At 72.4% G+C, this 54,359-nt stretch carries 57 protein-coding genes (2 of these 57 cut by a window edge); 29 read left to right on the forward strand and 28 right to left on the reverse strand.

Annotation, left to right across the window (positions count from 1 at the left end; translation table 11 throughout):
* Nucleotides 1-13, forward strand: partial view of an amidohydrolase family protein gene (locus ACIGFK_RS06205; protein WP_386469507.1) — the 3' portion only. 1,580 nt of this gene lie to the left of the window's left edge; the window shows 13 of its 1,593 coding nt (coding positions 1,581-1,593); the start codon falls outside the window, past its left edge; the stop codon is at nucleotides 11-13.
* A 96-nt stretch (nucleotides 14-109) separates the two neighbouring features.
* Nucleotides 110-1,117, forward strand: coding sequence for a YdcF family protein (locus ACIGFK_RS06210; protein WP_386469510.1), 1,008 nt, complete (start codon nucleotides 110-112; stop codon nucleotides 1,115-1,117).
* A 167-nt stretch (nucleotides 1,118-1,284) separates the two neighbouring features.
* On the opposite strand, the gene ACIGFK_RS06215 is transcribed toward ACIGFK_RS06210, so the two are convergent.
* Complete coding sequence (locus tag ACIGFK_RS06215) at nucleotides 1,285-1,470, reverse strand: hypothetical protein (RefSeq protein WP_376657496.1); 186 nt, start codon at nucleotides 1,468-1,470, stop codon at nucleotides 1,285-1,287.
* Nucleotides 1,471-1,636: 166 nt separating this feature from the next.
* Between ACIGFK_RS06215 and ACIGFK_RS06220 the strand changes: the two genes are divergently transcribed.
* On the forward strand, nucleotides 1,637-2,080 hold the full coding sequence (locus tag ACIGFK_RS06220; protein WP_376657495.1) for a nitroreductase/quinone reductase family protein: 444 nt from the start codon (nucleotides 1,637-1,639) through the stop codon (nucleotides 2,078-2,080).
* A 160-nt stretch (nucleotides 2,081-2,240) separates the two neighbouring features.
* Nucleotides 2,241-2,672, forward strand: a complete 432-nt coding sequence (locus tag ACIGFK_RS06225; protein ID WP_386469515.1) for a DUF6083 domain-containing protein — start codon at nucleotides 2,241-2,243, stop codon at nucleotides 2,670-2,672.
* Here ACIGFK_RS06225 and ACIGFK_RS06230 read toward each other — a convergent pair.
* Nucleotides 2,656-3,564 (reverse strand): GlxA family transcriptional regulator, encoded by a 909-nt coding sequence (locus tag ACIGFK_RS06230; protein ID WP_400050840.1) that lies wholly within the window; start codon nucleotides 3,562-3,564, stop codon nucleotides 2,656-2,658. The two genes, ACIGFK_RS06225 and ACIGFK_RS06230, sit on opposite strands and share 17 nt — an antisense overlap.
* Nucleotides 3,565-3,744: 180 nt before the next feature.
* On the opposite strand from ACIGFK_RS06230, the gene ACIGFK_RS06235 reads away from it, so the two are divergent.
* Complete coding sequence (locus ACIGFK_RS06235; RefSeq protein ID WP_376657493.1) at nucleotides 3,745-4,374, forward strand: MBL fold metallo-hydrolase; 630 nt, start codon at nucleotides 3,745-3,747, stop codon at nucleotides 4,372-4,374.
* On the opposite strand, the gene ACIGFK_RS06240 is transcribed toward ACIGFK_RS06235, so the two are convergent.
* Nucleotides 4,371-4,847, reverse strand: coding sequence for a macro domain-containing protein (locus ACIGFK_RS06240; RefSeq protein ID WP_400050747.1), 477 nt, complete (start codon nucleotides 4,845-4,847; stop codon nucleotides 4,371-4,373). The genes ACIGFK_RS06235 and ACIGFK_RS06240 overlap by 4 nt on opposite strands.
* A gap of 861 nt (nucleotides 4,848-5,708) precedes the next feature.
* Entirely contained in the window at nucleotides 5,709-5,972 is a 264-nt protein-coding gene (locus ACIGFK_RS06245) for a hypothetical protein (protein ID WP_376662534.1), read from the reverse strand.
* A gap of 625 nt (nucleotides 5,973-6,597) precedes the next feature.
* On the opposite strand from ACIGFK_RS06245, the gene ACIGFK_RS06250 reads away from it, so the two are divergent.
* Nucleotides 6,598-6,735, forward strand: a complete 138-nt coding sequence (locus ACIGFK_RS06250) for a hypothetical protein (RefSeq protein ID WP_400050749.1) — start codon at nucleotides 6,598-6,600, stop codon at nucleotides 6,733-6,735.
* A 17-nt stretch (nucleotides 6,736-6,752) separates the two neighbouring features.
* Here ACIGFK_RS06250 and ACIGFK_RS06255 read toward each other — a convergent pair whose 3' ends face one another.
* Both ACIGFK_RS06255 and ACIGFK_RS06260 read right to left on the reverse strand, forming a co-directional pair.
* Entirely contained in the window at nucleotides 6,753-6,986 is a 234-nt protein-coding gene (locus tag ACIGFK_RS06255) for a hypothetical protein (protein ID WP_376658210.1), read from the reverse strand.
* A 13-nt stretch (nucleotides 6,987-6,999) separates the two neighbouring features.
* Nucleotides 7,000-7,149 (reverse strand): hypothetical protein, encoded by a 150-nt coding sequence (locus tag ACIGFK_RS06260; protein WP_386472708.1) that lies wholly within the window; start codon nucleotides 7,147-7,149, stop codon nucleotides 7,000-7,002.
* Between the two features lie 312 nt (nucleotides 7,150-7,461).
* On the opposite strand from ACIGFK_RS06260, the gene ACIGFK_RS06265 reads away from it, so the two are divergent.
* Nucleotides 7,462-8,673 (forward strand): pyridoxal phosphate-dependent aminotransferase, encoded by a 1,212-nt coding sequence (locus ACIGFK_RS06265; protein ID WP_376658212.1) that lies wholly within the window; start codon nucleotides 7,462-7,464, stop codon nucleotides 8,671-8,673.
* Between the two features lie 89 nt (nucleotides 8,674-8,762).
* On the forward strand, nucleotides 8,763-9,167 hold the full coding sequence (locus ACIGFK_RS06270) for a hypothetical protein (RefSeq protein ID WP_376658213.1): 405 nt from the start codon (nucleotides 8,763-8,765) through the stop codon (nucleotides 9,165-9,167).
* Nucleotides 9,168-9,332: 165 nt separating this feature from the next.
* On the opposite strand, the gene ACIGFK_RS06275 is transcribed toward ACIGFK_RS06270, so the two are convergent.
* Nucleotides 9,333-9,773, reverse strand: a complete 441-nt coding sequence (locus ACIGFK_RS06275) for a hypothetical protein (RefSeq protein WP_386472701.1) — start codon at nucleotides 9,771-9,773, stop codon at nucleotides 9,333-9,335.
* A gap of 137 nt (nucleotides 9,774-9,910) precedes the next feature.
* Here ACIGFK_RS06275 and ACIGFK_RS06280 point away from each other — a divergent pair, with 137 nt between their 5' ends.
* The 4 genes from ACIGFK_RS06280 to ACIGFK_RS06295 all read left to right on the forward strand — a co-directional run bounded on the left by ACIGFK_RS06280 (nucleotide 9,911) and on the right by ACIGFK_RS06295 (nucleotide 14,465).
* Nucleotides 9,911-10,987 (forward strand): substrate-binding domain-containing protein, encoded by a 1,077-nt coding sequence (locus tag ACIGFK_RS06280; RefSeq protein ID WP_376658215.1) that lies wholly within the window; start codon nucleotides 9,911-9,913, stop codon nucleotides 10,985-10,987.
* A gap of 13 nt (nucleotides 10,988-11,000) precedes the next feature.
* Nucleotides 11,001-12,188: a toxic anion resistance protein gene (locus tag ACIGFK_RS06285; RefSeq protein ID WP_400050753.1), complete on the forward strand. Its 1,188-nt coding sequence runs from the start codon at nucleotides 11,001-11,003 to the stop codon at nucleotides 12,186-12,188.
* A gap of 107 nt (nucleotides 12,189-12,295) precedes the next feature.
* Entirely contained in the window at nucleotides 12,296-13,849 is a 1,554-nt protein-coding gene (locus ACIGFK_RS06290) for a substrate-binding domain-containing protein (protein WP_400050841.1), read from the forward strand.
* Entirely contained in the window at nucleotides 13,836-14,465 is a 630-nt protein-coding gene (locus ACIGFK_RS06295; RefSeq protein ID WP_376658217.1) for a hypothetical protein, read from the forward strand. The genes ACIGFK_RS06290 and ACIGFK_RS06295 overlap by 14 nt, the downstream gene beginning before the upstream one ends.
* 113 nt (nucleotides 14,466-14,578) lie before the next feature.
* Here ACIGFK_RS06295 and ACIGFK_RS06300 read toward each other — a convergent pair whose 3' ends face one another.
* Nucleotides 14,579-16,411, reverse strand: a complete 1,833-nt coding sequence (locus ACIGFK_RS06300) for a phosphoenolpyruvate carboxykinase (GTP) (protein ID WP_376658218.1) — start codon at nucleotides 16,409-16,411, stop codon at nucleotides 14,579-14,581.
* Between the two features lie 211 nt (nucleotides 16,412-16,622).
* Here ACIGFK_RS06300 and ACIGFK_RS06305 point away from each other — a divergent pair, with 211 nt between their 5' ends.
* On the forward strand, nucleotides 16,623-17,300 hold the full coding sequence (locus ACIGFK_RS06305) for a hemolysin III family protein (RefSeq protein WP_376658219.1): 678 nt from the start codon (nucleotides 16,623-16,625) through the stop codon (nucleotides 17,298-17,300).
* A gap of 36 nt (nucleotides 17,301-17,336) precedes the next feature.
* On the opposite strand, the gene ACIGFK_RS06310 is transcribed toward ACIGFK_RS06305, so the two are convergent.
* The 8 genes from ACIGFK_RS06310 to ACIGFK_RS06345 all read right to left on the reverse strand — a co-directional run bounded on the left by ACIGFK_RS06310 (nucleotide 17,337) and on the right by ACIGFK_RS06345 (nucleotide 28,963).
* The gene (locus ACIGFK_RS06310) at nucleotides 17,337-18,101 is read right to left on the reverse strand and encodes a hypothetical protein (RefSeq protein ID WP_376658220.1); all 765 of its coding nucleotides are present in this window, start codon (nucleotides 18,099-18,101) and stop codon (nucleotides 17,337-17,339) included.
* Nucleotides 18,102-18,686: 585 nt separating this feature from the next.
* Nucleotides 18,687-21,110: a galactose oxidase-like domain-containing protein gene (locus ACIGFK_RS06315; RefSeq protein ID WP_400050755.1), complete on the reverse strand. Its 2,424-nt coding sequence runs from the start codon at nucleotides 21,108-21,110 to the stop codon at nucleotides 18,687-18,689.
* A 22-nt stretch (nucleotides 21,111-21,132) separates the two neighbouring features.
* Complete coding sequence (locus tag ACIGFK_RS06320; RefSeq protein WP_400050757.1) at nucleotides 21,133-22,317, reverse strand: glycosyltransferase; 1,185 nt, start codon at nucleotides 22,315-22,317, stop codon at nucleotides 21,133-21,135.
* Between the two features lie 6 nt (nucleotides 22,318-22,323).
* Complete coding sequence (locus tag ACIGFK_RS06325) at nucleotides 22,324-24,042, reverse strand: ArnT family glycosyltransferase (RefSeq protein ID WP_376658223.1); 1,719 nt, start codon at nucleotides 24,040-24,042, stop codon at nucleotides 22,324-22,326.
* Nucleotides 24,039-25,472 (reverse strand): glycosyltransferase, encoded by a 1,434-nt coding sequence (locus tag ACIGFK_RS06330; RefSeq protein WP_400050759.1) that lies wholly within the window; start codon nucleotides 25,470-25,472, stop codon nucleotides 24,039-24,041. Before ACIGFK_RS06330 ends, ACIGFK_RS06325 begins: the two co-directional genes overlap by 4 nt.
* Before the next feature lie 257 nt (nucleotides 25,473-25,729).
* Nucleotides 25,730-27,808, reverse strand: coding sequence for a thioredoxin domain-containing protein (locus ACIGFK_RS06335; RefSeq protein ID WP_400050761.1), 2,079 nt, complete (start codon nucleotides 27,806-27,808; stop codon nucleotides 25,730-25,732).
* Nucleotides 27,809-27,855: 47 nt separating this feature from the next.
* Nucleotides 27,856-28,107, reverse strand: a complete 252-nt coding sequence (locus ACIGFK_RS06340; protein WP_376658226.1) for a hypothetical protein — start codon at nucleotides 28,105-28,107, stop codon at nucleotides 27,856-27,858.
* Between the two features lie 145 nt (nucleotides 28,108-28,252).
* Nucleotides 28,253-28,963, reverse strand: a complete 711-nt coding sequence (locus ACIGFK_RS06345; RefSeq protein ID WP_376658227.1) for a DUF4344 domain-containing metallopeptidase — start codon at nucleotides 28,961-28,963, stop codon at nucleotides 28,253-28,255.
* A gap of 227 nt (nucleotides 28,964-29,190) precedes the next feature.
* Here ACIGFK_RS06345 and ACIGFK_RS06350 point away from each other — a divergent pair, with 227 nt between their 5' ends.
* Nucleotides 29,191-32,526, forward strand: a complete 3,336-nt coding sequence (locus tag ACIGFK_RS06350) for a tetratricopeptide repeat protein (RefSeq protein ID WP_400050763.1) — start codon at nucleotides 29,191-29,193, stop codon at nucleotides 32,524-32,526.
* A gap of 545 nt (nucleotides 32,527-33,071) precedes the next feature.
* Here ACIGFK_RS06350 and ACIGFK_RS06355 read toward each other — a convergent pair.
* Nucleotides 33,072-33,296, reverse strand: a complete 225-nt coding sequence (locus ACIGFK_RS06355; RefSeq protein ID WP_376658229.1) for a hypothetical protein — start codon at nucleotides 33,294-33,296, stop codon at nucleotides 33,072-33,074.
* Nucleotides 33,297-33,298: 2 nt separating this feature from the next.
* Nucleotides 33,299-34,180 carry a mycothiol conjugate amidase Mca gene (mca, locus tag ACIGFK_RS06360; protein ID WP_376658230.1) on the reverse strand — a complete coding sequence of 294 codons (882 nt, stop codon included), beginning with the start codon at nucleotides 34,178-34,180 and terminating at the stop codon, nucleotides 33,299-33,301.
* Between the two features lie 108 nt (nucleotides 34,181-34,288).
* On the opposite strand from mca, the gene ACIGFK_RS06365 reads away from it, so the two are divergent.
* Nucleotides 34,289-34,699, forward strand: a complete 411-nt coding sequence (locus ACIGFK_RS06365; RefSeq protein WP_376658231.1) for a DUF4307 domain-containing protein — start codon at nucleotides 34,289-34,291, stop codon at nucleotides 34,697-34,699.
* A 225-nt stretch (nucleotides 34,700-34,924) separates the two neighbouring features.
* Nucleotides 34,925-35,422: a transcription elongation factor GreA gene (gene greA / locus ACIGFK_RS06370; RefSeq protein ID WP_376658232.1), complete on the forward strand. Its 498-nt coding sequence runs from the start codon at nucleotides 34,925-34,927 to the stop codon at nucleotides 35,420-35,422.
* An 82-nt stretch (nucleotides 35,423-35,504) separates the two neighbouring features.
* On the opposite strand, the gene ACIGFK_RS06375 is transcribed toward greA, so the two are convergent.
* From ACIGFK_RS06375 to ilvA, 3 genes are all read right to left on the reverse strand, one after another.
* On the reverse strand, nucleotides 35,505-36,362 hold the full coding sequence (locus ACIGFK_RS06375) for an ABC transporter permease (protein ID WP_376658233.1): 858 nt from the start codon (nucleotides 36,360-36,362) through the stop codon (nucleotides 35,505-35,507).
* Nucleotides 36,359-37,393 (reverse strand): ATP-binding cassette domain-containing protein, encoded by a 1,035-nt coding sequence (locus ACIGFK_RS06380; RefSeq protein WP_376658234.1) that lies wholly within the window; start codon nucleotides 37,391-37,393, stop codon nucleotides 36,359-36,361. Before ACIGFK_RS06380 ends, ACIGFK_RS06375 begins: the two co-directional genes overlap by 4 nt.
* Before the next feature lie 149 nt (nucleotides 37,394-37,542).
* Nucleotides 37,543-38,775: a threonine ammonia-lyase gene (ilvA, locus tag ACIGFK_RS06385; protein WP_376658235.1), complete on the reverse strand. Its 1,233-nt coding sequence runs from the start codon at nucleotides 38,773-38,775 to the stop codon at nucleotides 37,543-37,545.
* A 205-nt stretch (nucleotides 38,776-38,980) separates the two neighbouring features.
* Between ilvA and ACIGFK_RS06390 the strand changes: the two genes are divergently transcribed.
* From ACIGFK_RS06390 to ACIGFK_RS06400, 3 genes are all read left to right on the forward strand, one after another.
* Nucleotides 38,981-39,502 (forward strand): MarR family winged helix-turn-helix transcriptional regulator, encoded by a 522-nt coding sequence (locus ACIGFK_RS06390; protein ID WP_376658236.1) that lies wholly within the window; start codon nucleotides 38,981-38,983, stop codon nucleotides 39,500-39,502.
* 93 nt (nucleotides 39,503-39,595) lie between these two features.
* Nucleotides 39,596-40,003, forward strand: coding sequence for a sigma factor-like helix-turn-helix DNA-binding protein (locus tag ACIGFK_RS06395; RefSeq protein ID WP_376658237.1), 408 nt, complete (start codon nucleotides 39,596-39,598; stop codon nucleotides 40,001-40,003).
* Nucleotides 40,000-40,254 carry a hypothetical protein gene (locus tag ACIGFK_RS06400; RefSeq protein WP_376658238.1) on the forward strand — a complete coding sequence of 85 codons (255 nt, stop codon included), beginning with the start codon at nucleotides 40,000-40,002 and terminating at the stop codon, nucleotides 40,252-40,254. Before ACIGFK_RS06395 ends, ACIGFK_RS06400 begins: the two co-directional genes overlap by 4 nt.
* Nucleotides 40,255-40,412: 158 nt before the next feature.
* Here ACIGFK_RS06400 and ACIGFK_RS06405 read toward each other — a convergent pair whose 3' ends face one another.
* A complete protein-coding gene (locus tag ACIGFK_RS06405) occupies nucleotides 40,413-41,570 on the reverse strand; it encodes a cystathionine gamma-synthase (RefSeq protein WP_376658239.1) in 1,158 nt (385 codons plus the stop codon).
* Nucleotides 41,571-41,658: 88 nt separating this feature from the next.
* On the opposite strand from ACIGFK_RS06405, the gene ACIGFK_RS06410 reads away from it, so the two are divergent.
* On the forward strand, nucleotides 41,659-42,768 hold the full coding sequence (locus ACIGFK_RS06410; RefSeq protein WP_376658240.1) for a hypothetical protein: 1,110 nt from the start codon (nucleotides 41,659-41,661) through the stop codon (nucleotides 42,766-42,768).
* 721 nt (nucleotides 42,769-43,489) lie between these two features.
* On the opposite strand, the gene ACIGFK_RS06415 is transcribed toward ACIGFK_RS06410, so the two are convergent.
* Nucleotides 43,490-44,803: a tetratricopeptide repeat protein gene (locus ACIGFK_RS06415; protein WP_376660926.1), complete on the reverse strand. Its 1,314-nt coding sequence runs from the start codon at nucleotides 44,801-44,803 to the stop codon at nucleotides 43,490-43,492.
* Between the two features lie 205 nt (nucleotides 44,804-45,008).
* Between ACIGFK_RS06415 and ACIGFK_RS06420 the strand changes: the two genes are divergently transcribed.
* From ACIGFK_RS06420 to ACIGFK_RS06430, 3 genes are all read left to right on the forward strand, one after another.
* Nucleotides 45,009-45,473: a hypothetical protein gene (locus ACIGFK_RS06420; protein WP_376660925.1), complete on the forward strand. Its 465-nt coding sequence runs from the start codon at nucleotides 45,009-45,011 to the stop codon at nucleotides 45,471-45,473.
* Nucleotides 45,474-45,490: 17 nt separating this feature from the next.
* On the forward strand, nucleotides 45,491-46,372 hold the full coding sequence (locus ACIGFK_RS06425; RefSeq protein WP_376660924.1) for a spermidine synthase: 882 nt from the start codon (nucleotides 45,491-45,493) through the stop codon (nucleotides 46,370-46,372).
* A gap of 139 nt (nucleotides 46,373-46,511) precedes the next feature.
* A complete protein-coding gene (locus ACIGFK_RS06430; RefSeq protein WP_376660923.1) occupies nucleotides 46,512-47,138 on the forward strand; it encodes a methyltransferase domain-containing protein in 627 nt (208 codons plus the stop codon).
* Nucleotides 47,139-47,155: 17 nt separating this feature from the next.
* On the opposite strand, the gene ACIGFK_RS06435 is transcribed toward ACIGFK_RS06430, so the two are convergent.
* The gene (locus tag ACIGFK_RS06435) at nucleotides 47,156-47,695 is read right to left on the reverse strand and encodes a hypothetical protein (protein WP_386472308.1); all 540 of its coding nucleotides are present in this window, start codon (nucleotides 47,693-47,695) and stop codon (nucleotides 47,156-47,158) included.
* Nucleotides 47,696-47,774: 79 nt separating this feature from the next.
* On the opposite strand from ACIGFK_RS06435, the gene ACIGFK_RS06440 reads away from it, so the two are divergent.
* From ACIGFK_RS06440 to ACIGFK_RS06465, 6 genes are all read left to right on the forward strand, one after another.
* Entirely contained in the window at nucleotides 47,775-48,464 is a 690-nt protein-coding gene (locus tag ACIGFK_RS06440) for a response regulator transcription factor (RefSeq protein WP_376660921.1), read from the forward strand.
* A gap of 25 nt (nucleotides 48,465-48,489) precedes the next feature.
* Nucleotides 48,490-49,890, forward strand: coding sequence for a sensor histidine kinase (locus ACIGFK_RS06445; protein ID WP_400050770.1), 1,401 nt, complete (start codon nucleotides 48,490-48,492; stop codon nucleotides 49,888-49,890).
* 52 nt (nucleotides 49,891-49,942) lie between these two features.
* Nucleotides 49,943-50,107 (forward strand): DUF5993 family protein, encoded by a 165-nt coding sequence (locus ACIGFK_RS06450; RefSeq protein WP_376660919.1) that lies wholly within the window; start codon nucleotides 49,943-49,945, stop codon nucleotides 50,105-50,107.
* A gap of 11 nt (nucleotides 50,108-50,118) precedes the next feature.
* Nucleotides 50,119-50,760, forward strand: a complete 642-nt coding sequence (locus ACIGFK_RS06455; protein WP_376660918.1) for a disulfide bond formation protein B — start codon at nucleotides 50,119-50,121, stop codon at nucleotides 50,758-50,760.
* A 100-nt stretch (nucleotides 50,761-50,860) separates the two neighbouring features.
* Nucleotides 50,861-51,535, forward strand: a complete 675-nt coding sequence (locus ACIGFK_RS06460; RefSeq protein WP_376660917.1) for an NADPH-dependent F420 reductase — start codon at nucleotides 50,861-50,863, stop codon at nucleotides 51,533-51,535.
* Nucleotides 51,536-51,638: 103 nt separating this feature from the next.
* Nucleotides 51,639-51,941 (forward strand): hypothetical protein, encoded by a 303-nt coding sequence (locus ACIGFK_RS06465; protein ID WP_376660916.1) that lies wholly within the window; start codon nucleotides 51,639-51,641, stop codon nucleotides 51,939-51,941.
* Nucleotides 51,942-52,005: 64 nt separating this feature from the next.
* On the opposite strand, the gene ACIGFK_RS06470 is transcribed toward ACIGFK_RS06465, so the two are convergent.
* The 4 genes in view from ACIGFK_RS06470 to ACIGFK_RS06485 are tightly spaced (each overlapping or abutting the next) and all read right to left on the reverse strand, a layout consistent with a single transcriptional unit that may run on beyond the window.
* Nucleotides 52,006-52,140, reverse strand: coding sequence for a hypothetical protein (locus tag ACIGFK_RS06470; RefSeq protein ID WP_376660915.1), 135 nt, complete (start codon nucleotides 52,138-52,140; stop codon nucleotides 52,006-52,008).
* Nucleotides 52,137-53,483 (reverse strand): GH1 family beta-glucosidase, encoded by a 1,347-nt coding sequence (locus ACIGFK_RS06475; RefSeq protein ID WP_400050773.1) that lies wholly within the window; start codon nucleotides 53,481-53,483, stop codon nucleotides 52,137-52,139. The genes ACIGFK_RS06470 and ACIGFK_RS06475 overlap by 4 nt, the downstream gene beginning before the upstream one ends.
* The gene (locus tag ACIGFK_RS06480; protein WP_376660913.1) at nucleotides 53,480-54,304 is read right to left on the reverse strand and encodes a carbohydrate ABC transporter permease; all 825 of its coding nucleotides are present in this window, start codon (nucleotides 54,302-54,304) and stop codon (nucleotides 53,480-53,482) included. Before ACIGFK_RS06480 ends, ACIGFK_RS06475 begins: the two co-directional genes overlap by 4 nt.
* Nucleotides 54,301-54,359, reverse strand: partial view of a carbohydrate ABC transporter permease gene (locus ACIGFK_RS06485; RefSeq protein ID WP_376660927.1) — the 3' end only. Its footprint extends 901 nt past the window's final position; only the last 59 of its 960 coding nucleotides appear in the window; its start codon lies beyond the right edge, outside the window; its stop codon occupies nucleotides 54,301-54,303. The genes ACIGFK_RS06480 and ACIGFK_RS06485 overlap by 4 nt, the downstream gene beginning before the upstream one ends.

Below are 54,359 nucleotides of genomic sequence, written 5' to 3' on the forward strand. Positions count from 1 at the left end.
GGCCCGGCCGTAACGACTCGGGGCCTCGGGGCCGCCGCCTGCCGCCCGGCGCCCGGCGCCCGGCGCCCGGCCGAGACTCGTACGCATATCTGACATTTACGATGGCGGCATGGTCGCCTTCGCCCTCGCCGCCGTGTTCTTCCTGGCCTTCGCCGTCAGCGCACGGGAGGACCGCCGCCGCTTCCGCAACGCCGTGCTCTTCGGGCTGACCTTCATATCCTTCTCGCTCGCCCTCCTCCTCCAGCTGGACCGGCTGCCGGGCTGGATGGCGTACCCCATCGCGCTGACCGTCCTCGCCGTGCCCACGCTGGGCATCCTGGCGCTGGGCGTCTTCCTGACGACCAACGGCGTGACCATGATCCGCAGGGAGGGCAGCCGCCCGGCCAACCTGCTCTCGCTGCTCGCCGGGCTCGGGATCTTCGGGATGATCGTCCTGCTGCTCGTCGTCCGCAGGACCGACTCGCACGTCCTCGAGGGCATCGTGGGGACGCTCACCGTGATCGTCGCCTACGTCTCCTTCCTGTTCCTCTGCTTCCTCGGGTACGCCTTCCTCTACGGGCGGATCGAGGTGCGCGGCGACGTCGACCACGTGGTCATGCTCGGCGCCGGCCTGGTCTGCGGGGACCGGGTGCCGCCGCTGCTCGCCTCCCGGCTGCGCAAGGGCCAGGAGATCTACGAGGCCCAGCTGGCCCGCGGCGGCCGGCCGCCGGTGCTGCTGCCCTCGGGCGGCAAGGGCTCGGACGAGAAGGTCGCCGAGGCGCGGGCGATGGCGGACTGGCTGATCGCGCGGGGTGTCCCGGCGGAGCACATCACGCTGGAGGACCGGTCCACGACGACCGAGGAGAACATGCGGTTCAGCCGGGAGATCATGACGGCGCACGACCCGGACTACCGGTGCGTGGTGGTCACCAACAACTTCCACGCCTTCCGGTCCGCGATGCTGGCCCGCAAGGCCGGGGTGAACGGGCAGGTCCTGGGGTCGCCGACGGCGAAGTACTACTGGCCCAGCGCGACCATCCGCGAGTTCGTCGCGGTGTTCTGGGAGCACAGGACCGTGAACCTGGGGATCTGCGGGCTGCTGGTCGCACTGGGCGCGGCGGCGACGCTGACGAGCTGATCCGGCCGGCCGGCTGATCCGGCCGGGCCGGCCCTGCCGCGTACTGCGGCCGCCGGACGCCCGGCGGCCCCGTGCCCGGGTGCCGGGGGCACCGGGACGGGGCCGGGCCGAGCCTTCTGCTGCGGCCGGGGCTGCGGCTTCGGCTGCGACTTCGGCTACGGCTACGGCTACGGCAGGTACCGCTCGATGACCTGCGGGCCCTCCTTCTCGATGAGCCGGCGCGCCTTCTCGACCCGCTCCGGAGTCGGGTCGTGGCCTGTCGCCATCACGAGGTCTTCGGGGTCGTACGGCCGTTCCCCGCCCGTGAAGAGCCGGTCCGACCGTGTGGGCTGCTCGTCGGGTTCACTGACCATCGCGTACCTCCTACGGTTTCCCCTGGCCCCATACTCCGGCCAGGTCCCCATGAACGCACTTCGGACGGGTCCGGCGGCGGCGCCTGGCGTGCGGTAAGGACCGACCGCACCCAGAATCGTTTCTGCTCGTTAGCTGCCCGGGGGCCGAAATCCTAAGGACAGGTACATGCAAACGATCGACGTCGACTGGGACCACCCCGCCGACCCGCTGCCCGGCCCGCGCCTCGACCACGTCCGTGCGTACGTGACCACGGCGGGCACCGACGGACACCTCTGGCACGGAGTCCCCACCCTGCTGCTCACGACCCTCGACCGCACCACCGGCCGCACCGCCCGGACCCCGCTGATCTACGGCGACGACGAGGGCGTGCTGATCGTCGTGGCGGCCGGGTACGGATCCCCGGACCATCCCGCCTGGTACCGGAACCTCACCGCCCACCCCGAGGTCCGCCTCCAGGTCGGCGCCGCGCACTTCACCGCCACGGCGCGCACGGCCACGCCGGAGGAGCGCGAGACGTACTGGGAGATGATGACCGGCCTGTGGCCCGCGTACGACGACGACCAGGCGCGCACGGCCCGCGAGATCCCGCTGGTGATGCTGGAACGCTAGGGAGCGGCCGCGTTCCGCGCCGTTGCCTGCCGTGGCCTGCCGTTGCCTGCCGTTGCCTGCCGTTCCGTGCTGCGCCGCCACTCGTTCGAGTCGTCCTTCGGCCCGTGGCTGGCGCGACCGGCCCCCCATCCGCTAACAACAGGGCGGGAAGGGGGGACGGTTGGACACGAACACCCGCAGGCAGGAACACCGCGAGCGCGGCGAGAACGGCCCGTTCCTCCTCGCCAAGGTCCTGGCCGACGCGCTGGTGACCGTCGTCCGGCAGCCGCAGCCGCAGCCGTCGCCGTCGCCGTCAGAACAGTCGGCGCCGCAGCAGGTGCCGCCTTCCGCCGCGCAGGAGGGCCGCTCCGCCGTCTGCCGGCTCTGCGGCGAAGCCGCCTACTGGCACCGGACGGTCCGGGGCAAGTGGCTCCTCGTACAGCCCGGCGAGCGGCCCTGCCACCTCGTACCGGCCGGGCAGCGCTGGCGCATCGCGGGCGACGGCACCGCCGTGAATCTGGGCGCCGCCCTCCCCTCGGACACCTGCCGGGTCAGCCACTTCGACGTGTGCCCGGGACGCCGGACGGATGACGCGGCTACGGGATGCGGGTGAAGGAGCGGCGGTAGGCCCGCGGCGGCACGCCCCTGCGGCGCACGAACTGCTCCCGCAGCACGGCCGCACTCCCGAAGCCGACCCGGCGGGCGATCTCCTCCACCGGCAGGTCCGTGGTCTCCAAGAGCTCCTCGGCGCCGCCGAGGCGGAGGTTCAGCAGCCAGGCGTGCGGGGTGGTACCGGTGGCGGCTGCGAACCGGCGGGCGAAGGACCGCTTGCTCATCATGGCGCGCCGGGCCAGCTCCGCGACGGGCAGCGGCTCGTCGAGGTGCTCCCGGACCCAGGCCAGCACCTCGGACAGCCGCTCGTCCTGGCAGTCCGCCGGGAGGGGCGCGGCCAGGTACTGGGCCTGCCCGCCGTCACGGTGCGAAGGGAGTACGAGGTCCCGCGCGATGGCGTTGGCCGTCGCGGCCCCGTGCTCGCGCCGCAGCAGGTGCAGGCAGAGGTCGAATCCCGCCGCGGCGCCCGCGCCCGTGGCGATCCGCCTCTCGTCGACGTAGAGGGCCTCGGCCTCGACGGCGACGTCCGGGTGCCGGTCGGCCAGCAGCCCGGCGAACCGCCAGTGGGTGGTGGCCCGCCGCCCGTCCAGCAGCCCGGCGGCGGCCAGCGCGAACGTCCCGACGCAGTGGGCCGCGACCAGCGCACCGCGTGCGTGCGCGGCCGACAGCGCGTCGAGCACCGCGGGAGGCGGCGGTGTACGGAAGTCGGCCCACGGCAGCGCGATCACCAGATCGGCACCGGCCAGCCGCTCCAGCCCGTACTCGACGGCGACGGGCACCCCCACATCGGTGGCCACCGACCCGGGCCGCTCGGTGCACAACCCGAAGTCGAACCGCGGCAGCCCCGCCCCCCGCACACCGAACACCTCGGCGACGATCCCGACGGCGAGCATGCCGACCCCGGGCGGGGCGTAGGCGGCGACGGTGGTGAAGGGGGTGGCGGGGGTGACGGGGGCCATCCGGGAAGTGTGTCAGCCCGGTCGTGCGGCGCTCCGGCAGCCTGGCACGATTCCCGCGATCACTGGCAGCAGTGCCACTCGTGAACGGCCCTACCCGAAGCCAGGATTGAGGACATGACGAACACGCAGACGACCTCGCAGACGGGCGCCAACACTGACGCACCGCTCGGCCGCACCGCGACGTACACGATCCTGACCACCGGCTACACCCTCTCCACCGGCCCCGGAGTCGCTGCCACCGTCTCCTACGTCTCCGACGGCGACCGGCACGTGATCGTCGACCCGGGCATGGTGGCGAGCCGCGACCGCATCCTCGGCCCGCTCGCGGAACTCGGCCTCGGCCCCGACGACATCACGGACGTCGTCCTCAGCCACCACCACCCGGACAACACCATGAACGTGGGCCTCTTCGGCCGGGCACGGGTCCACGACCACAAGGCCGTCTACGAGGCCGACCAGTGGACCGACCGCGACGCGGAGGGGTACGAACTCAGCCCGTCCCTCCGCCTGATCCGCACCCCGGGCCACAGCCCCGAGGACATCACCCTCCTCGCCGGGACGGAGGCGGGCACCATCGCCTTCGTGGGCGACCTGTGGTGGCGGCCCAACGGCCCGGTCGACGACCCGGTCGCCCCGGACCACGACGTACTGCTCGCCTCCCGCCTCCGCGTCCTGGCCGCCACGGACGTGATCGTCCCCGGCCACGGCCCCGCCTTCCCGGCCGACGACACCGCGCCGCGCTAGGCGTGGTCGTAGACGGTGACCTCCACGTCCCGCGCACACAACTGATCACTGATCAGCGGCTCGATCCGCGCCCAGGTGCCGCCGGCGAGCCCACACCCGATGCGCGGCATGTGCACACTGGCCCCGAGCTCGGCGGCATGCCCCGCCAGTGCGGCAAGGCACCGCTCCACGGCGTCGTAACGTATCGGCGGCCCGCCGCTGCCGGTCCGTATTCCGCGCTGGCCGACCATGTTGGCGACCCACACGTCGGGCTTGACCCGCACCAACTGCACGGCCCCCAGGCCGAAGTCGTTCCCACTGCGCCCCCGGTGCCACGCCCGGAACGCCTTCTCGGGCTCGGGCCACCGCTTCGAAACGGCGAGCACGAACCCCTTCCCCCATCCCCCGAGGTCGTTGCACACATGCGCAACGACCTTGGGCCCCTTGGCCTGCGGACTGGTCGCATCCCCGGCGATGATCCTGAGCGGCTTCATCCCCCCACGGTAGAGGCAGCCACTGACAACGAGGGGCGCATCAAACGGCCTTGCGGCCGGGCGGCCGGCCGCCGAAGGCAGGGGGATGCCGGGCCAGTGGAAGAGAAAGCGCCGGCAGCGCCGAGAAGCCGACCGAAGAGCGGTGCCCCGCCCGCGCGCGGCGTTTGCCCACCCACCACAAACGGCGACCACAGGCGCGCGGAACCGTGCGTACGGCGTCCCGCCGGCAATCGGCGGGACCTACTACTTGGCGGAATCAGAGAGGTCTTGGGGCTTTCCCGTCAGTCCCATAGTCCTTCCGTGTCGGGACGGCCTGTCAAGGGCGCTCCTCCTTCGTCGTCGCGTCGCTTCGCGACGGCCTTCGGCCGCCCTTGACAGACCGTCCCGCCACGGAAAGACAAGGACTGCCGAGAAACCCCCAAAAGAACGGGCCGGGGAGACGACGACAAACGACCACATCAGTGAGGTCCGACCCTGCTGCGGCCCCCCTCCTCCCCGGGCCCTCCCAGGCCGCCATCCGGACCGGGCAGGCGGCCGCCCACCCCGAAACCTCGACCACAAGGCCCTCGGCCCCCGCCAGGCGCATCAAATCGCTACGCGCTCCTCGACGACGGCGTCTGCGAGCCGTCCGGGGCTGATATCGCCCCAGATCGCTATGCGCTCCTCGATGACGGCGTCCGACGGCCGTCTGAGGCAGGCCATGGACCGCCAACGATCTCTACGCGCTTCTCGACGGCGGCGACTGACCACCACTTGAAGCCCGGAAGGGGTGAATTGGGTCATATCGCCGGGAATTTCGGCTGCCTACCTGCCCTCACATGAGTACGGCTCGGAATGGGCGCTGTCCGGCTCGTTGAGGCTCTAGCGGGAGGCGCGACAGGCCGAGTTCGCGTCGTTCGCGGAGACGCCCGCTCCCTGGAGGCTCGAGACGCAGCTGGTCTGGTTGCCGATGGAGCCTTCGTAGCAGGCTTGGGCCACGTCGGCCGTCGCCGGCTTGCCGTGCGACATGACGCTCTGCTCGCACTGCTGGACGTTGGCGGAGGCGGACGGGGCGACGACGACGGCGCCACCGACGGCAAGGACGAGGCCTGCAAGGACACTGGGGATACGAGCCGACGGACGCATGCGGATGCACCTGCTCTCTCGGTCGGTCACGCGATCCGCGGGTGCGCCGGACCACGGGCGGGGGCGGCGCGGAGCAGGCACTCCGGGGGGCGACCGGCTCGACGCATCGGTCACCTCCGCCCTTCCGACGCTAGAGCACCACACCAGCACGCGCACTCCGGTCGAGCGGTCAGTCGCCGTCGTCGGGAAGGGCGTAGCGGTCGTTGGCGGCCTATGTGCGACCCAAGACCGGCTGCAGACGCCGAGAAGGAGGAGCGCGTAGCGATCTGGGGCGATACCAGCCCCGGACGGCTCGCAGACGCCGTCGTCGAGGAGCGCGTAGCGATTTGATGCGCCTGGCGGGGGCCGAGGTTCTTGTGGCCGAGGTTTCGGGGTGGGTGGCCGTCTGCCCGGTCCGGATGGAGGCCTGGGAGGGCCCGAGGACAAGGGGGGCCGAGGCGGGGTCGGACATCGCTGACACGGCCGTCCTTGGAATTGCGGACCGGCCCGTTCTTTTGGGGGTTTCCCGGCAGTCCTTGTCTTTCCGGGGCGGGACGGCCTGTCAAGGGCGGCCGAAGGCCGTCGCGAAGCGACGCGACGACGAAGGAGGAGCGCCCTTGACAGGCCGGCCCGACACGGAAGGACCATGGGACTGGCGGGAAATCCCCAAGCCCTCTCCGATTCCGGCCGGCTCGGACCCCGCCACCGCACCCACCCCGCCGCGCAGGACCACCCCGCCCGACCGCAACGCACGGGCTTCACCCAGGCCACGTACACGGTCTGACCCAGGCCGCACACCGTCTAGAGGTACTCGCGGGCGAACTCCACCGCCCACTCCACCGCGGCCACCGGGACGCCACCGGACTCGGGGCCGACGGTGAGGCGGGCGGCCTCCCAGCCCCGGTCGTGTTCGCGATGGATCACGAAGTGCGCCTCCTCGGCGGTGCCGGACGAGGTCACCAGGAATTCGATCGCCCGGTCGTCGCCGTCCGCGTCGGCCGTGGTGACCACCATGTCGCCGACTGTGAATTCCACCGTCCCGCGCCCCTCAGTGACCACTGCCGAAGAGCAGCAGCAGGAACACCGCGAACACCATCCCCGCGAGGATCAGTCCCCCCGCCAGGGCCAGGACGATCGTGCCGAGCCACTCCTCGGTGCCCAGGCGGTGGTCCGCGGGCTTCCAGACGCTCTGATTCATGCCCCCAGCCTCGCCGCGCCCCCGGTCCGGCGCATGAGTGCGCGTACTCAGCCCCGCCCTCGGCCCGTACTCAGCGCCGCACCCGCCGCGCCCCGCATCCCCATCCACCCGCCCCAGGGTGACGAGCGCAACACCCCGCCCCGCTCCCCCGGACGCACACTCCCATTCCGCAGGCCGGAACGGGGGTCCGCCCCGGATTCCAAGGGTGGGCGGCACCGCCGCCTGCCCATTGCGCGAAACGGGATATATCGCTCCTTGGTGTTCGGCCTAAATGGCCCAGCGGGCAATCGGCAGGACCCGTAAGCTCCCGTCATGCAGGTGATCCAGTCAACGAAACTCGCCAATGTCTGCTACGAGATCCGCGGACCCGTCCTCGAAGAGGCGATGCGGCTCGAAGCAGCAGGTCATCGCATCCTCAAGCTCAACACCGGCAACCCCGCGGCCTTCGGCTTCGAGTGCCCGCCGGAGATCCTTGAGGACATGCTCCGCAACCTGGGCAGCGCCCACGGGTACGGGGACGCGAAGGGGCTGCTCTCCGCGCGCCGCGCGGTCATGCAGCACTACCAGACCAAGGGCATCGAGCTGGACGTCGAGGACATCTACCTCGGCAACGGGGTCTCCGAGCTGATCCAGATGTCGATGCAGGCGCTGCTCGACGACGGCGACGAGGTCCTCGTCCCGGCCCCGGACTACCCGCTGTGGACCGCCTCCGTCTCGCTGGCCGGCGGCACGGCCGTGCACTACCGGTGCGACGAGCAGTCCGACTGGATGCCCGACCTCGCCGACATCGAGCGCAAGATCACCGACCGCACCCGCGCGCTCGTGATCATCAACCCGAACAACCCGACCGGCGCCGTCTACGACGACGAGATGCTGCGCGGGCTCACGGACATCGCCCGCCGCCACAACCTGGTCGTCTGCTCGGACGAGATCTACGACCGGATCCTGTACGACGGAGCCACGCACACGAACACGGCCACCATCGCGCCGGACCTGCTGTGCCTGACCTTCAACGGCCTCTCGAAGAACTACCGCGTCGCGGGCTACCGGGCCGGCTGGATGGCCGTCTGCGGCCCGAAGAAGAACGCCGCCTCGTACATCGAGGGCCTCACGATCCTGGCGAACATGCGCCTGTGCGCGAACATGCCCTCGCAGCACGCCATCGCCACCGCCCTCGGCGGCCGGCAGTCGATCGAGGACCTGATCCTGCCGGGCGGGCGGATCCTGGAGCAGCGCAACGTCGCGTACGACCTGCTCACCCAGATCCCGGGCGTGACGTGCGTGAAGCCGAAGGGCGCGCTGTACGCGTTCCCGCGGCTGGACCCGTCCGTCTACAAGATCAAGGACGACCGGCAGATGGTCCTGGACCTGCTGCGGGCCGAGAAGATCATGGTCGTCCACGGTACGGGCTTCAACTGGCCCGAGCCCGACCACTTCCGGATCGTGACGCTGCCGAACGCGGTGGATCTCGCCGATGCGGTGACGCGGATCGGGAAGTTCCTCGACGGCTACAGCCAGCCGTAGGAACGCACGAAAGCGATCAACAGGATTCAGCTCAATTTTAGAACCGATCCAATGTAGGATGGCCTCCTGACAACGCAGGAGGCCACCTCATGTACGAGCCGATCCGCACGAAGTCGTCGGTCGTCCACCGCATGGGCGCCGCCGCCGAAAGCACCGCCGACTACCCGCAGCGCAGCCGCGCCGAGGCGCTGGACATCCAGCTCGCCGGGCACCTGGCGGCGCTGCTCGCCGTGACCGACGAGCTCGGGCTCGCCGAGAACGGCACGGAGATCGCCGCCCAGGTGGCGCGGCTCCGCGGGGCCGAGCCCCTGCGGGCCCCGCAGGGCTCCGCCGAGGGCTCGCCGGCGCTGCACCAGCGCGCGCACGACCTCGCCGCCCGCGCACTCCTCGTCGCCGCGTCCCGCGCCGACACCACCGTCGCGATCCTCGCCGCCGAGCGGATGGACGCGCACGCCGCCGCGCTGGAGCCCCAGGGCCTGGCCGGCGCCCTCTGACGGCCCCGGTCCGGGGCCGCGGAGGCTCCGGACCGGGCGCCACGCCCCCTGCGGGGGGGCTCGTCCGGGTTTCGGCTGCTGCCCGGGCAAAACCAGCCCCTCCGGCGATTGAGGAGCGGGGTTCGGGGGCAGAGCCCCCGACAACGGCGCCGGCGCCCGGCCGCGTCACCTCGCCGCCGTGAACTCCGCGGCAGCGATACCGCACCACGGGGTCGTGGCCGCGGGCCAGACCGGGCCCAGGGCTTCCGCGTACTCCGTCGCCCCCGGGGCGACCCCCGGGATCTTCACCAGGGACTGCGCGGTACGGCCGCCCGGCTCCGCGGCGGCACGGTCGCGGAACTCCACCGTGACCACGTACGCGCCCGCCCCTTCCGCGCGGCCCGTCGCCTCCACCGCCGCCGCCACCCTCCGGCCCGCCGGATCGATACGGCACCCCGTGACCCGTACGTCCTCCACCGCCGGCCGCTGCACGGCAGCCCGCTGGCCGCCGCCGCTCGCCCACACGTACAGGCCCAGCGGGGCGAACACCAGCAGGCCCGCCAGCGTCACCAGACCCACCAGCCAGCCCTGCCACTTCAATGCGCTCGTGCTCACGCTCACGGCCATGCCCCGATCCTCCTCGGCGACCGGCCCGCCCACCAGCACCACCGGGCCCACACAGCATTTCGAAGTGGGACCGCCCCGTCACCTGACGTTCACTCAACTCCACGCGGAATGTGGGTTTCCGCGAGCACGCTGCACCCGTGAGACGCATCCTGGGAATCATCCTGGGCCTCCTCCTGATCGGCGGCGTCGCAGGCGTCGTCCTCCTCAAGGGGCAGGACCCGGAATCCACGGCAACGAAGACCGTGCGTGGCGTCATCGGTTCGGAGAAGTCCGACTTCTTCCGCGACCCGGACGTCGTCAAGGCCCTTGCGGACAAGGGCTACACCGTGAAGGCGGAGTCCTCGGGCTCCTGGGCGATGGACAAGCTCGCCCTGAAGGATTTCGACTTCGCCTTCCCCAGCAGCAGTGAGCCCGCCAAGGAGGTCGAGGCCGCCGCAGGGATCCAGGGAGCCCAGGAGGCCAAGCCCTTCTTCTCCCCGCTCGTCGTCATCGCCCGCCCCAGCGCCGCCAAGGTCCTCGCCGACGGCGGCCTCGTGAAGATGTCCGGCAAGAACACCGGGACCCTGCTCATGGGCTCCTTCCTCAAGGCGGCCGAAGAGGACCGCAACTGGCAGCAGCTGTCCGGCGCCGCCGCCCACCCCGAGCTGGCCGGCCGGGTGTTCATCAAGACGACCGACCCGGCCACCTCCAACTCCGGCGCCCTCTTCCTCGCCCTCGCCTCCAACGTCGCCAACGGCAACACCGTCGTGGCGGACGACGCCGGGATCGAGCGCACCGCACCGCTGATGCGCAAACTGATCTCCGTACAGGGCGCCCTGGAGCCCAGCACCGACGGGCCGTTCCGCGCCTTCATCAGCGGCAGCGGCGAGCCCCTGATCCTGGCGTACGAGTCCCAGGTGGCCTCCATGCTGCTCCAGCACCAGGACCCGGGCGAGATGGTCGTGCTCTACCCGGACACCACCGTGAACTCGGCGCACACCTTCGTCCCGCTGAACGAGAAGGCCCGCGACCTCGGCACCCTCCTCACCACCGACCCCAGGCTGCGCGAGCTGGTCATGCAGCGCGGGTTCCGCCCGCAGGAGGGCGCGGCCCAGTTCGCCGCAGCCACCGCCCCGCACTCCGGCTACCTCAACCCGGGCCTGACCGGCATCCGCCAGGTCGGCACGCCCACCGTCAAGATCCTGATGGCGCTGGCACAGCGCGCCAAGGGCTAGGGGGAATCACCACATGACACTCACGCCTCCCGAGGACGGCACGTTCGTCCTCAGTGCTCCCGAGCCCGTCGCCCCCGTCCGCCGCGAGCAGGCCTCCGGCCTGGTACCGCTCCAGGACGGCGTACGCGAGGAGATGGCCCGCCGCGCCGACGAGTACGTCGGCCGGCTCGCCGGGATCGACACCCGCTCCCCCGAGTTCGCGACGCGGATCGGCGAGATCGCCGGGCTCGGCACGGCCGACATCCGCAGCGCCGCCCAGCAGTCCAACCGGATGCTGGAGCGGGCCGTGCGCTCGCTCGGCGCGGACGGCGGCGGCGACGCCCAGGCCCGGGTCGCCGGCTCGCTCGTCGAGCTGCGGCGCACCGTCGAGGACCTCGATCCGCGGGACTCTCCCGCGAAGGGGTTCGGCAAGCTGCTCTCGAAGCTGCCGGGCGGCAACCGGTTCCGCGACCACGTGGCGAAGTACGCCTCCTCGCAGGCGACCCTCAACCGGATCGTCGGCGCCCTGCGCGGCGGCCAGGACGAGCTGCGCCGCGACAACGCGGCGCTGCACACCGAGCGGGCCCGGCTGTGGGAGACGATGGGCAAGCTCCAGGAGTACGCGGTGCTCACCGAGGCCCTGGACGCGGCCGTCGAGCAGCGGATCGCGGACACCGGGCTCACGGATCCGGCGCAGGCCGACGCGATGCGGTCGGACGTGCTGTTCCCCGTCCGGCAGAAGCACCAGGACCTGCTGACGCAGCTCGCGGTGTGCGCGCAGGGCTACCTGGCGATGGACGTGGTCCGGCGCAACAACGAGGAACTGATCAAGGGTGTCGACCGGGCCGCGACGACGACGGTGTCGGCGCTGCGGATCGCGGTGATGCTGGCGTCGGCGCTCGACCACCAGAAGAAGGTGGTCGAGCAGGTCAACGCCTTGCGGGGGACGACGGAGGAGCTGATCCGGGGGAACGCGGAGATGCTGTCCTCGCAGAGCGGGGAGATCCAGCGGATCGCCGCGGACCCGGCGGTGGGGGCGGAGACCCTGCGGGTGGCCTTCGCGCAGATCCACAAGACGCTCGATGCGATCGACACGTTCAAGGTGCAGGCGACGGAGAGCATGGCGGCGACGGTGGAGTCGTTGACGGACGAGCTGCGGACCGCTTCCGACTACTTGGCGCGGGCCCGTACCGCCTCTGCGCTCGAGGGGGGTGCGCAGTGAGTGCCGTCGAGCAGGGGGGCAGGCCGCTGCGCGGGGCGCCTCACACGCCGGCGAGGCTGAAAGCGCTGCGGCGGCGTGTGCTGGCGGCGGCGCTGGCGGTCGTCGGGATGGTGGCCGCCTCCGGGTGCAGCTCCGACAAGCCCGACGCGCCGAAGCCCTCGGTCTACAAGGACGGCACGCTGCGGGTGCTGGCCTCCAGTGAGCTCGCCGACATGAAGCCCGTGCTGGAGCAGGCGAAGAAGGCCACGGGGGTCACCGTGGAGCTCACCTGGTCCGGGACGCTCGATGCCGTCGAGCAGGTCGCCTCCGGGAAGGCCGACGGAAAGTACGACGCGATCTGGCTGTCCTCCAACGACTACCTGCGGCTGCGCCCCGAGGCCGCCGGGAAGCTCGCCAACGAGACCCCGGTGATGTCCTCGCCCGTCGCCCTCGGCGTCAAGCCGGAGGCGCTGGTGCGGCTCGGCTGGCAGTCCGGCGAGGTCACGTGGTCCAAGGTCCACGAGGCCGTGGCCGCCGGGAAGCTGACGTACGGGATGACGGACCCGGTGCGCTCCAACTCCGGCTTCTCCGCCCTGATCTCGGTGGCCTCGGCCCTGTCCGGCGCGCAGGCCGCGCTGACCGACGCGGACGTGAAGGCGGCGCAGCCCAAGCTGAAGGAGTTCTTCTCCGGGCAGAAGCTGACCTCCGGCTCCTCCGGGTGGCTGGCCTCCGCCTACGCCAAGCGCTCGGACGTCGACGCCCTCGTCAACTACGAGTCCGTGCTGCTGTCCATGAACCGGGACTCGAAGACGAACCTGCAGGTGATCAGGCCGTCGGACGGTGTGGTCACCGCGCACTACCCGCTGACGCTGCTGACCTCGGCCCCGGCCGGGGCGCGGGAGTCGGGGCGGGTGCTGACCGACTACCTGCGCGGGCCCGAGGCGCAGCAGGCGATCACCGGGCAGACCTTCCGCAGGCCGGTCGCCTCCGGGGTGTCCCCGGCGGCCGGGCTGGGCGCGGACAAGCGGCGCGAGCTGCCGTTCCCGGGCTCGCGGCCGGTCGCCGACGGGCTGCTGGCCTCGTACGAGAACGAGCTGCGGCGGCCTTCTCGGACGGTGTACGTGCTCGACACGTCCGGTTCGATGGGCGACGAGGACCGGATCGGGCGGCTGAAGTCGGCGCTCACGGATCTGACGGGCACGGGCACTTCGGAGACCGGGCACCGGTTCCGGGACCGTGAGGAGGTCACCCTGCTGTCCTTCGGGTCGAAGGTGAAGTCGATCCATCCGTACGTGGTCGAGCCGGGCCGGCAGCAGACCGCGCTGGACGCCATCCGTGCCGACATCGACGGCCTGCGGCCGGAGGGGGGTACGGCGGTCTACAGCAGTCTGGAGGCGGCGTACCAGCACATCGGCAAGGGCGGCGGGGACGCCTTCACCTCGATCGTGCTGATGACGGACGGGGCGAACACCGAGGGGGTCGACGCCAGGCACTTCGACTCCTTCTACGCGGGGCTGCCCGAGGCGCAGAAGGGCACGCCGGTCTTCGCGGTGCTCTTCGGGGACTCGGACCGCAAGGAGCTCACCCACATCACCGAACTGACCGGCGGGCGGCTCTTCGACGCCACCGAGGGCAACGGTTCGCTGAACGGAGCGTTCGAGGAGATCCGTGGCTACCAGTAGCGCCAGTGACTCCAGTGGCGGGAGCCTGCTCCGGTTCCTGGAGTCGAAGAAGAACCTGGCCGGCAGCGCCTGCGGGGTGGCCGGGGTGGGCCTCGCGCTGACCGGAGCGGCCGGCGCGTGGTGGCCGGTGGTGGTGGCCGGGCTGTACGGTGCGGGCGCGCTGATCGCGCCTCCCGAGCGGACGGCGCCGCCGCCCTTCGACCCGAACGCGGAACTCGACGTACTGCGTGAGGACTTCGGGCTGCTGCGCGAGTACCTGGCCGGGGTGGAGCTGCCGCAGGCGGCCGGGGACCGGGTCGCCGAGCTGATGGGCTTCTACGAGGCCCTGCTCGATCCGGGGTGGGTGGCGGAGGTCCTCGTCGCCGATCCGGAGTCGGTGCACGCGGTGTCGCGTGCGGTCCGCCGGGACGTGCCGGAGTGCGTGGACACGTACAACCGGACGCGCTGGTGGGCGCGGCTGACTCCGGGCGGCGAGTCCCCCGAGGCTCAGCTGGAGCGGCAGCTGGACCTGCTGCACACGGAGGCGGAACGACTGACGGCCGACCTCCGCGAGGCGGAGGCCGGCCGTCAGCAGTCGCACACGACCTATCTGGAGGAGCGCGGACAACGCTCCTGAAGGAGGCCGGGTGCTGCGATGGGCGCCGCTTGGTCGGGGGCTCCCACAGCGGTGGGCGCCGCTTGGTCGGGGGCTCCCACGTTCATCGGCCCGGTGCTACCGGGTTCGGGCTCTCAGCCCAGGCGCTCGACGAGCGCGTGGTACTGGTCCCACAGCTCCTTCGGCGTGTGGTCGCCGTAGGTGTTGAGGTGCTCGGGGACCAGGGCGGCCTCCTCGCGCCAGACCTCCTTGTCGACGGTGAGGAGGAAGTCCAGGTCCTCGGCGGGGAGGTCCAGGCCGTCGAGGTCGAGGGAGTCCTTGGTCGGCAGGATGCCGATGGGGGTCTCGGCGCCCTCGGCGGTGCCGTCGAGGCGGCCGACGATCCACTTCAGGACGCGGCTGTTCTCGCCGAAGCCGGGCCACACGAACTTGCCCGCGTCGTTCTTGCGGAACCAGTTCACGTAGTAGATCTTCGGGAGCTTGGTCTGGTCCTTGTCGGCCGCGACCTTGACCCAGTGGGCCATGTAGTCGCCCATGTTGTAGCCGCAGAACGGCAGCATGGCGAACGGGTCGCGGCGCAGCTCGCCGACCTTGCCCTCGGCGGCGGCGGTCTTCTCGGAGGCGATGTTCGAGCCGATGAAGACGCCGTGGTTCCAGTCGAAGGACTCGGTGACCAGCGGCACGGCGGAGGCGCGGCGGCCGCCGAAGAGGATCGCGGAGATCGGGACGCCCTTGGGGTCCTCCCACTCGGGGGCGATCGTCGGGCACTGCGAGGCCGGGACGGCGAAGCGGGCGTTGGGGTGGGCGGCGGGGGTCTCCGAGTCCGGAGTCCAGTCGTTGCCCTTCCAGTCGATGAGGTGCGCGGGCGCCTCTTCGGTCATGCCCTCCCACCACACGTCGCCGTCGTCGGTGAGCGCGACGTTGGTGAAGACGGTGTTGGCGTACATCGTCTTCATGGCGTTGGCGTTGGTGTGCTCGCCGGTGCCGGGGGCGACGCCGAAGAAGCCGGCCTCGGGGTTGATCGCGTAGAGGCGGCCGTCCTCGCCGAAGCGCATCCAGGCGATGTCGTCACCGATGGTCTCGACCGTCCAGCCGGGGATGGTCGGCTCGAGCATGGCGAGGTTGGTCTTGCCGCAGGCGGACGGGAAGGCGGCCGCGACGTACTTCGTGTCGCCCTCGCCGGCGGGCGGGGTGAGCTTGAGGATCAGCATGTGCTCGGCGAGCCAGCCCTCGTCGCGGGCCATGACGGACGCGATGCGCAGGGCGTAGCACTTCTTGCCGAGCAGGGCGTTGCCGCCGTAGCCGGATCCGAAGGACCAGATCTCGCGGGTCTCGGGGAAGTGCGAGATGTACTTGGTGGTGTTGCACGGCCACGGGACGTCCGCCTGGCCCTCTTCCAGGGGGGCGCCGAGGGTGTGCACGGCCTTGACGAAGAAGCCGTCGGTGCCGAGCTCGTCGAGGACGGGCTTGCCCATGCGGGTCATGGTGCGCATGGCGACCGCGACGTAGGCGGAGTCGGTGATCTCGACGCCGATCGCGGACAGCTCGGAGCCGAGGGGGCCCATGCAGAAGGGGACGACGTACATCGTGCGGCCCTTCATGGAGCCGCGGAAGATCCCCTTCTCTCCCGAGAAGAGGTCCTTCATCTCCGCCGGGGCCTTCCAGTGGTTGGTCGGGCCCGCGTCCTCCTCCTTCTCGGAGCAGATGAAGGTCCGGTCCTCGACGCGCGCGACGTCGGACGGGTCGGAGGCGGCGTAGTACGAGTTCGGGCGCTTGGTCTCGTCGAGCTTCTTGAACGTGCCCTTGGCGACGAGCTCCTCGCACAGGCGCTCGTACTCGGCCTCGGAACCGTCGCACCAGACGACGCGGTCCGGCTGGGTCAGGGCAGCGATCTCGTCCACCCAGGAGATCAGTCCTGCGTGGGTCGTCGGGACGGAAGTGGTGGGAGCCGCGTTGTCGCGCGCCACGATTGCTCCTTGTTGAGGGGTTTGTTTGGTGTGTGCCCCGTGGGGGCCGCGACCCGGACGCTTCGCGCTCCGCTCATCCGGTGTCGACCGCACTCATCTGATCATCCGGTGGATGTGCGCATATGTCCAGAGGGCCTCTCACGTGAGCATCGCCACGTCCGTCAATCTTCCGTAAAGAGGACCAAGGGAAAGCTACGGACCCGTAGGTAGCATGTGGACCATGACTTCTGACGCCGCCACCGCACCGGCAGAGCCGGAGGCCAAGCCGCTGATGCGCGGCTGGCTGCACACCGGAATGTTCCCCGCAGTGGTGATCGCGGGCCTGGTGCTGATGGCCTTCACCGACTCGACGAAAGCGCGGGTGGCCTGCGGGGTCTACATCCTCACGGCCTGCCTGCTCTTCGGCGTCAGCGCGGTCTACCACCGCGGTACGTGGGGCCCGCGCGGCGAGGCGATCCTGCGACGGCTCGACCACGCCAACATCTTCCTGATCATCGCGGGCACGTACACGCCGCTGACCGTGCTGCTGCTCCCGCCGTCCACCGGGCGCACCCTGCTGTGGGCGGTGTGGATCGCGGCCGCCGCCGGCATCGCCTTCCGCGTCTTCTGGGTCGGCGCCCCGCGCTGGCTCTACACCCCCTGCTACATCGCCATGGGCTGGGCGGCCGTCTTCTTCCTCCCCGACTTCATGCGGACCGGCGGCATCGCCGTCCTGGTGCTGGTGATCGTCGGCGGCCTGCTGTACAGCGTGGGAGGGGTGATCTACGGGATGAAGCGCCCCAATCCCTCCCCCCGCTTCTTCGGTTTCCACGAGGTCTTCCACTCGCTGACCCTCGCGGCCTTCGTGGCCCACTACGTCGGCATCTCGCTCGCCGCCTACTCGCACTGAGCTGCACGGGCCCGCCCCGACCGGCGTCCGCCCCGGTCAGGGCGGCAGGTCGCGCGCGAGGGCGGTCAGCACCGCCCGGGTCTTGGTCTCACCGGTCTGCGGCAGTGCGAGGCCCCGCTCCGCCAGGGCTTCGCCGAGCCGGTCCTGGGCGCCGGCCGCCTCGCCGAGGTCCGCGCGCAGCGACACCTCCAGGAAGCGCAGCCCGTTGCCGGTGGTCCACTCCTCGATCGCCACGGAGCCGGGCAGCCCGTCCCAGTCCTGCTTCCACTTGACCGCGCGCACCGGGCCGAGCGCCGTCAGGCCGTCGAGGTCGTCCACCGCCGTCCCGGCGGCCTCCAGCAGTTCCAGCTGCGGATCGATGAGCGTGCCGTCGAGCCCGCCCGCCTCGGCCTCCAGTGCCTCGCCGAAGTCCGCCTCGGCCTCCAGCGAGGCCGACAGGACGGGCGTGAACGAGGGTCCGGCCCTGTCCTCCTCGGCCCTGAACTCCCAGTCCTCCTCCTCGCGCTCCTCCTGCCAGTCGGCCGGAAGCGGGGGGCAGGGGCGCAGTTTGACGGTGAGGTCCGCGTTCCGCTTGGAGTCGGGCCCCTCCTCGTCCCGGCGCAGGCGCAGGATGAGCCCCCGGTCCAGCAGGGGCAGCGAGACTCCTGCGCCGGCCGCCTTCTTCGGCCTGTCCCAGAAGTGGATGACGCGGGCGCGCCCTTCCTCCCGGTCGAGCTCCAGGGCGTCGAACGCCGCGTGCGCTTCCCCGCCGGCAAAGCTGATCTTGATCTCTGCGGCCGTGGCCGTGGGCGACTGCCTCATGATGCCGTTATCGCACGACGGGCCGGGACCCGCATTCCGGTGCACCGGCGGACCGGCCCGCCTGCGGGCGGCCCGGGCTAGGGCCTGCCGTCGCGCAGGACCCGTTCGACCAGCTCTGCCGTCGACCACCGGGTCCTCTCCCTTCGGCCCTGACCTGATCGCCGGGCAGTCGAAGGGTGTTGTGGGTGTCGAAGACCGTCCGCCGGAGGAGGGCCGGGCCCACCGGGACCGCGCCCTCCACTTCTCTGGGAGCGTCTTCCCGCTTCTGCCGGAGATCGCCGTCGACAGCGAGGGTCTTCTGGGCGGCCTCGCGGATCCCGTGGTCGTCGGCTTCGGCCAGTCGCTCGAGCATGAACGGCGGCAGGATGCCGCAGGCGCAGCGCTCGGATTCCGGTGCTCTGTGTTCCCCGCCGACGGGGATGTGAGTGGTGTCCACGTCGAACGAAGGTGGCGCCGACGGAGCACGGAGGTCACGCGCCGCCCCCGGATCTCACCCTCACGCGCAGCCCGATTGGTCCGGATGGTCCTGCACGCACGGGGGCCCGGCCGCTGTGCGCGGCCGGGCCCCGGGTCATGCGCGGACGGCTAGCAGGTGTAGCCGTCCCGGTCCCGGTCGAGGCGGAGCGGGTCGCTGCCGTTGACCTTCATGCGCTTCGGGTACTGGTGGGCGGCCAGCCAGTCGCAGCGGGCCTTCGTCGTCTCCTTCACCTCGGCCGGGAAGCGGGTCGGCACGCACACGTTGACCGTGCCGTAGTGCCGGTCACAGCCCGCCACGGTCGGCGCCACCGGCGCGGAGTCCCGCGGGGCCGGGTTGTCCTTCGCGGGCCCCAGCTTGTCCGCGAAGGTGTGCTCGTGCGCGGTCGGCTGCTCGGCGGCGGCCGCCGCCGCGAGTGCGGGCGGGCCGCCCAGGTGCACCCACTGCGCGATCGACGGGACGCCGTTCGCGTCGACCGCGAAGAGCATGTACCAGCCGGGCGGCGCCAGGTTCGGGTTGCTGGTGACGTTGAGGTCGATGGTGGTCCCGTTGACGACCGTCATCGGCAGGTCCACGAACCGCTGGTTGGGGTCCGAGGAGTGGGTGACCGCGGCCGGTCGGATCAACTCCGCCTTGGCGACCGCCCTGTTGACGGTGATCCGCTGCGTGTCCCCGTACACCCACTGGTTGTCGATCACCGAAGTGATCTGCGGGCGCGCCCCCTTGAAGAGGTACGGCGGGGTGTAGATCGAAACGTTGTGGTTGTACGTGCCGTTGCCCGGGTTGTCGCCGACCGACATGACCCGGCCGTCCGGCAGCAGGAACGAGCCGGAGTGGTAGGTGCGCGGGATCGGGTCGGTGGCCAGCCCCGGCTGGTAGGTGTTGGTGGCCGGGTCGAAGAACGACGCCTCGTAGACCGGGTCGGCCCGGTCGTGCAGGCCGCCGCCCGTCTCCAGCACCTTGCCGTCCGGGAGCAGCACCGCGGACACGAACATCTTGCCTTCGGCCCCGGTCTGCGGCCGCTTGCCCGCGCCCTGGTCGACCTGGCCCTGCGGAAGGTCGGGGCCGGCCGTGTAGGTCGGGCTCGCCGCCTTCAGGTCGATGATGTCGGTGAGGCGGTTGGCGGCGGGGTTCCGCTCGTTGTTGCCGCCGCCGATCGTCAGGACCCGCTGGTCCTGCGCGGGCGGCAGCAGCACGCTCGCCGACTCGTCGCGCTCGTCCTTGTTCCGCAGGCCGGGCACGTCGGTGATGGTGTTGGCGTCGTAGTCGTAGATCGACGAGCCGGTGCCCGGCGTGCCGTTGCCGAAGGTGTGGCTGCCCGAGTAGAAGAGCCGCCCGTCCTGCATCAGGATCATCGAGGGGTACAGGCCCCAGTACGACCAGGTCTGGTTGACCTCGTTCATCGGCAGCCACTTGTTCTGCGCCGCCGAGAACTTCTCCGCGGTCACGTTGCCCGTGGAGTCCTCCTTCAGACCGCCGAAGGAGATCACGTCACCGTTGCCGAGGATGGTCGCCGACGGGTACCAGTGCCCGCCGTTCATGTCGTTGGTCTTCGTGTACGTCTCGGTCGCCGGGTCGAAGGTGTACGAGTCCTTCAGGCCCTGGTAGCCGATCTTGCCGTCGGCGGACGGGTACCCCTTGTTGCCGCTCATGACCAGCACCCGGCCGTCGGACAGCTGCACGTGGCCCGAGCAGAACATGTCCACCGGCGTCGGGATCGTCTTGACGGTGCCGGCCACCGGGTCGTAGACGGCGGAGGTGAAGGTCCCCGCGTTGAACTGGGAGATGTCGTTGCCCGACCCGGCGATCAGCAGCACCTTGCCGTTCTTCAGGACGACGGCGTGCATCGAGCGCACGGGGTTCTTGGTGGCCATCACCTCCCACTTGCCCTTGGCGCACTCCTCCGCCGTGCCCGAGCAGGACGGCTGCGGCGGGACCGCACCCACCTCCTCCAGCGCGTAGTCGTCGGTGGTGAGCGTGCCCACCCCGTAGACCGAGATGCCCCAGGCGATCTTGTCGGTGTTGGGCGGGACCGCCGGCGTACGGACCTCCGTGCGCGCCCAGGCCGCGCTGACCGGCGGGTTCTGCAGGTCGGTCCAGTACTGCCAGCCCGCCGTCGTGTCGTGGCGGAACACCGTCACCGACACGTCCGGGGTGTTCGACTTGTACCAGGCGGACAGGTCGTACTGCTTCCCCGGCACCACCGTCGGCGCGCACGCGGCGTTCTCCGTGACCAGGGCCTTGCGGTCGCCGGAGACGCGGCGGGTGAGCGTGACCTTCATCGCCTTGGTGCCGGTGTGCGCGTCGGCGACGGTCGCGAAGGTGAAGTCGTTGTCGCCCCAGCCGGATTTGTTCCAGCAGGACGGCATGTCGGAGCCGGGCGCGCCGGCCGTCTCGAAACCGGGATTGGAGAGCAGATTGGGCGCTCCGGCCGTGGCCTGCTGCGGTGCGGTGAGCAGCAGGCCCGCGGTCATCGCACCGACGGTCAGCAGGGCGGCCCGCCGCCCCGCCCCCCGCCGGATCTTCAGGCGCATGGAAAGTCCCCTTCTGTGCGGCTCAACTCCTGGCACTCTCTTCGGGCTTGGGCGTCTTCCGCGGCAGGTAGACGAGGGCCTCCGTCGCCGCGAACCGCAGGACGAAGGTGGTGACCAGCGCGAGCGCCGTGGCCGGCAGCACCGACATCCCCAGCTTCGCGACGAACACCGCGATCAGCGGGATGCGCAGCAGCAGATCCGCGTTGGCGAGCAGCGCGAACCGGCCCACCCGGTCCGCCCAGTGCCGGTGCCGGCGCCGGTCGCGGAAGAGCAGGACCTCGATGAGTACGAAGTTCCACAGCACGCCCGCCTGGTTGGCGAGGATCTCGGCCGGGAGGTAGTGCATCCCGGTGTGCGTCAGCAGCCACAGCGCGGCCAGGTGCGGCACGAAGCCGGAGAGCCCGATCAGGCCGAAGCCGATCATCCGGGCCAGTGGCGTCGCCGAGCGCAGCGAGGCCAGGTGGGCCAGGAAGCGCATGCCCTCGCGGGCGGTGGACTTGGACTCGCCGGAGTAGCGGTCCTGGAAGACGAACGGCACCTCGGCGACCTTGCCGGGGCGGCAGCGGACGGCCAGCTCCAGCAGGATCTTGTAGCCGAGGGGCTTCAGCGCGTCCGCGGTGACCACCGAGCGGCGCATCGCGAAGAAGCCGCTCATCGGGTCGCTGATCCCGCGCAGGGCGCGCGGGAAGAGGCCCTTGGTCAGCCAGGTCGCGCCCCGCGAGACGGCGATCCGGTAGTTCCCCGCCAGCCCGGCCCGGCTGCCGCCGCTGATGTAGCGGGAGGCCACGACGAGGTCGGCGCCCGTGCGCATCCCCTCGCCGACGAGTTCGGGCACCAGGTGCGGCGGGTGCTGGAGGTCGGCGTCCATGACGACGACCCAGTCGGTGTCCGCCCGCCGGATCCCCTCGACGACGGCTCCGCCGAGGCCCCCTTCGGGCACCTCGCGGTGCAGGACCGACACCGGGAACGGGTGGTCGGCGGCGGCCTTCTCGATCACGGCCGGGGTGTCGTCCGTGGAGTCGTCCACGAACAGCACGTCGCAGGGCAGGTGTTCGGGGAGCGCGTCACCGAGCCGGCGCAGCAGCTCCGCCACGTTCCCCGACTCGTTGAAGGTCGGGATGATGAGGGTGACACTGCCGGTCAGGGTCCCCGGGTCGGCGAGTTCCGCTCCGACCGGGGCATGGAGGGACCTCAGGTCCTCGGTCATGGCGGATCAGCTCCCGGTCGGACGGTCGGCGGAGGCGGCGCCCGCGGTGCCCGTTCCGCGGTCGGTGCGGTCGGTGCGGTCGGTCCGGCGGATCTCGATGCGGTCCTCGCCCTCGCCGAAGACGGCCACGACGGTCGAGTGCTCCAGTGCCGCCTTCACGTTCGGCAGGTCCACGGCGTCACGGCGCACGGTCGGCGAGGACACCACGTAGTCGATGTCCCGCCAGCCCCTCGGCAGGGTCTTGGTGACGGCGGGGTCGAGGTCGGCCTTGTAGAACCAGATCGCCCCGCGCCCCGGTTCGAAGCCGCGGTGCACCGCGTCCAGCCAGAGCGCGTCGTCGAGCAGCACCCGGGTGTGCTCGGGGTCGGGCACCTCCCGGCCGAGCCAGGCCGCGGCCTGCCGGTACGGGGCGTTCGCGTCGGCGGTGAGCGCGGTGCGGTTGCCCTCGTACCAGCGCGGCAGCACGTACACCGCCGCGGACACGGCGAGGACCACGGTCAACGCCCGGCGCGCCCAGAGCAGTTCGCGCCGCTCTCCCGGATCCCGGCGGCGGCGCAGCACGGCATGGGTGACGCTGGCCGCACCCCCGGCGAGGACGAGCGCGAGGAAGGGCAGCGCCTGGATCACGTACATCGCCGGGAGGTAGCCGGAGGGCCGCATCGCGACGAGCGCCAGGATGACGCAGGCCAGCGCGGGGCCGGCGAGCGCACGGGCGGTGACGGACCAGCGGACGGTGGCGATCAGCAGCACGGCGCCGGCCAGCCCGCCGAGCGGCAGGACCGCGTCGTAGTAGAGCCAGGACCGGAAGACGCCGTTCGAACCGGACCCCGGGGTGAGGATGAAGCCGGAGCCCGGGCGGCTCATCTGGTACGTGATGCCGTCGATGAGCGAGACGTGGCCGGCGCCCGGCAGCAGCTCGCTGTTCAGCAGGGCGTACAGCGGGTACGACAGGCCGATCAGCGCGCAGGAGGTGATGGCCCCGGTGACGGCGAACTTGCGGGTGTCGCGGTGGCTGTGGCGCCACATCGTCACCAGCAGCGCCGGGAGCACCACCAGCATCGTCTCCTTGGTCAGGACGGCCGTGGCGGCGGCCAGCCCGGAGGCGAAGTGGTGCCACAGGTGCCGGCTCGGGGACGCCGCCAGGCAGAAGGCCAGCAGCATCCACATCACGGCGATGTTGTCGAGGAAGATCTCCCGCTGGAGCACGACGGAGAGCGGCGAGAGCCCGAAGAGGCCCATCGCCAGCCCGGCCGCCCAGCGCGGCAGCCACAGCCGGCGCGCCAGCACGTAGATCAGCACGGAACTGGCGGCGGACACCGCGAGCATCGAGAACCGCATCGTCGCGACGGTCATCGAGTCGGGCACGAACAGGGACGGCAGGTACGTCAGCCCCGCGAGCTGGATCCAGCCGAGCGGCGGATGGTCGTACCAGTACGTGTAGTGCGCGAGGCCGTCGCCCTGCTGGACGGCCCACGCCTGGGCGAGGTAGGTGCCCTCGTCGTCGCTCAGGGTCGGGAAATTCGTGATGTTCCAGCCCTGTACGAGGACGGTCACCAGCAGCAGGACCCCGCACAGCAGCAGGTCGGGGCGGGAGGAACGGAAGCGCACGAGCGGCCGGAGCGGCGCGGGCCGGACCCCGAGCCCGCCGGCCGGGCTGCGCCGCTGGGCGGGGACGGTGGCGGCCGGGGACTGGGGTTCAGTGGCCGTGGGCAGGGTGGCGGTCACTGGCGGCTGTCCTCTCGGATCGCGGTGGCGGTGGCGGTGGCGGTCGCGCCGGCACTGGCACCAGTGGTGGCGGCAGCGGTGCCGACGGCGGCCGGGGCGGCAGCGCGCCGGCCGGGAACGGCGGCCGGGACGGCGGCGCCCCCGGCCGGCGGGGCGGTGTCCACCGCGGGCGCGGTGTCCAGGTGCGCGCCGGTGTGGCTCGTCAGCTCCCACTCGTTGCGGCCGCGGTGCTCGCGCCAGACCGCGCGGATCGCCGCGCCCGCCAGCATCACCTGGTAGAACGGGCCGCCGACGACGAGCTTGACGTAGTGCACGAAGCGCACGGGCAGCCCGTACTGGCGGCCGAAGTCGTGCAGTCCGACGACCTCGAAGACGAAGGTCACCATCGCCGCGAGCATCGGGAGGAAGGTGACGAACGCGATCCCGACCGGCACGTCGAGGAAGACCGCGACGGCGAAGTTGACCGGGATGATCACCCCGGACGCTGCCTGCATGAAGGGGGTCATCAGGGTGTAGCGGGCCAGCCACCGCTGGCCGCGGCCCGGCAGCTGCTGCCAGTCCTTCTTCCGGTAGACCTGGAGGAAGCCCTGGTTCCAGCGGGTGCGCTGCTTGAGCAGGCTCATCAGCGAGCCGGGCGTCTCCTCGCGGGTCACCATGTCGGAGTCGTACGCGACGACCACCTTCTTGCCGACCGACGACAGCCGCACCCCCAGGTCGCAGTCCTCGGCGAGGCAGTTCTGGTCCCAGCCGTCGGCCTCGCGCAGCACGTCGGTGCGCACGAAGACCGTGTTGCCGCCGAGCGGGATGAAGCCCTTCTCGGCGTGCAGGTGGAGGCGGGAGCGGAACCAGAAGAAGTACTCCAGGCAGTTGCGCAGGCTGTACCAGCTGGAGTGGAAGTTGATGAGCTGGACCCCGCCCTGGACCACGTCGGCGCCGCTGGCGCGGAACGCGTGGTCGACGTGGGCGAGCAGCTCGGGGTGGACCTGGTCCTCGGCGTCGAAGACCCCGACGATGTCGCCCCTGCAGTGCGGGAGCGCGGTGTTGAGCGCCTTGGGCTTGTTCTTGGTCTCGTGGTGGTCGACGACGACCCGCACCCGGTCGGGCGCACGGCCCGCGGCGCGTTCGGCGACCGCCGCCGTCTCGGGGTCGTCGTGCCCGACGATCACGATGATCTCGTAGTCGGTGTGGCTCGACTCCAGCAGCCGGTCGATGGTGTGCTCCAGCACCGCCTGCTCGTGGCGGGCCGGCAGCAGCAGCGAGAAGGACAGGCGGCCGCCCCCGTCGGGGGCGTTGAAGCGGGTCGAGGCGAGCACCTCGGGGGTGCGCCACGCGTGCATCTGCCACCAGAGCGTGAACGCGGCGATCCCGAAGAGCGCGAGCGAAATGACCGTAATGAACACAGCGGTGAACAAAGCGTCCCCCCCAGGCATGCCGCAACCCCGAGCGGCAGTTCGTCAAACCCCCCGGAAGCTCGCGGCGGGCCCCCCGGCCCACCGCCCCCAGCTCCCGCTTCCCCTCGTGCGCGCACCCCTCAGCGCGCCGTCACAGTGGCCATTCCAGCCACACTCCGGTAACCCTCGAAGAGATGACATTAGGCAGTGAACATGACACTCAGATGCTGTACGGATAAAAAAGGGGTAACCGAACTCATGCACGCCTAACCGGAATTGACGCTACTCCGGTTGCTTCAGGGACGAACCACACCCAACTGCTCGGCCAGCTCGACCGGATCGGTCGTAGGCCGCGCGCAGACGAAGTGCCGGCACACATACGCCGTCGGAAGGTCCCGTACGAGAGTGCGCTCGGCCAAAAGGGGGAACTCGCCCCCGCTGCCGTCCGCCGCCCGAGGCAGCCCGACCGCCACCACCGCCCCGGGAGCCGTCCCCAGCAACGCCGTACGGTGCAGCGCCGCCCGGTCCGGGTCCTCCGGGTGGCCGACGACCGCCACCTCGCGCGGCCCGTCCAGCAGCGCCTCGGCGACCGACAGCCCGTGCCCGATGAACCGCGGCACCCGCGGCCCGAGCGCGTGCACCACCCCGAGCGCCCGCTCGGCCGCCGTGCGGTGGGCCTCCGAACCGGTGTGGGCCGCGTACGACAGCAGCGCACCGGCGGCCGCGGTCCAGCCCGACGGAGCCGCGGTGTCGGTCGGGTCCTGGGGCCGGCGGATCAGCTGCTCGGCGTCGTGCGCGGTGTCGTACAGCGACCCGTCCTCGGCGGTGAACCGGTCCAGGACCAGGTCGACGAGGAAACCGGCGAACTCCAGCCACACCCCCTCGCCGGTGACCGACGCCAGCGCCAGGAACCCGTCGGCGACGTCGCCGTAGTCCTCCAGCACCCCCGCATTGGCCCCGACCTGCCCGTCCCTGCTGGTCCGCGCCAGCCGCGCACGGCCGTCCATGTGCACGCGCACCAGCAGATCAGCCGCCTCCGTGGCCCGCTCGACGAGGTCGGGCCGCTCGAAGTACGCCCCGCACTCGGCGAGGGCGGCGATGGCCAGCCCGTTCCAGGCCGCGACGACCTTGTCGTCCCGTCCGGGCGCGGGCCGCCGGTCCCGCGCGGCGAGCAGCCTCTGCCTGATCCCGGCCACCCGGGCGGCATCCACCACGGGCCCGTCCTGCGGCAGTTGCAGCACCGACTTCCCCCCGCCCGCGGCGCGGCTGACGTCACCGCCGAAGGTGCCCTCCTCGGTCACCCCGAAGTACGCGGCGGCCAGGTCCCCGTCCTCCTCGCCGAGCACCTCGCGCAGCTGGGCGGAGGTCCAGGCGTAGTAGGCCCCCTCCACGTGCTCGCCGCTGTCCGGGTCCTCGCTGTCCGCGTCGAGCGCGGAGGCGAACCCGCCCTGCTCCGTGCGCAGTTCCCGCACCATGAAGTCGGCGGTCTCCAGCGCGACGCGGCGGGCCAGGTCCGACCCGGTGGCCCGCCACAGGTGGGCGTACACCCGGCAGAGCAGCGCATTGTCGTACAGCATCTTCTCGAAGTGCGGGACGACCCACTCCCGGTCCACGGAGTACCGCGCGAACCCGCCGCCGAGCTGGTCGTAGATCCCGCCCCGCGCCATGGCCTCACAGGTGTCGGCGGCCATCTGCAGCGCACCCTCGGACCCGGTGCGCGCGTGGTGCCGCAGCAGGAACTCCAGCACCATGGACGGCGGGAACTTCGGCGCCCCGCCGAACCCGCCGCGCGCGGCGTCGTACTCCCGGGTCAGCCCGAGCAGCGCCTGCCCGAGCTCCTCGGGACCGGGCACGCCCGCCTTGCCGTAGTCCAACTGCCGCCCGGCCAGGTCCCGCACGATCTTCTGCGCGACCTCGTCGACCTCCTCGCGCCGCCCCTCCCAGGCGGTGCGCACCCCTTCGAGGACCTGCATGAAGGAGGGCATCCCGTGCCGGGGCTCGGGCGGGAAGTAGGTGCCGAAGTAGAAGGGCTCGGCGTCCGCGGTGAGGAACACGGTCATCGGCCAGCCGCCCTGCCCGGTGGCGGCCTGGACGGCCTCCATGTAGACGGCGTCGATGTCGGGGCGCTCTTCGCGGTCGACCTTGATGTTGACGAAGTGCTCGTTCATGTAGGCGGCGGAGAGCTCGTCCTCGAAGGATTCGTTGGCCATGACGTGACACCAATGGCACGAGCTATAGCCAACGCTTAGCAGAACGGGTACACCGCGCTCACGCGCCTCCGCGAACGCCTCCGGCGACCAAGGCCACCAGTCGACCGGGTTGCCGGCGTGCTGGAGCAGATAAGGGGAGGTCTCGTTCGCGAGGCGGTTCGGCATACTCCCATCCTGCCGCACCTCCCGGTGCCCGGCCCGTGACGGGGCCATCAGGCCGCCGGGTCTGCTGCCGTCGTGCGATCAGCCCACTTCCACACCGGAACCACTCGCGAGTAGTCCCCGCTCTGACAGCCCTTCCTCCCGGGCTTGACCACGAGGTGCGAGAAGACCGATGCGATCACCTTCCGCTTCTCCTCGAACCCCATCTCACCCGACTGCCACCGGAGCCGAATCGGCTCCGGCAGTCGCACCCGACCCTGTCCGCCCTCGGGAAAGAGCAGCCTTCCGATCGCGTCCTCCACGAGGGGACCGCTGATGGCGCATCGCCCACAGCCGCGGCCCGACACGCAGATGTAGTTGTAAGGGCTCCACTGGCACAAGGTCCATGGTCCTTTTCCCATCGATAGTTTTTGCGATGTTCGCTCTAACTCACGAACCGACGATCGGTTACGACCTGACGAGTCGCGCCAGGTCGCGGGTCCAGGCGTCCCGGGACGCGGTCCAGGTCTCGGCGCAGTGGGCTCGGGACGGGGTGGACAGGTCCGGGTGGCGGGTGGGGGCGGCGCCCTGGACCGCGCAGCGGTGGGATTCGGCTCGGGCGGCCGGTGGGGCGTGTTCGTCCGAGGGGTCCGGGGCGGGGTCGGCCGCGGCGGCGAGGTCGTAGGCGCGGGCGGCGGTCAGGAGGGCGGTCTCGCCCCCGGGGGTGCGCAGGAGCATCAGCTGGGCGAAGCGGTCGGCGGCGTCCTCCTCGGCGCGGGCGTCGAGTGCGAGGTCCAGGGCGTCCGCGAGGGCGTGGCCCGCCTCGTGGTGGATCGTCTCGCGGACGACGTCGGCGAGGTCCTCGTCCGGGTGCGGGGACCCGGCGCGGGCGAACAGTTCGCGGTCCTCGGCGAGGTCGTCGTAGCAGAGCTCGATGCGGTGTTCGGCCGGGTCGTAGCCGGTGCCCCCGCCCGCGCAGGAGCGGGCGACGACGGTGACCCGGTGGGGGAGGCGGAGGTATGCGTTGAGGTCGGTGAGCTCGGGCTCGACAAGGTTTCGGTCGCGGAGAAGGCGCGCCCCGGCCGCGTCGGCGGGCGCCGGCTCCTCGTAGCGGAGCGTGAACTCCGGCGCGGGGGGCTGCCCGGTGCATCCGGCCAGGAAGAGGGGCAATGCCGCCATCGCCGCTCCTGCCGCCACTGCCGCCCGCGCCTGCGTGCGGATCCCCCGTACCGTCATCAGACCCCCCGTTCCTGCCGTCCCGATCAGCGCGGGGCGGCTGCGCGAAATTTGCGCGACAGTTCCCTTACTGGCCAACTCCCTCTGATCTAGCTCAAGTTCCCTGTTGCAATCGGCCGTACCGGCGGACACTTGTGGCACGTTGCCGGAGCTCTCTTAGGGGGATGCCGATGCGGGACAGCCATCGCGGTGAGGCCGAGCGGCTGTTGGTGCGGGCCGTCGACGAGGAGGCCCGGCGGGGAGTCGCGGGTGCGCCGGCCGTCGACCGGGCGGCGCTGCTGGCGCGCGGCAAGGAGGCGCTGGACGCGCTCGCCGCGAGTGCGGCGCCGGAGTACGAGGCGTACGTGCGGGCCCTGGACGAGGCGGCCGCCGGGGACGAGTCCCTCGGGGAGGCCTTCCGGCGCGGGAACACGTCGACGGCGGCTCTGGTGACGGCCGTTGCCGCGGCCACGGCCATCGGGACGGACCTCGCGCTCGGGGTCGCGGCCGGAACGGCGCTCACCACCGGGGCCGTCGTGGGCATCGCCGGGGCGGTGGCGACGGTGGCGAAGGTGACGGCTCTGCACCTGCCGGCCGCGAACCGGCGGGCCGGTGAGCTGGGCCGGCCGGGCGGGCCGGAGCAGCTGCGCCTGCAGTGGCTGTCGGCGCTGGAGGTGCGCGGCGTGCGGCCCTTCCTGGAGGCGCAGCGGAAGGTGTCCGCGGCGGCCCGGGCGCCCCGCCCCGCGGTACCCCGGTCCGCGGCGCCGCAGCTGCGGGGCACGGACCGCAGTGCGGAGGCCCGGCGGCGCAGTGCGCTGGAGCAGTCGTTCGGGCAGCTCCCGGATCCGGCGGGCCGGTTCGCGGGCCGGCGGGCGGAAATGACCCGGATCGCGCAGTGGGTGCAGGCGGCGCGGGCGAGCACGGAGACGCGGCCGGTGGTCGTGGTGCTGCACGGCGAGCCCGGGGTGGGCCGCACGGCCCTGGCGTTGCGGGCGGCGCACGGGCTGCGGGACCAGTTCAAGGGTGCGTGCGTGGTGGACCTGCGGGGCGGGTCGACGGGCGCGGGGGCGGGCGGGGGCGCGGAGGCTCCGCTGTCGACGCGGGAGGCGCTGCTGCACCTGCTGAACCGGCTGGGCGCTCCCCGTGAGCAGCTGCTGTTCCGCGAGGGGGCTTCGGCCGAGCAGCAGGTGCGGCGCCTGGGCGAGCTGTACCACCAGCATCTGCAGGGGCTCGCGGTGACGGTGGTCCTCGACGACGCGGTGGACGCGGAGCAGGTGCGGATGCTGGTGCCGGAGCGTTCCGAGAGCCTGGTGCTGGTGACGGCGCGGGAGCCGCTGGAGCTGCCCGCGGACCTGCCGGCCTGGGTGCACCAGCTGCCGGTGCAGCGGCTCGGCCCGGAGGATGCGGCGGAGCTGGTGCGGGCGGCGGCGGAGGAGGGGGCGGGCGAAGCGGCCCCCGAGGCGGTGGCGGGCTCCGGGGCGGTGGCGGGCCCCGAGGCGGTGGCGGCCGTCGTGGAGCTGAGCGGCGGGCTGCCGCTGGCGCTGCGGATGCTGGGCCCGTCGGCGCGTGCGGGCGTGGTCCCCGCGGCCGGGGGTGGGCATCCGGTGGAGGCCGCGCTGCGGGCCGCGGACGCCCGGCTCGCGGAGCCGGCCCGGCAGCTGCTGCGGCGGCTGCCGCTGGCCGGGCGGGCGTCCCTCGGCGGTGCGGCGGCGGCCGCGCTGGCCGACGTACCGGAGCAGGCCGCGCTGCGGCTGCTGGAGGAGCTGTGGGAGGCGGGGCTGATCGAGCGGGTGCGCGGGCAGCGGTTCCGGATGCACGACGCGGTGCGCGCGTACGCGGCGGCACGGCTGGCGGCGGACGAGGACCGGGAGCCGGCGGTGGCGGCGCACGAGCGGCTGATCCGGGTGTACGCGCAGCTCGCGGACTCGGTGATCCGGATGGTCGACGGGAAGATGTCGACGCGGGCCAACCAGTTCGGGGTGCACGGTTTCACCTCGCTGGACGCGGCGCTGCGCTGGCTGGACGACGAGTCGAGCTTCATCACGGCGGCGCTGCGGCACTCCGAGGGCGTGGACCAGCAGGCGGTGCTGGACCTGCTGGGCGCGCTGTGCGACTTCTGCCTGCTGCGCGGGGACCTGTACCGGCTGGGTGAGATCGACGAGCTGACGCAGGCCGTGGCGGCGGGCCGGGCCGGGGACGGCGGCGCGGACGGGGACGGCGGCGGGGCCGCGAGCGGGGGCGGCGGGGACCGGCAGGGGCGGCTGGTGCGGTCGGTCCAGTGGCGTACGGGTATCGCTGCGCGCCAGCTGGGCGAGCTCGACAAGGCCCGCACCACGCTGACCTCGGTGGTCGACCAGTACATGGAGGCGCACCAGGAGGCGGGGGCGGCGATGGCGCTGGTCTCGCTCGGCATCACGCTGCACCACCAGGGCAACCTCCCGGAGGCCGCGGCCCGCATCCGTGAGGCCCTGGTGATGCAGGAGCCGGCGGAGCTGGCGGGCGACCGGGCGTGGGGTCTGCACGCGCTGGCGGCCGTCGAGCGGGACCTGGGCCGGCTCGCGGAGGCGACGGCCCTGCTGGAGCGTTCGCTGGCCCTGCACCGGGAGAGCGAGAGCGTGCACGGCGAGGCCTGGGCGCACTTCCAGCGGGGGCAGGTGCACCTGCGGTACGGCGAGGTGGAGCGGGCGGAGGCGGAGCTGCGGCTGGCGCTGGACCTGTACGGGCGCACCCGCGACGACCGCGGCGAGGCGTGGGCGCTGACCCAGCTGGGGCGGGCCCGGGTGGTGGACGGGGATCCGGAGGCGGCGCTGGAGCGGCTGCGGGACGCGCTGGCGCGGCACCGGGAGGCGGAGGACGCGCGCGGCGAGGCGTGGACGCTGTACCACCTCGGGCAGGCGCTGGAGGAGGCCGGCGAGCGCGATCAGGCGGTGCGGGAGCTGGAGCGGGCCCGGACGATGTTCTCGCGGATGCGGGACGTGTACGGGCTGGCGCACGCCCGGCACCACTCGGGCCGCGTCACGCGGGACCAGCGGGCGGCGCAGACCGGCAACCTGCGGAACTCGGGCTTCGCGCGGCAGCTGCTGGTGGACGCGCGGGCGGACTTCCGGCGGATCGGGCTGGCCCACGGCGAGGCGTGGACCTGCCTGGAGCTGGCGGTGGTGGACGCGGGCAACGCCCGGGTCTCGCAGGCGCTGGGCCTGTGCGAGGAGGCGGTGCGGCTGTTCATCTCGTACGGGGACCGGCGCGGGGAGGACTGGGCCCGCTTCCTGCGCTGCACGATGCTGGCGTACGCGGTGCCGTCCGCCCCGGAGGAGGCGCGGGCGGAACTGGCCCGCCTGTCGGCGGCGCCGCATCCGGCGCGGGACGGCCGGCTGGAGGACTGCCTGGAGACGTACGGGGTGATCCTGGGCCGGGGCGTGGACCCGGCGGAGGGCTGGCAGGCGTGGCGTCTCGGCCTGGTCCCGAACCTCCAGGCCCGCGAAATCATGGGCGTCCCGGGCCCGTCGGGGCCGGCGGAGCCGGCGTAGGCGCGGCGGGCCGGGCGGGTCCGCGGAGCGGCGCGGGCGGTGCGTACGCGGCTGATGCGCGGGCCTGCCCTCTCCCCCTCGCCCCCGGGCGCAGTCCCCCACTGCCCACCCGCCCCCGGCTACGGGTCCGGGGCGAGGGTTTGCGGGGTCCGGGCTGACGGCGTCCGCGACGTTCCTCCAGCCCGTCCGGCGCTTGCGGACCGGGCCCGGGCGGAGCCCCGGGTCCTTCAGCCGTCCGGCGTTTGAGGGCCGGGCCGGGCGGAGCCCGGTTCCGGGAAGGGGCGGGGGAAGGCCCCGCGCAGCGGCCCGCACGCAACCGGCCGCCGGGCCCGGGCGCGCGCCGGGGTACCTCCTCGGCCGTCGAACGTTTCCACGGGGTCGGAGACGGAGAGGGTGGTTGCGTTCGACGCCCTGCGGGGGCACCCCGCCGCACACCCGACCCCCGACGGTGGCAGCGTCGGCGCCGGGCACGGGCGCGCCCGCGACCGCAGGACGGGACACCGCCGCCCGCCCGGAAGGCGGCGGCGGTGGGACGGGGCGGGGGCCTACGGGGCCCGGGTGCCTTCCGCGGTCGCGGAACCCGGTTCCGGGGTCTCCTCGAAGTTCACCCGGCCCATGTGCCGGTTCATCGACTTCATCAGGGCCCACGTCCCGAGGGCGAGGACCGCGAACACGATGAAGCCCAGGATTCCGGGGGTCACCTTGTTCTTGTCGAAGGTGTCGGCCGCCAGCGGAAGGAACTGGGTGATTGCTGCCTGCGTAGCGCTCATGGCTAAGCATTCTCCCGGATGCCGGCGAAGAGGTCGGACTCGGGGAGGGAAGTGTCCACGAGCGACTTCGCCAGCTCGTACTCCTCCGTCGGCCAGACCTCCTTCTGGACGTCCATCGGGACGCGGAACCAGCCGCCGTCCGGGTCGATCTGCGTGGCGTGCGCGATGAGCGCCTTGTCGCGGATCTCGAAGAAGTCGGCGCAGGGGACGTGCGTGGTCAGGGTCCGCTCCTTGCGCTCGAACTCCTTCCAGCGCTCGAGCCACTCGCCGTAGGGGGACTCCATGCCGCGGGCGAGGAGGGCCTCGTGGAGGGCGACGGTGCGCGGCTTGTTGAAGCCCTGGTTGTAGTAGAGCTTCTGCGGCTGGTAGGCCGGGCCGAACTCGGCCTCCGGGTACTTCTCGGTGTCGGCCGCGCCCTCGAAGGCCACCATGGAGATCTTGTGGGTCATGATGTGGTCGGGGTGCGGGTAGCCGCCGTTCTCGTCGTACGTCGTGACGACCTGCGGCTTGAAGGCGCGGATCTTCTTGACGAGGCGGCCGGCCGCCTCGTCGACGTCCTCCAGGGCGAAGCAGCCCTCGGGCAGCGGCGGCAGCGGGTCGCCCTCCGGCAGGCCGGAGTCCACGTATCCGAGCCATTCCTGCTCGATGCCGAGGATCTCGCGGGCCTCGTCCATCTCCTTGGCCCGGACCTCGTGGATGTTCTCCTCGATGTACTTGTCGCCCTGGAGCTTGGGGTTCAGGACGGACCCGCGCTCGCCACCGGTGCAGGTGACGACCATCACCGGGATCCCCTCGGACACGTACTTGGCCATGGTGGCCGCGCCCTTGCTCGACTCGTCGTCGGGGTGGGCGTGGACGGCCATCAGTCGAAGCTGCTCGGTCAAGACAGGATCCTCTGTGATTCGGCGCGACAGTCGGCTTCTATAGTGACCGAACCGGGGGACGGAAAATTCCTAGGGTGCCTCACCCTTCCCCAGCGAGAGGAAACGATCATGAGCGCGGTGCGCGAGGGGCTGCCCGAGGGCCGGTACGGCCGGTCGGCGGACGAGCGTGCGGACCGGAAGCTCAAGATCGTCGGGTCGGCCCTGGGCGTCGTGCTGCTGGGTGTGATCGGCTGGATCGGCTGGGACTACATGGCCGGGCAGAGCGTCAGCGCCGAGGTGATCAAGTTCCAGGTGGTCTCCGACACCGAGGTGAAGGTGCACCTGGAGGTGCGCAAGGGCGCCTCGGAGACCGGGGTGTGCACCCTGACCTCGCAGGACAAGGAGCACGGCGAGGTGGGCCGCGCCGACTTCACGTTCGCGCAGTCCGCGACACGGGTGGACGAGGTCGTGTCGCTGAAGACCACCGGGCGCGCGGCGATGATCGAGCTGGTCGGCTGCCAGCCCGCTGCCGGCAGCTGACGGGTCCGGTTCGCCGATCGGGCTCGTCCGCCACGCCCGGATGGGCGATCCTGGAAGTGCAGGAGCCGCCGGGCCGCTCTTCGGGGCGGACACGGCCGGGCCGGGCCCTCCCGGGACGTCACGGACGCGCTCGGGTCCTCCCCCTTTTCTTCCCGAATTGTTAGGCTCGTGGTTTCGCCCGCCGCTGGCGACCATGTAAGTCCCCTGTACCGACGAGGAGCACCCGTGACCCAGACGAGCGAGAGCGTCACCTGGCTGACCCAGGCGGCGTACGACCAGCTGAAGGCAGAGCTGGACTACCTCTCTGGTCCCGCACGCACGGAGATCGCCACGAAGATCGCAGCCGCCCGCGAGGAGGGCGACCTGCGCGAGAACGGCGGTTACCACGCGGCCAAGGAGGAGCAGGGCAAGCAGGAACTGCGCGTCCGCCAGCTCACGCAGCTCCTGGAGAACGCCAAGGTCGGGACGGCACCCGCGTCCGACGGCGTGGTGGCGCCCGGCACGGTCGTGAAGATCGCCTTCGACGGCGACGAGGACGACACGATGGAGTTCCTGCTGGCGTCGCGCGAGTACGCGTCCGCGGACTTCGAGACCTACTCCCCGCAGTCCCCGCTGGGCAGCGGCGTCATGGGCAAGGCCGTCGGCGAGGACGCCGAGTACGAGCTGCCGAACGGCAAGAAGGCCTCGGTCAAGATCCTCGACGTCAAGCCCTTCACCGGCTGATCACCCCACCTCTTGCGCCGATGCCCGGCCGGACAGCTGACTGTCCCGGCCGGGCATCGGCGTTCGTGCGTGCGGTACGGGCCTATGCCGTCGCCGAGCGGTACTTGCGCACCGCGAGGGTACGGAAGGCCACGATGATCAGCACCGACCAGAGGATCGACGCGATCACCGGGTGCTGCATCGGCCAGGCGTCCGGGACCGGGTAGCCCTCGGGGAGGTTGCCGAAGAGCACGCGGGCGGCCTGGACGGTGGCGCTGAAGGGGTTCCACTCCGCGAGGGTCTGGAGGAAGGACGGCATGTTCTCGGACGGCACGAAGGCGTTCGAGATGAACGTCAGCGGGAAGAGCCAGATCAGACCGCCCGAGGTGGCCGCTTCCGGGGTGCGCACCGACAGGCCGATCAGGGCGCCGATCCAGGAGAAGGCGTAGCCGAGCAGGAGCAGCAGGGCGAAGCCGGCGAGGACCTCTCCGAGGCTGGTGTGGGTGCGCCAGCCGACGAGCAGCGCGACGACGGCCAGGACGACCAGGGTGACCGAGGTCTGGACGAGGTCGGCGAGGGTGCGCCCGGTCAGGACCGCGCCGCGGGCCATGGGCAGGGAGCGGAAGCGGTCGATGAGGCCCTTGTGCATGTCGTCCGCGATGCCCGCGCCCGCGCCGGCGGTGGCGAAGGTGACGGTCTGGGCGAAGATGCCCGCCATCAGGAACTCGCGGTAGGCCTGCGGCGAGGTGCTGCCGCCGACGCTGATCGAGCCGCCGAAGACGTAGCTGAAGAGCACGACGAACATGACCGGCTGGATCAGACCGAAGATGATCATCTCGGGGATCCGGGACATCCGGATCAGGTTCCGCTTGGCGATCACCAGGGAGTCGGCCGCGCTCTGGACGACGCCGCCGCGCGGGCGGGGTGCGGCAAGCTCCGGCGTCCGGGAGGTGAGGGTCACTTCGCCATCTCCTTCCGCGCCGCCGCTTTGCGGCCCTTGGCGCCGGCCTCGGGGGCCCCGTCGTTCTCGTCGCCGGTCTCGTCCGCCTCGCGTTCGGCGGCGTGACCGGTCAGGGATATGAAGACGTCGTCGAGGGTGGGCCGGCGCAGGCCGATGTCGTCGATCTCGATGCCGCGGCCGTCCAGCTCGCGGATGACCTCGGCGAGCAGCTTGGCGCCGCCGGAGACGGGGACGGTGAGCTTGCGGGTGTGCTCCTCGACCGTGGTCTCGCCCTTGCCGAAGCCGGCGAGGACCTCGCGGGCGGTGGCGATGTGGTCGCGTTCGTGGACGACGACCTCCACGCGCTCGCCGCCGGTGCGGGCCTTGAGCTGGTCCGACGTACCGCGGGCGATGACCTTGCCGTGGTCGACCACGCAGATGTCGTGCGCGAGGTGGTCGGCCTCCTCCAGGTACTGGGTGGTGAGGAGCAGGGTGGTGCCGCCCGCGACCAGTTCCTTGATGATCGCCCACAGCCGCTGCCGGTTGCGGGGGTCGAGGCCGGTGGTCGGCTCGTCCATGAACATCACGGGCGGGCTGACGACGAGGGCGGCGGCGAGGTCGAGCCGTCGGCGCATGCCGCCGGAGTAGGTCTTCGCGGGGCGGTCGGCCGCGTCGGAGAGGTGGAAGCGTTCGAGCAGTTCCTCGGCCCGGGCCTTCGCCGCCCTGGCCTTCATCTGGTAGAGCTGGCCGACCATTTGGAGGTTCTCGCGGCCGGTGAGGTATTCGTCGACCGCGGCGAACTGGCCGGAGAGGCCGATGGCCCGCCGGACCTCGTTGGGGTGTTTGAGCACGTCGATCCCGGCGACGACGGCCTTGCCGCTGTCGGGCCGGAGGAGGGTGGTCAGGACGCGTACGGTCGTTGTCTTGCCCGCGCCGTTCGGGCCGAGCAGACCCAGGACGGTGCCTTCGGGGACATCGAGGTCCACGCCGTCCAGAGCCCGTACATCGCCGAAGGTCTTGACCAGGCCTTCGGCATAGATGGCGCCTGGCATACGGATTCTCCCAGTGCAGATCATTGCAGCAGAATCAGGGCATTCCTACGCAGATCATATGGGCGCCGGGCAGGCTCGGCCCGGCCGAACGGGGGATCCCCCGTTCACCCGGGCGCACGTTATCGCGTTATATCGCGTACAGCCAGCGGTCAGCTCATCACTTTGTAACCGGCGCTGTGCAGCGAGCGCGCGACCTCCGCGCAGTGCTCCGGGCCCTTCGTCTCCAACTGCAGCTCCACCTCCACCTCCGTGAGGCCCAGCCGCGGATCGGTCCGCACGTGGCTCACGTCCAACACGTTCGCATCCACCACTGACAGCACGCCCAGGAGCCCGGCCAGCGCCCCCGGCCGGTCGGCCACCCGCAGCCGCAGCGACAGGTACCGGCCCGCCGCGGCCATGCCGTGCCGCAGGATCCGCTGGAGCAGCAGCGGATCGACGTTCCCGCCGGACAGAACGGCCACCACCGGCCCGTCGTCGTACCGTTCGGGTTCGCTCAGCAGCGCGGCCACCGGGCTGCACCCGGCCGGCTCGACCACCAGCTTCGCCCGCTCCAGGCAGAGCAGCAGGGCGCTGGAGAGCGCGTCCTCCGACACCGTACGCACGTCGTCGAGGAGTTCGCCGATGATTTTGAAGGGGACGTCCCCGGGGCGGCCGACCTTGATGCCGTCCGCCATCGTCGTCGGGTTGTCGATGGACACCGGGTGCCCGACCAGCAGCGAGGGCGGGTACGCGGCCGCGCCCGCCGCCTGGACGCCGATGACCTTGACGTCGGGGCGCAGCGCCTTCACCGCGACCGCGACACCGGCCGCGAGACCCCCGCCCCCGATCCCGACGAGGATGGTCCGCACCTCCGGGCACTGCTCCAGGATCTCCAGGCCCACCGTGCCCTGGCCCGCGATGATGTCGTGGTGGTCGAAGGGGTGGATGAACACCGCGCCCGTGCGGTCCGCGTAGTCCTGGGCCGCCGCGAGGGTCTCGTCGACGACCTGCCCGTGCATGCGCACCTCGGCGCCGTACTCCCGGGTCGCGGCCACCTTCGGCAGCGGCGCGCCGACCGGCATGAACACCGTGGAGCGCACCCCGAGCAGGGAGGAGGCCAGCGCCACGCCCTGCGCGTGGTTGCCCGCGCTGGCCGCCACGACCCCGGCCGCCCGCTGCTCGGGGCGCAGGCCCGCGATGCGCACGTACGCGCCGCGCAGCTTGAAGGAGCCGGTGCGCTGGAGGTTCTCGCACTTGAAGTGAACCGGGGAGTGCGTGAGGGAGGAGAGGTACCGGCTGCCCTCCATCGGGGTGATCCGGGAGACGCCGGACAGCATCTTCTGGGCTCCCCGGACATCGTCGAGGATGACCTGCGGAACGGGCTGAGGCACTCGGTAGTTCATTCCGCCAGTCTCGCAGTCCGGACGCGGCCCGGCTCAGAGTGCGCGCACCGCTCCCGGCAAGGGGCGAAATCTCGCCATCCGGGACGGCTCCGGGCGGCCGTCCGCGGCCCGTCGTATCAGTTCTCGTACGAGGCGTACGAGCCGCCGCACGGCCGCGTACTCTGTCCCCCATCCTTGTCGGACCACGCGAAGAGAGCCCACGGCCATGCCTTCCTACCCGGCCAATTCCGACCTGCCCGCGGCGCTGGACGCGCCCGTCGGAGCGGGTCTCCTCGACGCGCTCCAGCACCAGGTCGCCGTCTTCGCGCGCCGCGCCGAGCAGACCCGCCTGGGCGGCGTCGGCCAGGCCCGCAACTCCATGGACCGGGCCGCGTACCTGCTGCTGAACCGGCTCGACCTGGAAGGCCCGATGGGCGTGAAGGCGCTCGCCGGCGGCATGGGCATCGACTCCTCCACGGTCACCCGGCAGGTCGCGCCGCTCGTCGACAGCGGCCTGGTCAAGCGGACTTCGCACCCGGAGGACGGGCGGGCCGTGGTCCTCGCGCTGTCCCCGCGGGGGCTGGCGCGGCTGGAGGAGGTCCGCTCCTCGCGGCGCGAGCTGATGGCGCGGGTCACGGAGGGCTGGACCGAGGCGGAACGCGAGTCGTTCACGGCGCTGCTGACGCGCTTCAACCTGTCGCTGTCCGAGCTGATGGCGGCCGTGGCCGACGCCGGCCCGGCGTCCTGACCGGACTCCCGGCCCGGCTGCTGACCGGGCTCCTGACCGGGCTGCGTCAGACCCCTTGACCGGGACGGTCCCACTGCCCGCACTATGTGCACCATGCGGGCGGTGGAGCAACGCTTGGGCCCCTACGCGGAGTTCGAGGCCTTCGTCGCGGGCGCGGCGGGGCGGCTCCTGCACGTCGCGATCCTGCTGACCGGTGAACCGGAGGCGGCCCGCAAGCTGCTGGCGGGCGCGCTGGCCCGTACGTACGCCGACTGGCGGCGCGTGCGCGGGGACGACCCGTACGACTTCACGCGCCGGGAACTGTGCACCGCGTTCGCCCGTACCGGCCGGCGCCACCAGCGGGGCACCGGGCTGCTGGCCCGGCTGAGCCCGCTGGAGCGGCTCGTACTCGTCCTGCGGATCTACGAAGGGGTCGCGGAGGAGGTCACCGCGGCGCAGCTGGGGCTGCCGCCCGAACGGGTCCGCGTGCTGTGCAACCGGGCCGTGGCGGAGCTCCGGTGAGCGGCCTCCCGGACCGCAGGGAGGCCCAGGTGCGGCGCCTGATGGAGGGCCCGTACCCGGTGGTCCCGCCGGGCCTCGCCGCGGGCGCGGCAGCCCGCGGGGGCCGCATCCTGCGCCGCCGGCAGGCCCTGCGGCGCTTCGGCTGGGCCGTCCTGTGCGCGGCGGTGGCCGCCTTCACGGTCTGGGCCGCCGTGACCCACCCCTGGGCCCTCCCGCCGAGCGGCATCTCCCCACCCCTGGAGGGCTGGTAGCGCGAACCCGGCCCGCCGGCGTTCGAGGCGCGGGGTCCGGTGCGGCGCCCCGGCAGCGGCGCCGCACCCAGCGCGCCACGGCACCGGCCCTCGGCACCCGCCACGGCCACCACACACCCCCGCCGGGCCCGGGCGGAGCCCGGCGGGGGTGCGGGGCGTCAGCCCAGGGCCTGGGTCAGGTCCGCGATCAGGTCGTCGGCGTTCTCGATGCCCACCGAGACGCGGATCAGGTCCGCCGGGACCTCCAGCGCCGAGCCGGCCACCGACGCGTGCGTCATGCGGCCCGGGTGCTCGATGAGGGACTCGACGCCGCCCAGGGACTCGGCCAGCGTGAAGATCTTGGTGCGGCCGCAGACCGCGACGGCCTCCTCCTCGCCGCCGGCGACCTGGAAGGAGACCATGCCGCCGAAGTTGCGCATCTGCTTGGCGGCGATCTCGTGGCCCGGGTGCTCGGGCAGGCCCGGGTAGAGGACCTTGGTGACCTTCGGGTGCCGCTTGAGCACCTCCACGATCTTGCCCGCGTTCTCCGCGTGCCGGTCCATCCGCACGGCCAGGGTCTTGATGCCCCGCAGCACGACCCAGGAGTCGAACGGGCCGGCCACGGCGCCCATCGCGTTCTGGTGGTAGGCCAGTTCCTCGCCGAGCGCCGCGTCCGCGGTGACCAGCGCGCCGCCGACGACGTCCGAGTGCCCGCCCATGTACTTCGTCAGCGAGTGCACGACCACGTCCGCGCCGAGCGCGAGGGGCTGCTGGAGGTAGGGGGAGGCGAAGGTGTTGTCCACGACCAGCTTGGCGCCGGCCGTCCGCGCGATGTCGGCGACGACGGCGATGTCCGTGATGCCGAGCAGCGGGTTGGAGGGGGTCTCGACCCAGATGACCTTGGTCTTCGGGGTGAGGGCCGCGCGCACGGAGTCCGCGTCGGAGGTGTCGGCCACCGACCACTCCACGCCCCAGCGGGAGACGACCTTCGCGAAGAGGCGGAAGGTGCCGCCGTACGCGTCGTTCGGGATGACCACGTGGTCGCCCGGGGAGAGCAGCGTACGCAGCAGGCAGTCCTCGGCGGCGAGGCCGGAGGCGAAGGCGAGGCCGCGCCGGCCGCCCTCCAGCGCCGCGAGGTTCTCCTCCAGCGCGGTGCGGGTCGGGTTGGCGCTGCGGCTGTACTCGTAGCCGCCGCGCAGTCCGCCGACGCCGTCCTGCTTGTACGTGGAAACCTGGTAGATCGGGGGCACGACCGCGCCGGTCAGCGGGTCCGCCGTGTTGCCCGCGTGGATCGCGCGGGTCTCGAAGCTCTGGTGCTCGTGGCTGTCGTCGCTCATGGTCAGATGCTATGCCCCGACGCCGTGTGCAGCCCGGGGTCAGCCCCCCTGTTGGCATGTGGCCCCGCCGGTCTGGTTCGCTTGTGGCATGGAGATTCTGTGGTTCCTGTTCGCGATCGGCTGGCTCGGGGTCATCGTCGCTGTGTTGGTTCGCCGGGGGCGCGGCAGCGGCCTGCGCCTCGTCGCACCGGGCAGCCCTGATGCGGCCGACCCGGCGAACTACGGATTCGACCGGCAGGAGGACCTCGACATCCGCGTCCCCGGGCCCGACCAGGACCTGATGGACGCCCTCGACAACGTGCAGCGCACCGGTCAGTGGCAGGCGGCCTCGCAGCTGCTCGCCGGGACCCCGGTGGAGGGCGAGCAGCGCTGGCAGCGCGTCCAGGCCTTCGGCGGGGCCGCCGCGCTGGAGCTCGTACAGCAGCCCGGTGTGGGCGCGCAGTGGCTGAAGGCCTGGCGGCTGGAGGCTGAGAAGGACGCGGGCGGCGCGCAGGTCCACGCGGAGCTGCTGGTCCAGCAGGCGTGGCGGGCCTCGGGCGGGGTGGGCTCCGACGATCACCGGATCATCCTGGAGGAGGCCCGGGAGGCGTGCCGCAAGGCCGCACTGCTGGCGCCGGGCGACCCGGTCCCGTACATCACGGAGCTGGCGATCGCGCGCGGCCTCGGGTACTCGGAGGCCGAGTTCGACGAGCTCTGGGCGAAGGTCCTCGACCGGGCCCCGGCGCACATGGGCGCGCACCTGGCGGCGCTGCACTACCTGTGCGAGAAGTGGCACGGCTCGCGGGAGAAGGCGGACGCGTTCGCGCACGCGGCGGCGGCGCGCGCCCCGCAGGGCTCGCTGCTGGCGGCGCTGCCGCTGTTCTCGGTGTGGGAGAACCTGCCGGACGTGGTCCTGACCGGCGGTTTCTACCAGAGCGCGGTGGTGACGCGGGCCGTGGAGGGTGCGCTGTACGCGGTGCACACGGCGCGGCCGGACGACCCGATGCTGGCGCACGTACGGCACCTGCTGCTGTCGTTCCTGGTGAACATGGAGCGCTGGGCGGAGGCGATGGAGCAGGTCCGGCACGTGGACGGCTACGTGGGCGCGCTGCCGTGGTCGGCCTCGGAGGACCCGGCGGCGCACTACGCGGTGTTCCGCGCGCTGGCGGTGGCGGGCTACGAGGCGAACGGCGGCTCCCCGGCGACGCTGCCGCAGTAGCGCCCGCGGCCCTACGCCTCATTCGCCGGCGGGGCTGATCTCCCCCCGGCCGGACCCCGCCCCTGCCCGGCGGCTGCGCTCCCGGGGCTCCGCCCCGGACCCAGCGCCTCAATCGCCGGCGGGGCTGGGTTTTGCCCGGGCGGGGTTCTGACCCTTCGGGTCCTGCGCGGGTCCGGGTTTTCCTCGGGCGGGGTCCTGGCTGTGCGGGTTCTGCGCGGTGTCCCGGTGGGGCGTCTCCTCGTCCTCGCGCCTGCGGGCACCTCGCGGCCGTGAGGGTGGTTGCGCGCTCGTCCTGCGGGGACGCCCCACCGTGCCCCCGCTCCGACCCGCCCGGCGGAACCCCGCTCCCGCGGGCGGGGTATGCGCCGTCCCCGGTCTGGGGCGGGAGGTCCGCTGGGGTGGGGCCGTGCAGGAGGGTCCCCGCAGGACGAGCGCGCAACCGCCCTTCACGGGACGAAGCGGTGGCCGCAGGCGCGAGGACGAGGAGACACTCCGGAGGGGCCCCGCCCCAACCGGCCGGTCCCGCCGAGGCGAAACCAGCCCCGCCGGCGTTTGAGGCGCGGGGTCCGGGGCAGCGCCCCGGCAGCGAAGCCGCCGCGCAACGGCGGAACCCGGGCAAACCCAGCCCCGCCGGCACTTGAGGCGCGGGGTCCGGGGCGGCGCCCCGGCAGCGGAGCCGGCCGCGCAACGGCGGCACCCCAGGGGTACGGGCGGGACCCCGTCAGGTCGATACGTGCCGGGTCAGGAACGCGCCCACGCGGGGCGAGCGCTGGTGGGGGACCAGGGCGCGGGCCGTTTCCGCGAGCATCGAGCGGATGCGGGTGGAGTGGACCTCGGCCAGCAGGTCCAGCACACGGCCCCCCGCCCAGGCGGCCTCGTCGGGGGCTCCGGCGCGGGCCAGGTCCCCGGCCAGTTCGGCGGTGTAGAGGGCCACGTTCCGGGCGAAGTGCGGGTCCTGGAGGTCGGCCGCGCGGCGGGCGTGCCGGGCCGCGCGGGCGTGTTCCCCGAGGGTCGCCCAGCAGCGGGACTCCAGCGATTCCAGCTCGGCCTCGCCGAAGAAGGACATCCACTCGGGGTCGGCGCCGGCCGCCGGGCCCCGGGAGAACTCCGTGTGCGCCCGCGCCAGCGCCTCCTCGCACGCCTTGCGGTCGGCCAGCCCCGCCCAGCCCCCCGCCTCCCGCAGGGCCAGGAGGGAGAGCAGCCGCGGCGAGCCCAGCGAGCGGGCGGCGCGGCGGCCCGCCTGGGCCGCCCGTACCGCCTCGCGGGAGCGCCCGCAGTCCCGGGCCAGGAAGGCCATGTTGCTGAACGCGTGAGCCTCCAGGCCCGCGTCCCCCGACACCCGGGCCGTGGCGAGCGCCTCCGCGTAGTGCGAGCGGGCGTCGTCGAAGCGGCCGGAGTCGTGGGCCAGCCAGCCGACGGAGACGGCCAGTTCCCCGGCGCCCGCGTGCAGCCGGTCCTCGGTGGACTGCCGGGTGGCCCCCGCGTCGAGGAGCGCGTACGCGGTGCGCAGCGGCTCGGCGGCCCTGCGGTAGAGGGCGTCCGCGCCGTGCCGGTCGTCGAGCAGCCGGATCTGGCGGACGGCGTCCTCGACGGCGGCGGCCTCGGACTCACCGGCGCGTGAGGGGAAGCGGCGGGTGTCGCCGAGCAGGGTGAGGCTGAGGGTCGCGGCCGCCACGGTCGCGGAGCCGCCCGCCATGAACGCGCGACGCAGCACGTCGCTCTCCTTGGATGGGGTGAGGGGGGAGAAGGGGTCGGGGTCGCGCTGCGCCGAGCGGCCGCGGACCGCCTCCCTCGGGGAGAAGCCGAGGTCGGCCAGGGCGCGGCCGGGGAACATGTGGAGGAAGACCCGCTCGTACGCGTAGTTGGGGCAGCGGATCTCGCCGGACTCGACCCGGCCGATGTACCGGGCGTCGCAGGAAACCGTTTCGCCGATTTCCTTCGCGGCCCTGCGCACCAGCGCGGCGAACTCGGCCGGGGAGTGCTGCCCGCGCAGCCGCCGGAACGTGGAGTTGGGTGAGTGGGGGGACGCCGCCATGGACGTGGCCTCTCTGGCAAGGAACCCGGCGCCGGTGCTGTGACGTGTGAGGTGGGGCCCGGCGCGCATGAACGTACCGCCAGAGCCGGGCCGTTGAGGCGGTGTTTGGCTACAAAACGGATATCTCACCCGCGATCCGCCATGAACTGCCATCCTTTGCGGCGTCTTGCTGCCGCACCCGTTGACGTTCCCGTGCGTTGAACCCATGCGGATACGGATCGAGGAGGGGTTCACCTTGGTGGAGGGCGGCATGGAGAGCACTGGTACGAACACCGCGCCCGAGCCCGGCCGGGCCCCGGGCCCGGTCCCGGCTCCGGATCTGGACCTGGTGACCGTGCCCGCGCGGCAGGGGCTGGAGGCGGTGGACATCATCCGCCGTGCCGCGAGTCCCGCCGGCGGGGTCGGGCCGGTCCTGCACGACGGGTCGGGCGACACCCTCGGTTTCCTCGTCCCGCCCGGCACCGCCGACGCCTGGGACCTGCCGGGCAGTGCGTGTACGCAGACCAACGGGCGCGGAGTGCGGTTCGGCGACGCCGTCTCGCCCACCGCGGGCGCCACCGGCTGGCTGCTCCCGCCGGAAGCCGTCGGGCCGGTCACCGATCCGGCGGTGCTGCGGGCGGCGCTCGGCGAGGCGGCCCGGCTGATCGAGGCTGCGGACAACTGCCGCTGACCAGCGATAATGGGCTGGTGGCAGGCAAGGACAGAGGCAAGGGAAAGCAGCGCGGCGGACGCGGCGGCGCGGAGGCGGTCGTCGGGCAGGTGGACGGCGGCCGGGCGGAGCTGGAGCCGGACCGGGAGCGTCCGGGCGCCTGGACCCTGCTGATCGACGGTGCTCCGCAGTCGCACGTGGACCTGGACGATCCCGGGTACCTGGACTTCGCGTACCAGCGGCGGATCGGCCACCTGATCGACCTCGCGGCGCCCGCCCGCCAGCCGCTGAACGTGGTGCACCTGGGCGGCGGGGCCTTCACCCTGGCCCGCTACACCGCCGCCTCCAGGCCCCGCTCCACGCAGCAGGTCGTGGAGATCGACGCCGCGCTGGTGGCCTTCGTACGGGAACACCTGCCGCTGGACCCGCAGGCACGGGTCCGGGTCCGGGCGGTGGACGCGCGGGCCGGGCTGGCCAAGGTGCCGGACGGCTGGGCGGACCTGGTGATCGCGGACGTGTTCAGCGGGGCGCGCACCCCGGCGCACCTGACGAGCGCCGAGTTCCTGGACGACGTACGCCGTGCCCTGGCGCCCACCGGGTGGTACGTGGCCAACCTCGCGGACGGCCCGCCGCTGGCGCACCTGCGGGGCCAGATCGCGACGGCCGCGTCGCGGTTCGCGGAGCTGGCGCTGGCCGCGGATCCGGTCGTGTGGCGGGGGAAGCGTTTCGGCAACGCCGTGCTGGTGGCCTCCGACCGCGAACTCCCGGTCGCCGAGTTCACCCGCCGGGTCGCGAGCGACCCGCACCCGGGACGGGTCGAGCACGGCCGGGCCCTGGCGGACTTCGCGGGCGGCGCGGCCCCGGTCGCGGACGCCTCGGCGGTGGCCTCGCCGCAGCCCCCGCCGTCGGTGTTCCGCTAGCCGCGGCCCCGCCCGATGCGTTCCGGGCTCTACCGGATAGTGATCTCATCCGATTCCCCCGGGGGGCCGAGCCTGCGTAACCTGGCAGTCCCTGGGAGGGCACGCCCTTCCACGACGTGTTTCAGGAGACGGCACAACCATGTCTGATTCCCCCGCAACCCCCGGTGCGTCCACCCCCAGCACCGCCGGCTCGGACTACACCCGCAGGCTCGCCCGGCTGGAGAAGTCGGGGATCAAGCAGCTGCTGCCCACGCAGGCGCCGTACAAGTGGAACCTGCAGCGCCTGAAGCTGGGACGCGTCCTGGACGTCGGCTGCGGCCTGGGGCGCAACCTGCTGAACTGCGGACCCGCGAGCGTCGGCGTCGACCACAACCCGCACTCGGTGCAGACCTGCCGGGAGCGCGGACTGACCGCCTACACGCCCGACGAGCTGGCCGCCGCCCCCGACTGCGGGCCCGGCTCCTTCGACAGCCTGCTCGCCGCGCACCTGCTGGAGCACCTGGACGAGGACACGGCGGCGTCGATCCTGGACCAGTACCTCCCGCTGGTGAAGCCGGGCGGCACGGTCGTCCTGATCACCCCGCAGGAGGTCGGCTACCGCTCCGACGCCACCCACATCCGCTGGGTCGGCTTCGAGGAGATGCGCAGCCACGCCGCGCGGGCCGGGATCACGGTGCAGCGCACCTACTCCTTCCCGTTCCCCCGTCCGATGGGGAAGGTCTTCCCGTACAACGAGTTCGTCCTGGTGGGCACCCTCCCGGCCTGATCGGCGGGGTCGCCCGGTCAGGGGTCGACGGTCTCCACCTGCGGCGGGTGGTCGTGCCAGGTGCAGAACACCGACACCTCGCGGCCGTCCTTGGTGAAGGTGACCCGGATCCAGTAGTCCTGCTTCCACACCTGCATCCGCCAGCCGGCCGCGGGGGTCGCGGAGACCAGCTCGGCCGAGGACGTCCCGAGGCTGAAGACGACGCGGCCGCCGGAGACGGGATAGGCCTGCACCTTGCCCGAAGCCTCCTCCTTGCCGCCGGGGCGGGGAGAGGCCGGCGGCTTCGGGGACGGCTTGCCCACGGAGGGATCGGCGGAGGGCCCGGACGGCGACGGCGACGCAGAGGCGGTCGCGGGTGACTCCGACGGGGACGGCGACTGGTCCGGCAGTGCCCGGTGGGTCGAGGAGGACAGCGGCCGGGCGGCGGCCAGCGGCACCGCGAGCGGCGGGTCGTAGGCCGTGCCCGACATGACGGTGTGCACGCCCCACCACGACAGGGTCACCGCGGCCCCGGTCGCCAGCACCCATGCCATGGCATGTACAAGTCCTCGTTGCATCAGGGCACATACTGCACCACCCGTCACAAGAGCGTCCCGACACCCCGGTGGGTCCCCCGGATGGGCTACGGTGCGGGCCATGGCAAGTGTGCTCGTGGTCGAGGACGACCAGTTCGTACGTTCCGCCCTCATCCGGCACCTGACCGAGGCCTCGCACACCGTGCGGAGCGTCGGCACGGCCCTGGAGGCCCTGCGCGAAGTCGCCCACAACCGCTTCGACGTGGTCATCCTCGACCTCGGCCTGCCCGACCTGGACGGGTCGGAAGCGCTGAAGATGCTGCGCGGCATCACCGACGTACCCGTGATCATCGCGACCGCGCGCGACGACGAGGCGGAGATCGTGCGGCTGCTCAACGACGGCGCCGACGACTACCTGACCAAACCTTTCTCCGTGGAGCACCTCTCCGCGCGGATGGCCGCCGTCCTGCGCCGCTCCCGCGCGGCCGCCGGCGGCGAACCGCCCTCCCGCGTGCTGCGCGTCGGCGGGCTCGCCATCGACCCGCTGCGCCGCCAGGCCGAGCTGGACGGGACCGTACTCGACCTCACCCGCAGGGAGTTCGACCTGCTGGCCTTCCTCGCCGGACGGCCCGGGGTGGTCGTGGCCCGGCGCGAGCTGCTCGCCGAGGTCTGGCAGCAGTCGTACGGGGACGACCAGACCATCGACGTCCACCTGTCGTGGCTGCGCCGCAAGCTCGGCGAGACCGCCGCCCGGCCCCGCTACCTGCACACCCTGCGGGGTGTCGGGGTCAAGCTGGAGCCGCCGCAGTGAGGGAGCGGGCAGTGGGGGGCTCGCCGTGAGGTGGGCGCTGGTCAAGGTGTGCCTCGCGGTCACCGCCATGGTGGTCGTGGCCTTCGCGGTGCCGCTCGGGCTCGTCGTCCAGGAGATGGCCAGCGACCGGGCCTTCTCCAACGCCGAACGGCAGGCGGCCACCATCGGCCCCACCCTGTCCATCACCACCGACCCGGTGCAGCTGCAGAAGGCCGTGGAGTCCACGCAGATGGGCGCCGCCCGGCGGATGGCCGTCCACGTGCCCGCGATCGGCGGCAGCGCCCCCGTGGAGATCGGCAGGGGCTGGGCCGGCGAACAGGCCGTCGCCGCGACCCGGCGGCTCGGGCGGGCCACGACGGCCTCCGTGGCGGGCGGGGGCTCGGCGCTGCTCCAGCCCACGGCCCTCGGCTCGGGGGACATCGCCGTGGTGGAGATCTTCGTACCGGAGAACGAGGTCAGCAACGGCGTCACCACGGCCTGGGCGATCCTCGCGGGCGTCGCCCTCGCGCTGATCGTCGGCTCGGTGGCGGTCGCCGACCGGCTCGGCGTCCGGCTGGTCCGGCCCGCCGAGCGGCTCGCGGACGCGGCCCACCAGCTGGGCGAGGGCAAGCTGGGCGCGCGGGTCCCCGAGGCCGGGCCGAAGGAACTCCGCTCGGCGGCCGTCGCGTTCAACGCGATGGCGGACCAGGTGGTGGAGCTCCTCGCCAACGAGCGGGAGCTGGCCGCCGACCTCTCGCACCGGCTGCGGACGCCGCTGACGGTGCTGCGGCTCAACACGGCCTCGCTCGGGGACGGTCCGGCCGCCGAGCAGACCCGGGCGGCGGTGGAGCAGCTGGAGCGGGAGGTCGACACGATCATCCGTACGGCCCGCGAGCAGCGGCCCGCGGCCGGGTTGGCCGGGGCGGGCGTGAACGCCGGGTGCGACGCCTCCGAGGTGATCCGGGAGCGGATGGCCTTCTGGTCGGCGCTCGCGGAGGACGAGGGCCGCGAGGTGCGGCTCGCGGGGGTCGACCGCACGGTGCGCATCCCCGTGGCCCGGCCCGAACTCGCCGCGGCCCTCGACGCCATGCTCGGCAACGTCTTCCGGCACACCCCCGAGGGCACCCCCTTCGCGGTGGACGTCCACGACGCGGGCGACGCGGTCATCGTGCTGGTCTCCGACGCGGGCCCCGGCATCGCCGACCCGGACGCCGCCCTGCGGCGCGGCAACGACGGCGCCCGCGACGGCTCCACCGGACTCGGCCTGGACATCGTGCGCCGGGTCGCCGAGTCCACCGGCGGCGACGTGCGGCTGGGCCGCTCGGTGCTCGGCGGGACCGAGGTGCGGGTCTGGATCGGCCTGGACGGCCGCGAGGGCCGACGGGGCGGGGCGGGCGGCGTGCGGGTGCGGGGCGGCCGGCGCAAGCGGCGGGGACAAGCGAAGTAACCGGGGGCGCGCCTTGCGGGCGGTATGTCCGCATGTCGATACCGTCCGCTCCATGGACACCCTCATCTTCGGCGGCCTCCTCGCCACACTGGTCGCCCTGTACCGGGAGTCGTCCCGGACGGTCGTGCTCGGGGCGTGGTGGGTCATGCTGATCGCCGCGATCCTGCTGATGGCGCACCACATCACCAGCAGCCTCGCCCTGAACCTGAGCTACTGACGATGGCCGCGATGCACACCCTGCTGCCGGAGACGGCGCCGACGACCGGCCTGCTCGGCCGGGTCCAGTACTGGTTCGCCTGCTTCTTCGCCGTCGGCTGGACGGGGGTCGTCTGCGGCGGCCTCTTCTACCAGTTCGGGCTGTGGGAGTACCCCTGCCCGCTCTGCATCGTGCAGCGGATGTTCATGCTGCTGGCCGCGCTGGGCGCGGCGTACGTCGTCCGCACGGCGATGTCGCACGGCGTGCTCTCCGGCCGCGACTACATGCTGGGCTGGGGCCTGTCCCTGGTCGCGGTGATCGCCGGCTCCTTCGCGTCCTGGCGGCAGACGATGCTGCACGTCCTGCCGGGGGACAAGGGGTACGGGAGCGAGGTCTTCGGGCTGCACCTGTACGTCTGGGCGTGGATCCTCTTCCAGGCCTCGGTGGTCGCCATCGGCATCGTCATGGCCTTCGCCCACTCGACGGCCGCCCGCACCGTCCCGGCGAACGTCCCGGGACCGCTGCGGACGGCCGGAACCTTCGCGCTGGTCTTCCTCGGCCTGGTCATCGCCGTGAACGTCGTGGCCGTCTTCCTCGAGGAGGGCTTCCACTGGTTCCTGCCGGACGACCCGACCAGCTACCGCTTCTTCCACGACGTGGGGATCCTCGACTAGTCGATCTTCAGGACGGAATGCCGTGCGCGCTGGTTGAGTTGGACCCGGCATGCCGCTTCGGCACGTCAGCAGTCCACTCGCGCTCGATAGGAAAACCGATATGCGTTACGCAGTCCTCGGCACCGGAATCGTCGGCCGTACCGTGGCCGCCCGGCTCGCCTCCCTCGGGCACGAGGTGGTCATCGGCACCCGCGACCCCGAGTCCACCCGGGCCCGCGCCGAGTGGGCCGACTGGCACGCGGGGCAGCCCGAGGTCGGGCTGCGCTCCTTCCCGGAGGCGGCGCAGTTCGGCGAGGTCCTGGTCAACGCCACCGGCGGGCAGGCCAGCATCGCGGCACTGACGGAGGCGGACGCCGCGCAGCTGGACGGCAAGGTCCTGATCGACATCGCGAACCCGCTGGACTTCTCGCAGGGGTTCCCGCCGTTCCTGGACCCGGTCAACACCGACAGCCTCGGCGAGCTGATCCAGCGCACCTTCCCGGGGCTGCGGGTGGTCAAGACCCTGAACACGATGAACTGCCAGATCATGGTCGACCCGGCCCGGGTCGCCGGCGACCACAACGTCTTCCTCTCGGGCGAGGACGCGGACGCCAAGAAGGCCGTACGGGAGCTGCTGTCCTCCTTCGGCTGGAAGGACGAGAGCATCCTCGACCTCGGCGGCATCGAGACGGCCCGGGGCACCGAGATGCTCCTGCCCGTCTGGCTGCGGCTGATGGGGTCCCTGGGCCACTCGGACTTCAACTTCCACATCCAGGGCGCGCACCCGAAGGCGTAGCGGCGGGCCGGGGGCACTCGAACGGTCCCCGCCCGGACGGTCGCGGAGATGTTGCCGCGCCGGGCGGGGCCGCCCACGGTGGGCGTGACGAGAGGAGTCACGCATGAGAGTCATGCTCCGTGCCCACCTGGACACGCAGGCCGCCAACGAAGGGATCAAGAGCGGCGCCCTGATGCAGTCGATCGCCAAGATGATGGAGACCCTCAAGCCGGAGGCCACGTACTTCGGCCCCCACGAGGGCGTCCGTTCCATGTGGGCCGTCTTCGACCTCCAGGACAGCTCCCAGCTGCCGAAGATCACCGAGGAACTCTTCATGCAGTTCAACGCCGAGGTCGAGGTCAGCCCGGTGATGAACGGCGACGACCTGAAGAAGGGCATCGCCGCCATGGACTCCTCACCGGGCTGAGACGCGCCCCGGCCGCCGCAGCCACTTCCCGGCCACCACCAGGAGGGCGAGCGGGAGGTCCCCGTCAGACCCGCGCGGTGACCCGGTCGCCCTTGCGCAGACCGGACGCGAGGGGCGGACCGCTGTCGAAGCCGACACGGACGCGGCCGGTCCGGTTGACGAGGGACACCGGGCCGGACAGCAGGCCGGGCGGCGTCAAGAGCGCGACAAGGAACCGGACTTGGCCAGCCTGGCGTACCAATGGGCGCTGGAGCGCGGTGTCCGCGTCAGGGTCGCGTAGTCGACGTGGACGATGCCGAAGCGCTTGCCGTAGCCGTAGGACCATTCGAAGTTGTCCATCAGCGACCACAGGAAGTAGCCCTCCACCGGGGCGCCGTCCGCCAGTGCCCGGTGGACCTCGGCCAGGTGGGCCTCCAGGTAGCCGATGCGGTCCGGGTCGTGCAGGGCCGGGCCGTACGCCGCGCCGTTCTCGGTGACCAGGAGCGGCACGCCGGGGGCTTCGCGGGCGCAGTGCGCGAGCAGGTCGTAGAGGCCCGTCGGGTCCACCGACCAGCCCATGTCGGTCCGCTCGCCCGGGGGTTGGTGGAAGGCCACCCCCTCCGCCCCCGGCCACGGGGAGTGCTCCCCGCCGCCGTGCCCGTCCTCGCGCGGGCCGGCCGTGCCGGCGGGGGCTGCCGAGACCAGCGCCGGGGTGTAGTAGTTCACGCCCAGGAAGCCCAGCGGCCGGTGGATCAGGGCCTCGTCGCCGGGGCGTACGAAGGACCAGTCCGTCAGGGCGGCGGTGTCCGCGAGGAGGTCCTGCGGGTAGGCCCCGTGCAGCAGCGGGCCGGTGAAGACCCGGTTGGCCAGGGCGTCGATGCGGCGCACGGCGTCCGCATCGGCCGCCGAGCCGGTCAGCGGCCGTACCGCGCTGAGGTTGAGCGCGATGCCCGTCCGGGCCGTGGCCGGCAGCGCGGCGGCGGCCAGCCCGTGCGCCAGGTTCAGGTGGTGGGCGGCGCGCAGCGAGTCCGCGGGGGAGGTGCGGCCCGGGGCGTGGACCCCGGAGGCGTAGCCGAGGAAGGCGCTGCACCAGGGCTCGTTGAGGGTGGTCCACAGCTCCACCCGGTCGCCCAGCGCCGCCGAGACCAGGGAGGCGTACTCGGCGAACGCGTACGCCGTCTCCCGCTCGGGCCAGCCGCCCGCGCTCTCCAGCTCCTGCGGCAGGTCCCAGTGGTACAGCGTCACGCACGGCTTGATCCCGTGCGAGAGCAGCTCGTCCACGAGCGCGTCGTAGAAGCCGATGCCGCCGGCCAGCACCCGCGGCCAGGACACCGAGAACCGGTAGGCGCCCAGCCCCAGCCCGGCCATCAGCCGGACGTCCTCCCGCCACAGCCGGTGGTGGTCCACGGCCACCTCGCCCGTGTGGCCGCCGTACACCTTGCCCGGCGTGGCGCAGAAGGTGTCCCAGATGGACGGCCCGCGCAGCCCGGCGGCCCCCTCGATCTGGAAGGCCGCGGTGGCCGTGCCCCAGAGGAACCCCTCGGGGAAATGGAGATCCGTCATCCCTTGATCGCTCCCTGCATGATGCCGCCGACGATCCGGCGGCCGAAGACGAGGAACACCAGCAGCAGCGGGAGCGTGCCCAGCAGCGCGCCCGCCATGATCACCGACTGGTCGGGGATGTAGCCCCGGCCCAGCCCGGTCAGGGCCACCTGCACCGTCGGGCTGCCGTTCTGGGTCAGCGCGACGATCGGCCAGAAGAAGTCGTTCCAGGCCATGACGAAGGTCAGCATGGCCAGCACCGCCATCGCCGGACGGGCCGCCGGGAACACCACGTGCCACACGACCCGCAGCGAACTCGCCCCGTCCGTGCGGGCCGCCTCCACCAGCTCCGACGGCAGCGCCCGGGACAGGTACTGCCGCATGAAGAACACCCCGAAGGCGGAGACCAGCGTCGGCAGGACCACCGCCTGGAGCCGGTCGGTCCACGACAGCCGTGCGATCAGCATGTACAGCGGGACCACGCTCAGCTGCGGCGGGATCAGCATCGTGCCGACGACCAGCGACATCAGCAGCCGGCGCCCCCGGAAGCGGAGCTTGGCGAAGGCGAAGCCCGCCAGGGTGGAGAAGAGCACCGTCCCGGCCGCCACCGTGCCCGCCACGATCACCGTGTTGAGCAGGGCCGTGCCCATGTTCGCGTCGGTCCAGGCGACCCGGAGGTTGCGCCCCAGGTTCCCGCCGAACCAGAACGGCGGCGGGGTCTGCGCGAGACGCGTACTGCTCCGGGAGGCCGCGATCGCCGTCCACACGAGGGGGAAGAGCGAGCCGGCGGTGAACAGGGCGAGCACCAGGTACGTGAACCTGCCCGCACGCAGGGACCTCATGTGGAATCCTCCCGTCCGCGCAGCAGCCGTGCCGCGCCCGCGACGACCAGCAGGA

The organism is Streptomyces sp. NPDC085524 (assembly GCF_044541755.1).
GTDB lineage: Bacteria > Actinomycetota > Actinomycetes > Streptomycetales > Streptomycetaceae > Streptomyces.

Coding starts and splice junctions, on each gene's coding strand:
- ACIGFK_RS06210 (WP_386469510.1), top strand. CDS start 110: ATGGTCGCCTTCGCCCTCGCCGCCGTGTTCTTCCTGGCCTTCGCCGTC.
- ACIGFK_RS06215 (WP_376657496.1), bottom strand. CDS start 1,470: ATGGTCAGTGAACCCGACGAGCAGCCCACACGGTCGGACCGGCTCTTC.
- ACIGFK_RS06220 (WP_376657495.1), top strand. CDS start 1,637: ATGCAAACGATCGACGTCGACTGGGACCACCCCGCCGACCCGCTGCCC.
- ACIGFK_RS06230 (WP_400050840.1), bottom strand. CDS start 3,564: ATGCTCGCCGTCGGGATCGTCGCCGAGGTGTTCGGTGTGCGGGGGGCG.
- ACIGFK_RS06235 (WP_376657493.1), top strand. CDS start 3,745: ATGACGAACACGCAGACGACCTCGCAGACGGGCGCCAACACTGACGCA.
- ACIGFK_RS06240 (WP_400050747.1), bottom strand. CDS start 4,847: ATGAAGCCGCTCAGGATCATCGCCGGGGATGCGACCAGTCCGCAGGCC.
- ACIGFK_RS06245 (WP_376662534.1), bottom strand. CDS start 5,972: ATGCGTCCGTCGGCTCGTATCCCCAGTGTCCTTGCAGGCCTCGTCCTT.
- ACIGFK_RS06250 (WP_400050749.1), top strand. CDS start 6,598: ATGGGACTGGCGGGAAATCCCCAAGCCCTCTCCGATTCCGGCCGGCTC.
- ACIGFK_RS06260 (WP_386472708.1), bottom strand. CDS start 7,149: ATGAATCAGAGCGTCTGGAAGCCCGCGGACCACCGCCTGGGCACCGAG.
- ACIGFK_RS06265 (WP_376658212.1), top strand. CDS start 7,462: ATGCAGGTGATCCAGTCAACGAAACTCGCCAATGTCTGCTACGAGATC.
- ACIGFK_RS06270 (WP_376658213.1), top strand. CDS start 8,763: ATGTACGAGCCGATCCGCACGAAGTCGTCGGTCGTCCACCGCATGGGC.
- ACIGFK_RS06275 (WP_386472701.1), bottom strand. CDS start 9,773: ATGGCCGTGAGCGTGAGCACGAGCGCATTGAAGTGGCAGGGCTGGCTG.
- ACIGFK_RS06285 (WP_400050753.1), top strand. CDS start 11,001: ATGACACTCACGCCTCCCGAGGACGGCACGTTCGTCCTCAGTGCTCCC.
- ACIGFK_RS06290 (WP_400050841.1), top strand. CDS start 12,296: ATGGTGGCCGCCTCCGGGTGCAGCTCCGACAAGCCCGACGCGCCGAAG.
- ACIGFK_RS06305 (WP_376658219.1), top strand. CDS start 16,623: ATGTGGACCATGACTTCTGACGCCGCCACCGCACCGGCAGAGCCGGAG.
- ACIGFK_RS06310 (WP_376658220.1), bottom strand. CDS start 18,101: ATGAGGCAGTCGCCCACGGCCACGGCCGCAGAGATCAAGATCAGCTTT.
- ACIGFK_RS06315 (WP_400050755.1), bottom strand. CDS start 21,110: ATGCGCCTGAAGATCCGGCGGGGGGCGGGGCGGCGGGCCGCCCTGCTG.
- ACIGFK_RS06320 (WP_400050757.1), bottom strand. CDS start 22,317: ATGACCGAGGACCTGAGGTCCCTCCATGCCCCGGTCGGAGCGGAACTC.
- ACIGFK_RS06330 (WP_400050759.1), bottom strand. CDS start 25,472: ATGCCTGGGGGGGACGCTTTGTTCACCGCTGTGTTCATTACGGTCATT.
- ACIGFK_RS06335 (WP_400050761.1), bottom strand. CDS start 27,808: ATGCCGAACCGCCTCGCGAACGAGACCTCCCCTTATCTGCTCCAGCAC.
- ACIGFK_RS06345 (WP_376658227.1), bottom strand. CDS start 28,963: ATGGCGGCATTGCCCCTCTTCCTGGCCGGATGCACCGGGCAGCCCCCC.
- ACIGFK_RS06350 (WP_400050763.1), top strand. CDS start 29,191: ATGCGGGACAGCCATCGCGGTGAGGCCGAGCGGCTGTTGGTGCGGGCC.
- ACIGFK_RS06355 (WP_376658229.1), bottom strand. CDS start 33,296: ATGAGCGCTACGCAGGCAGCAATCACCCAGTTCCTTCCGCTGGCGGCC.
- ACIGFK_RS06365 (WP_376658231.1), top strand. CDS start 34,289: ATGAGCGCGGTGCGCGAGGGGCTGCCCGAGGGCCGGTACGGCCGGTCG.
- ACIGFK_RS06380 (WP_376658234.1), bottom strand. CDS start 37,393: ATGCCAGGCGCCATCTATGCCGAAGGCCTGGTCAAGACCTTCGGCGAT.
- ilvA (WP_376658235.1), bottom strand. CDS start 38,775: ATGAACTACCGAGTGCCTCAGCCCGTTCCGCAGGTCATCCTCGACGAT.
- ACIGFK_RS06390 (WP_376658236.1), top strand. CDS start 38,981: ATGCCTTCCTACCCGGCCAATTCCGACCTGCCCGCGGCGCTGGACGCG.
- ACIGFK_RS06395 (WP_376658237.1), top strand. CDS start 39,596: ATGCGGGCGGTGGAGCAACGCTTGGGCCCCTACGCGGAGTTCGAGGCC.
- ACIGFK_RS06405 (WP_376658239.1), bottom strand. CDS start 41,570: ATGAGCGACGACAGCCACGAGCACCAGAGCTTCGAGACCCGCGCGATC.
- ACIGFK_RS06410 (WP_376658240.1), top strand. CDS start 41,659: ATGGAGATTCTGTGGTTCCTGTTCGCGATCGGCTGGCTCGGGGTCATC.
- ACIGFK_RS06415 (WP_376660926.1), bottom strand. CDS start 44,803: ATGGCGGCGTCCCCCCACTCACCCAACTCCACGTTCCGGCGGCTGCGC.
- ACIGFK_RS06420 (WP_376660925.1), top strand. CDS start 45,009: ATGCGGATACGGATCGAGGAGGGGTTCACCTTGGTGGAGGGCGGCATG.
- ACIGFK_RS06430 (WP_376660923.1), top strand. CDS start 46,512: ATGTCTGATTCCCCCGCAACCCCCGGTGCGTCCACCCCCAGCACCGCC.
- ACIGFK_RS06435 (WP_386472308.1), bottom strand. CDS start 47,695: ATGCAACGAGGACTTGTACATGCCATGGCATGGGTGCTGGCGACCGGG.
- ACIGFK_RS06440 (WP_376660921.1), top strand. CDS start 47,775: ATGGCAAGTGTGCTCGTGGTCGAGGACGACCAGTTCGTACGTTCCGCC.
- ACIGFK_RS06450 (WP_376660919.1), top strand. CDS start 49,943: ATGGACACCCTCATCTTCGGCGGCCTCCTCGCCACACTGGTCGCCCTG.
- ACIGFK_RS06455 (WP_376660918.1), top strand. CDS start 50,119: ATGCACACCCTGCTGCCGGAGACGGCGCCGACGACCGGCCTGCTCGGC.
- ACIGFK_RS06460 (WP_376660917.1), top strand. CDS start 50,861: ATGCGTTACGCAGTCCTCGGCACCGGAATCGTCGGCCGTACCGTGGCC.
- ACIGFK_RS06465 (WP_376660916.1), top strand. CDS start 51,639: ATGAGAGTCATGCTCCGTGCCCACCTGGACACGCAGGCCGCCAACGAA.
- ACIGFK_RS06475 (WP_400050773.1), bottom strand. CDS start 53,483: ATGACGGATCTCCATTTCCCCGAGGGGTTCCTCTGGGGCACGGCCACC.
- ACIGFK_RS06480 (WP_376660913.1), bottom strand. CDS start 54,304: ATGAGGTCCCTGCGTGCGGGCAGGTTCACGTACCTGGTGCTCGCCCTG.